At 63.9% G+C, this 55,620-nt stretch carries 54 protein-coding genes (1 of these 54 only partly in view); 24 read left to right on the top strand and 30 right to left on the bottom strand.

The features are described from left to right. The 4 genes from JQ591_RS19405 to JQ591_RS19390 all read left to right on the top strand — a co-directional run. On the top strand, positions 1-38 hold the final stretch of the coding sequence (locus JQ591_RS19405; RefSeq protein ID WP_211397621.1) for an inner membrane-spanning protein YciB. It extends 517 nt beyond the left edge of the window; 38 of the gene's 555 nt are visible here — the last part of the coding sequence; the start codon falls outside the window, past its left edge; its stop codon occupies positions 36-38. Positions 39-143: 105 nt separating this feature from the next. After that, positions 144-440 (top strand): hypothetical protein, encoded by a 297-nt coding sequence (locus JQ591_RS19400; protein WP_211397620.1) that lies wholly within the window; start codon positions 144-146, stop codon positions 438-440. A gap of 15 nt (positions 441-455) precedes the next feature. Beyond that, positions 456-1,376 carry an SH3 domain-containing protein gene (locus JQ591_RS19395; RefSeq protein ID WP_211397619.1) on the top strand — a complete coding sequence of 307 codons (921 nt, stop codon included), beginning with the start codon at positions 456-458 and terminating at the stop codon, positions 1,374-1,376. Positions 1,377-1,462: 86 nt separating this feature from the next. Then, complete coding sequence (locus JQ591_RS19390) at positions 1,463-2,512, top strand: DUF3616 domain-containing protein (protein WP_211397618.1); 1,050 nt, start codon at positions 1,463-1,465, stop codon at positions 2,510-2,512. Positions 2,513-2,570: 58 nt separating this feature from the next. Here the strand turns inward: JQ591_RS19390 and JQ591_RS19385 are convergent, their stop codons facing one another. Both JQ591_RS19385 and JQ591_RS19380 read right to left on the bottom strand, forming a co-directional pair. Beyond that, the gene (locus JQ591_RS19385; protein WP_211397617.1) at positions 2,571-4,226 is read right to left on the bottom strand and encodes a fumarate hydratase; all 1,656 of its coding nucleotides are present in this window, start codon (positions 4,224-4,226) and stop codon (positions 2,571-2,573) included. Positions 4,227-4,483: 257 nt separating this feature from the next. Continuing rightward, the gene (locus tag JQ591_RS19380; RefSeq protein WP_211397616.1) at positions 4,484-5,284 is read right to left on the bottom strand and encodes a hypothetical protein; all 801 of its coding nucleotides are present in this window, start codon (positions 5,282-5,284) and stop codon (positions 4,484-4,486) included. A gap of 310 nt (positions 5,285-5,594) precedes the next feature. Between JQ591_RS19380 and JQ591_RS19375 the strand changes: the two genes are divergently transcribed. From JQ591_RS19375 to JQ591_RS19365, 3 genes are all read left to right on the top strand, one after another. After that, on the top strand, positions 5,595-6,068 hold the full coding sequence (locus JQ591_RS19375; RefSeq protein ID WP_211397615.1) for a hypothetical protein: 474 nt from the start codon (positions 5,595-5,597) through the stop codon (positions 6,066-6,068). A 285-nt stretch (positions 6,069-6,353) separates the two neighbouring features. Further along, on the top strand, positions 6,354-6,527 hold the full coding sequence (locus JQ591_RS19370) for a hypothetical protein (RefSeq protein ID WP_018456406.1): 174 nt from the start codon (positions 6,354-6,356) through the stop codon (positions 6,525-6,527). A gap of 116 nt (positions 6,528-6,643) precedes the next feature. Then, positions 6,644-7,318, top strand: a complete 675-nt coding sequence (locus JQ591_RS19365) for a methyltransferase family protein (RefSeq protein ID WP_211397614.1) — start codon at positions 6,644-6,646, stop codon at positions 7,316-7,318. Between the two features lie 405 nt (positions 7,319-7,723). Here JQ591_RS19365 and JQ591_RS19360 read toward each other — a convergent pair whose 3' ends face one another. Both JQ591_RS19360 and JQ591_RS19355 read right to left on the bottom strand, forming a co-directional pair. Then, positions 7,724-8,431, bottom strand: a complete 708-nt coding sequence (locus JQ591_RS19360; RefSeq protein ID WP_211397613.1) for a glutathione S-transferase — start codon at positions 8,429-8,431, stop codon at positions 7,724-7,726. Between the two features lie 181 nt (positions 8,432-8,612). After that, entirely contained in the window at positions 8,613-9,293 is a 681-nt protein-coding gene (locus JQ591_RS19355; RefSeq protein ID WP_211397612.1) for a lectin, read from the bottom strand. Positions 9,294-9,656: 363 nt separating this feature from the next. Here JQ591_RS19355 and JQ591_RS19350 point away from each other — a divergent pair, with 363 nt between their 5' ends. The 4 genes from JQ591_RS19350 (at position 9,657) to JQ591_RS19335 (ending at position 13,185) form a co-directional block, all read left to right on the top strand. Next, the gene (locus JQ591_RS19350) at positions 9,657-10,670 is read left to right on the top strand and encodes an NrtA/SsuA/CpmA family ABC transporter substrate-binding protein (RefSeq protein ID WP_211397611.1); all 1,014 of its coding nucleotides are present in this window, start codon (positions 9,657-9,659) and stop codon (positions 10,668-10,670) included. A 14-nt stretch (positions 10,671-10,684) separates the two neighbouring features. Then, positions 10,685-11,509 (top strand): ABC transporter permease, encoded by an 825-nt coding sequence (locus JQ591_RS19345; RefSeq protein ID WP_249137317.1) that lies wholly within the window; start codon positions 10,685-10,687, stop codon positions 11,507-11,509. Between the two features lie 20 nt (positions 11,510-11,529). After that, positions 11,530-12,369, top strand: coding sequence for an ABC transporter ATP-binding protein (locus tag JQ591_RS19340; RefSeq protein WP_211397609.1), 840 nt, complete (start codon positions 11,530-11,532; stop codon positions 12,367-12,369). Between the two features lie 90 nt (positions 12,370-12,459). Continuing rightward, positions 12,460-13,185 carry a Crp/Fnr family transcriptional regulator gene (locus JQ591_RS19335; protein WP_211397608.1) on the top strand — a complete coding sequence of 242 codons (726 nt, stop codon included), beginning with the start codon at positions 12,460-12,462 and terminating at the stop codon, positions 13,183-13,185. Between the two features lie 10 nt (positions 13,186-13,195). Here the strand turns inward: JQ591_RS19335 and atzF are convergent, their stop codons facing one another. The 9 genes from atzF to flgB form a co-directional block, all read right to left on the bottom strand. After that, complete coding sequence (gene atzF, locus JQ591_RS19330) at positions 13,196-14,638, bottom strand: allophanate hydrolase (RefSeq protein WP_249137312.1); 1,443 nt, start codon at positions 14,636-14,638, stop codon at positions 13,196-13,198. Positions 14,639-14,748: 110 nt separating this feature from the next. Further along, positions 14,749-15,756, bottom strand: coding sequence for a Tim44 domain-containing protein (locus tag JQ591_RS19325; RefSeq protein WP_211397607.1), 1,008 nt, complete (start codon positions 15,754-15,756; stop codon positions 14,749-14,751). A gap of 204 nt (positions 15,757-15,960) precedes the next feature. Continuing rightward, positions 15,961-18,543, bottom strand: coding sequence for a cell cycle histidine kinase CckA (cckA, locus tag JQ591_RS19320; RefSeq protein ID WP_211397606.1), 2,583 nt, complete (start codon positions 18,541-18,543; stop codon positions 15,961-15,963). Positions 18,544-18,697: 154 nt separating this feature from the next. Then, positions 18,698-19,777: a flagellar biosynthesis protein FlhB gene (gene flhB / locus JQ591_RS19315; RefSeq protein ID WP_211397605.1), complete on the bottom strand. Its 1,080-nt coding sequence runs from the start codon at positions 19,775-19,777 to the stop codon at positions 18,698-18,700. Positions 19,778-19,788: 11 nt separating this feature from the next. After that, the gene (gene fliR, locus JQ591_RS19310; RefSeq protein ID WP_211397604.1) at positions 19,789-20,559 is read right to left on the bottom strand and encodes a flagellar biosynthetic protein FliR; all 771 of its coding nucleotides are present in this window, start codon (positions 20,557-20,559) and stop codon (positions 19,789-19,791) included. A gap of 17 nt (positions 20,560-20,576) precedes the next feature. Then, positions 20,577-20,840 (bottom strand): flagellar biosynthesis protein FliQ, encoded by a 264-nt coding sequence (gene fliQ, locus JQ591_RS19305; protein ID WP_007612284.1) that lies wholly within the window; start codon positions 20,838-20,840, stop codon positions 20,577-20,579. A 154-nt stretch (positions 20,841-20,994) separates the two neighbouring features. After that, positions 20,995-21,303, bottom strand: coding sequence for a flagellar hook-basal body complex protein FliE (fliE, locus tag JQ591_RS19300; RefSeq protein ID WP_007612285.1), 309 nt, complete (start codon positions 21,301-21,303; stop codon positions 20,995-20,997). 16 nt (positions 21,304-21,319) lie between these two features. Next, positions 21,320-21,745 (bottom strand): flagellar basal body rod protein FlgC, encoded by a 426-nt coding sequence (gene flgC, locus JQ591_RS19295; protein WP_007602149.1) that lies wholly within the window; start codon positions 21,743-21,745, stop codon positions 21,320-21,322. Positions 21,746-21,763: 18 nt separating this feature from the next. Further along, positions 21,764-22,168, bottom strand: a complete 405-nt coding sequence (gene flgB, locus JQ591_RS19290; protein ID WP_027518914.1) for a flagellar basal body rod protein FlgB — start codon at positions 22,166-22,168, stop codon at positions 21,764-21,766. Between the two features lie 346 nt (positions 22,169-22,514). Between flgB and JQ591_RS19285 the strand changes: the two genes are divergently transcribed. Next, complete coding sequence (locus JQ591_RS19285) at positions 22,515-23,495, top strand: flagellar biosynthetic protein FliO (protein ID WP_211397603.1); 981 nt, start codon at positions 22,515-22,517, stop codon at positions 23,493-23,495. Further along, complete coding sequence (gene fliP, locus JQ591_RS19280; RefSeq protein WP_211397602.1) at positions 23,492-24,247, top strand: flagellar type III secretion system pore protein FliP; 756 nt, start codon at positions 23,492-23,494, stop codon at positions 24,245-24,247. Before JQ591_RS19285 ends, fliP begins: the two co-directional genes overlap by 4 nt. Positions 24,248-24,493: 246 nt before the next feature. On the opposite strand, the gene JQ591_RS19275 is transcribed toward fliP, so the two are convergent. The 4 genes from JQ591_RS19275 to JQ591_RS19260 form a co-directional block, all read right to left on the bottom strand. Next, positions 24,494-28,246 carry a tetratricopeptide repeat protein gene (locus JQ591_RS19275; protein ID WP_211397878.1) on the bottom strand — a complete coding sequence of 1,251 codons (3,753 nt, stop codon included), beginning with the start codon at positions 28,244-28,246 and terminating at the stop codon, positions 24,494-24,496. 212 nt (positions 28,247-28,458) lie between these two features. Further along, complete coding sequence (locus JQ591_RS19270) at positions 28,459-28,665, bottom strand: hypothetical protein (RefSeq protein WP_211397601.1); 207 nt, start codon at positions 28,663-28,665, stop codon at positions 28,459-28,461. Positions 28,666-28,701: 36 nt separating this feature from the next. Further along, positions 28,702-29,565, bottom strand: coding sequence for a tetratricopeptide repeat protein (locus JQ591_RS19265; protein ID WP_211397600.1), 864 nt, complete (start codon positions 29,563-29,565; stop codon positions 28,702-28,704). A 52-nt stretch (positions 29,566-29,617) separates the two neighbouring features. Next, complete coding sequence (locus JQ591_RS19260; RefSeq protein ID WP_211397599.1) at positions 29,618-30,274, bottom strand: FecR family protein; 657 nt, start codon at positions 30,272-30,274, stop codon at positions 29,618-29,620. Positions 30,275-30,723: 449 nt separating this feature from the next. Here JQ591_RS19260 and JQ591_RS19255 point away from each other — a divergent pair, with 449 nt between their 5' ends. Beyond that, positions 30,724-34,509, top strand: coding sequence for a VCBS domain-containing protein (locus JQ591_RS19255; RefSeq protein WP_349630390.1), 3,786 nt, complete (start codon positions 30,724-30,726; stop codon positions 34,507-34,509). Between the two features lie 22 nt (positions 34,510-34,531). On the opposite strand, the gene JQ591_RS19250 is transcribed toward JQ591_RS19255, so the two are convergent. The 5 genes from JQ591_RS19250 to fliL all read right to left on the bottom strand — a co-directional run bounded on the left by JQ591_RS19250 (position 34,532) and on the right by fliL (position 38,325). Further along, positions 34,532-34,732: a hypothetical protein gene (locus JQ591_RS19250; RefSeq protein ID WP_211397597.1), complete on the bottom strand. Its 201-nt coding sequence runs from the start codon at positions 34,730-34,732 to the stop codon at positions 34,532-34,534. Positions 34,733-35,391: 659 nt separating this feature from the next. Then, positions 35,392-36,150, bottom strand: coding sequence for a MotE family protein (locus JQ591_RS19245; RefSeq protein ID WP_211397596.1), 759 nt, complete (start codon positions 36,148-36,150; stop codon positions 35,392-35,394). 9 nt (positions 36,151-36,159) lie between these two features. Further along, a complete protein-coding gene (locus tag JQ591_RS19240; RefSeq protein ID WP_211397595.1) occupies positions 36,160-36,606 on the bottom strand; it encodes a DUF6468 domain-containing protein in 447 nt (148 codons plus the stop codon). After that, positions 36,603-37,805 carry a flagellar motor switch protein FliM gene (fliM, locus tag JQ591_RS19235; RefSeq protein WP_211397594.1) on the bottom strand — a complete coding sequence of 401 codons (1,203 nt, stop codon included), beginning with the start codon at positions 37,803-37,805 and terminating at the stop codon, positions 36,603-36,605. Before fliM ends, JQ591_RS19240 begins: the two co-directional genes overlap by 4 nt. Positions 37,806-37,824: 19 nt before the next feature. After that, positions 37,825-38,325, bottom strand: coding sequence for a flagellar basal body-associated protein FliL (gene fliL / locus JQ591_RS19230; protein ID WP_211397593.1), 501 nt, complete (start codon positions 38,323-38,325; stop codon positions 37,825-37,827). Between the two features lie 379 nt (positions 38,326-38,704). Between fliL and flgF the strand changes: the two genes are divergently transcribed. The 4 genes from flgF to flgH are packed head-to-tail and all read left to right on the top strand — an operon-like array spanning position 38,705 to position 42,195. Next, a complete protein-coding gene (flgF, locus tag JQ591_RS19225; RefSeq protein WP_211397592.1) occupies positions 38,705-39,466 on the top strand; it encodes a flagellar basal-body rod protein FlgF in 762 nt (253 codons plus the stop codon). Positions 39,467-39,482: 16 nt separating this feature from the next. Beyond that, positions 39,483-40,271: a flagellar basal-body rod protein FlgG gene (gene flgG / locus JQ591_RS19220; protein WP_211397591.1), complete on the top strand. Its 789-nt coding sequence runs from the start codon at positions 39,483-39,485 to the stop codon at positions 40,269-40,271. A 10-nt stretch (positions 40,272-40,281) separates the two neighbouring features. Then, on the top strand, positions 40,282-41,424 hold the full coding sequence (gene flgA / locus JQ591_RS19215) for a flagellar basal body P-ring formation chaperone FlgA (RefSeq protein WP_211397590.1): 1,143 nt from the start codon (positions 40,282-40,284) through the stop codon (positions 41,422-41,424). Between the two features lie 3 nt (positions 41,425-41,427). Beyond that, positions 41,428-42,195, top strand: coding sequence for a flagellar basal body L-ring protein FlgH (flgH, locus tag JQ591_RS19210; RefSeq protein WP_211397589.1), 768 nt, complete (start codon positions 41,428-41,430; stop codon positions 42,193-42,195). 255 nt (positions 42,196-42,450) lie between these two features. Here the strand turns inward: flgH and JQ591_RS19205 are convergent, their stop codons facing one another. Both JQ591_RS19205 and JQ591_RS19200 read right to left on the bottom strand, forming a co-directional pair. Further along, positions 42,451-43,230: a 2-keto-4-pentenoate hydratase gene (locus JQ591_RS19205; protein WP_211397588.1), complete on the bottom strand. Its 780-nt coding sequence runs from the start codon at positions 43,228-43,230 to the stop codon at positions 42,451-42,453. 87 nt (positions 43,231-43,317) lie between these two features. Continuing rightward, positions 43,318-44,346: an SDR family oxidoreductase gene (locus JQ591_RS19200; RefSeq protein ID WP_211397587.1), complete on the bottom strand. Its 1,029-nt coding sequence runs from the start codon at positions 44,344-44,346 to the stop codon at positions 43,318-43,320. 95 nt (positions 44,347-44,441) lie between these two features. Here JQ591_RS19200 and JQ591_RS19195 point away from each other — a divergent pair, with 95 nt between their 5' ends. Then, positions 44,442-44,840: a winged helix-turn-helix transcriptional regulator gene (locus JQ591_RS19195; protein ID WP_211397586.1), complete on the top strand. Its 399-nt coding sequence runs from the start codon at positions 44,442-44,444 to the stop codon at positions 44,838-44,840. A 284-nt stretch (positions 44,841-45,124) separates the two neighbouring features. Here JQ591_RS19195 and dksA read toward each other — a convergent pair whose 3' ends face one another. Beyond that, on the bottom strand, positions 45,125-45,490 hold the full coding sequence (dksA, locus tag JQ591_RS19190) for an RNA polymerase-binding protein DksA (RefSeq protein ID WP_008554760.1): 366 nt from the start codon (positions 45,488-45,490) through the stop codon (positions 45,125-45,127). A gap of 214 nt (positions 45,491-45,704) precedes the next feature. After that, positions 45,705-46,316, bottom strand: a complete 612-nt coding sequence (locus tag JQ591_RS19185; RefSeq protein WP_211397585.1) for an NAD(P)-dependent oxidoreductase — start codon at positions 46,314-46,316, stop codon at positions 45,705-45,707. A gap of 149 nt (positions 46,317-46,465) precedes the next feature. On the opposite strand from JQ591_RS19185, the gene JQ591_RS19180 reads away from it, so the two are divergent. After that, positions 46,466-46,837, top strand: a complete 372-nt coding sequence (locus JQ591_RS19180; protein ID WP_211397584.1) for a winged helix-turn-helix transcriptional regulator — start codon at positions 46,466-46,468, stop codon at positions 46,835-46,837. A gap of 4 nt (positions 46,838-46,841) precedes the next feature. On the opposite strand, the gene JQ591_RS19175 is transcribed toward JQ591_RS19180, so the two are convergent. After that, positions 46,842-47,255 (bottom strand): flagellar assembly protein FliX, encoded by a 414-nt coding sequence (locus JQ591_RS19175; RefSeq protein WP_211397583.1) that lies wholly within the window; start codon positions 47,253-47,255, stop codon positions 46,842-46,844. A 270-nt stretch (positions 47,256-47,525) separates the two neighbouring features. Here JQ591_RS19175 and JQ591_RS19170 point away from each other — a divergent pair, with 270 nt between their 5' ends. The 4 genes from JQ591_RS19170 (at position 47,526) to JQ591_RS19155 (ending at position 50,043) form a co-directional block, all read left to right on the top strand. Continuing rightward, positions 47,526-48,650, top strand: coding sequence for a flagellar basal body P-ring protein FlgI (locus JQ591_RS19170; RefSeq protein ID WP_211397582.1), 1,125 nt, complete (start codon positions 47,526-47,528; stop codon positions 48,648-48,650). Then, positions 48,650-49,015 carry a flagellar assembly peptidoglycan hydrolase FlgJ gene (flgJ, locus tag JQ591_RS19165; protein WP_211397581.1) on the top strand — a complete coding sequence of 122 codons (366 nt, stop codon included), beginning with the start codon at positions 48,650-48,652 and terminating at the stop codon, positions 49,013-49,015. Before JQ591_RS19170 ends, flgJ begins: the two co-directional genes overlap by 1 nt. An 11-nt stretch (positions 49,016-49,026) precedes the next feature. Then, entirely contained in the window at positions 49,027-49,524 is a 498-nt protein-coding gene (locus JQ591_RS19160; protein WP_211397580.1) for a hypothetical protein, read from the top strand. Between the two features lie 159 nt (positions 49,525-49,683). Further along, the gene (locus JQ591_RS19155) at positions 49,684-50,043 is read left to right on the top strand and encodes a hypothetical protein (protein WP_211397579.1); all 360 of its coding nucleotides are present in this window, start codon (positions 49,684-49,686) and stop codon (positions 50,041-50,043) included. Positions 50,044-50,326: 283 nt separating this feature from the next. Here the strand turns inward: JQ591_RS19155 and flaF are convergent, their stop codons facing one another. From flaF to JQ591_RS19140, 3 genes are all read right to left on the bottom strand, one after another. Beyond that, complete coding sequence (flaF, locus tag JQ591_RS19150) at positions 50,327-50,695, bottom strand: flagellar biosynthesis regulator FlaF (RefSeq protein WP_211397578.1); 369 nt, start codon at positions 50,693-50,695, stop codon at positions 50,327-50,329. A 289-nt stretch (positions 50,696-50,984) separates the two neighbouring features. Continuing rightward, positions 50,985-53,273 (bottom strand): DUF1522 domain-containing protein, encoded by a 2,289-nt coding sequence (locus JQ591_RS19145; RefSeq protein ID WP_211397577.1) that lies wholly within the window; start codon positions 53,271-53,273, stop codon positions 50,985-50,987. A gap of 214 nt (positions 53,274-53,487) precedes the next feature. Continuing rightward, positions 53,488-55,620: DUF1522 domain-containing protein (locus tag JQ591_RS19140; protein ID WP_211397576.1), on the bottom strand; the 2,133-nt coding region annotated here is incomplete at its 5' end.

Below are 55,620 nucleotides of genomic sequence, written 5' to 3'. Positions count from 1 at the left end.
TCGTCACCAGCCGACGGCGCGCCGCCGCCCGCGCCTAAATGCCTCCAACGGAGCGTTAGGCAGCTGCTGCGAGTTGCGCTATACGCTCGGCCCGGGACTGGCCCGCGGATCGTCGCGGTCCGCCGGGATCTTGGGAGACGCGAATGGCCGTGGACGGCAACTGGACTCTGACCATGACGACGCCCATGGGCGAGCGCAAGGCGACGCTGAGCCTCACGGCCGCCGGCGGCACGCTTACGGGCACGCAGGGTGCGGAAGGCAATACCGCCGAGATTTTCGACGGCACCGTCAGCGGCGACGCCGTCAACTGGAAGGTCTCGATCACCAATCCGATGCCGTTGACACTCGAATTCATCGGAACGGTCTCCGGCGACAGCATGAGCGGCGAGATGGGCATCGGCCCGATGGGCAGCTTCCCGTTCACGGGCGCCCGCGCTTAAGAGCGCGCCGCACCGATGCGCGCACTCCGTCTTATCGCTGCGACGATCCTGTGTGTCGCGACACAAGCGGCGCGCGCGGATGACACCGAACCGGCGTGGCGCGCAAGCGCGCTCGCCATGGTGCCGGCAGGCTATGTCGCCGGCACGGCCTATCGAACCGAAGGTTCGACGGGCGACCTTGCCGTCTACCCGGCCTCATCGAACGATCCGAAGTCGCCGGCAAGCGTGTTCGCTGCGCGCCAGGCTCTCGTGGTCACGCTGACGCCGGATGCGACACGCGCAGTCTCAGCCGAATTGAAGCCGCGGACCGGCCCGGATCCTGACAACGACGACGCTGATTTCGCAAAGCTGCACGCCGATCTCGCCGCCAGGCGCTCAACGCTCCCGGAAGGCACCGAGCCCTGCGATCTCGGCGCCTGGTCCGTCGACAAGGATCCTGATGGACTCAACGTGCGTGCCGAACCATCGGTCAAAGCACGTGTGCTCGGCACGCTTCCGCCGCCCTACCGGCTCAAGCTCGGCGGCAGCGAGAACACGCCCGATGGCGGCTGGCTCACCGAATTCCGCATCATCGGCTTCAAGAGCGGCTGGTTTCTGATCGAAGGCGCCAAGCCACCGGGCAAGGACTACGAGGACGACAAGAAATATCCGCGCAGCGCGCCAAAGCCCTATGCCGGACGCGGCTGGGTCGCCTCCACCAAGGTCGGCGCGTCCTATGCCAACGGCGGCACGCGCATGGGCGGCCTGTTCCAGGCGCCCTTCGTCGATGCGAAATGGATGCCGGCCCAGCGCGAGCTCGGCGGCGCGATCGACACCGACGGCGGGCCGAAGCACATCTTTGCTTGCAGCGGCCTCTGGGGCCTTGTCGAGAGCCAGGACGGCGTCCGCGGTTGGTGGCGCGGGCTGTGCTCCAACCAGGTCACGAATTGTAGTTGACGGGAAAATCCCGCTCCGCGACATTGCCGCCCTTGCCTTATTCACAATTCATGGTTGTAGTTAAGCATTGCACCCGGGAGGGAAAAATGCCGCACAACGCCACGCTTTCATTTCATCGATCACTGACCGCCGCCTTCGTTTGCATTGTGCTCGCAGCAACGGCGTCGGCCGGCCGCGGCGAACCGTTGCCGCCGAAGATTTCGCCGGAGGCGACCGCCTGGAAGCCCGCCTCGATCTTTGAGAAGGACGATAAGGACGACAAGTTCGAGGATCAGCCGCGCATGAATCTGAGCGGCGCGGCGTGCGTGCCGACGACACCAAAATTCACGTCGTGCCTGATTGTCAATGATGAAAAGAAATACGCGCAGTTCTTCTCGATCGAAGGAAACGTCCTCGTTCCACGGAAGCTCATCCGGCTTTCGGATGAAGACAAGGATCCCGATGCCGAAGGCGTCGCCTACGAAAAGGGCTTCTTCTATGTGACCGGCTCGCACGGCCGCAGCCGCAAGAAAGACAAGGAGAACCTGTCGAGCTACGTCGTGTTTCGGATCGCCGTGGATCCGCAAACCGGTGTTCCCAAGACCGAACCCAACGCTAAGAAGGTCGATGGCGTGGAGCCGAGCCCGCGGATGCGCGAGGTTATTGAAAACGACAAATATGTAAAAGCGAAATTCAACAAGCCTCTTGCGGAGGGCGGCGTTAATATCGAAGGGATCGCGGTCAGGAACGGCCGCATGTACTTCGGGCTGCGAGGACCGTCGCTCGACAAGCAAGCCTATGTGCTCAGCGTCGATGCGGGAGCACTCTTCACAAAGGCCGACGACCTCAAGCCGGACTCGATCCCGTTAGAACTCGGGGAAAATACCGGGATCCGGGACCTTGCCGCGGTGAACGACGGCATCTTGATTCTCGCAGGCCCGACGCGGAATGAAAAGGTTTCCTATACAGTTTGGTTGTGGGACGGCAGCAGCAAGACGGCAAAGCCGTTGGCAACGCTCGACCTCAGCACAGTCACAGCGGACGCCAAAGCTGAGATTCTACTTCCCCTCGAGGAAGACTCAGCAAGCATTCGCGCCCTCGTCATGTTCGACAGCGCGGAAAATGGCGGCGCTGTATCGTTCAGCATAAAGCGCTGAGCGCAGGCTGCGTAAATCCTCCGCCGGTCCAAGAACCGGCGGAGGACGCAGGACCTGTCTAGCCCAAATTCAACTCCTTGAAGAAGTCATTGCCCTTGTCGTCGATGATGATGAACGCCGGGAAGTCGACGACCTCGATGCGCCAGATCGCTTCCATGCCGAGTTCGGGATATTCGAGCACCTCGACCTTCTTGATGCAGTGCTCGGCAAGGTTCGCCGCGGCACCGCCGATCGAGCCGAGATAGAAGCCGCCATATTTCTTGCAAGCCTCGCGCACGGCCGGCGCCCGGTTGCCCTTGGCGACCATCACCATCGAGCCGCCGGCGGCCTGGAACTGATCGACGAAGGAATCCATGCGGCCAGCGGTGGTCGGGCCGAACGCACCGGAGGCGTAGCCCTCGGGCGTCTTGGCGGGGCCCGCGTAATAGACGGGATGGTTCTTGAAATAGTCCGGCAGCGGCTCGCCTCTCTCAAGGCGCTCGCGCAGCTTGGCATGCGCCGAATCGCGCGCGACGATCATGGTGCCGGTCATCGAGACCCGCGTCTTGGTCGGGTACTTCGAAAACGTCGCAAGGATATCCTTCATCGGCTGGTTGAGGTCGATCTTGACGACCTCGCCGCCGAGCGACTGCTCGACCTGCGGCAGATATTGTGCCGGGTTGTGCTCGAGCTCTTCGAGATAGACGCCATCCCTGGTGATCTTGCCGAGCACCTGGCGATCGGCCGAGCAGGACACGCCGAGCCCGATCGGGAGCGAGGCGCCATGACGCGGCAGGCGGATCACGCGGACATCGTGGCAGAAATACTTGCCGCCGAACTGCGCGCCGACGCCGAGCGACTGCGTCATCTTCAGAATTTCCTGCTCCATCTCGAGATCGCGGAACGCGTTGCCGTCGGGCGAGCCGTGGGTCGGCAGCGCATCGAGATAGCGGGCGGAGGCGAGCTTCACCGTCTTCATGCAGAGCTCGGCCGAGGTACCGCCGATCACGATCGCGAGGTGATAGGGCGGGCACGCCGCGGTGCCCAGCGTCAAGACCTTCTCCTTCAGGAAGGCGAGCAGTCGGTCCTTGGTCAGCACCGAGGGCGTGGCCTGGAACAGAAAACTCTTGTTGGCGCTGCCGCCGCCCTTTGCCATGAACATGAACTTGTAGGAGTCGTCACCCTCGGCATAGATCTCGCACTGCGCCGGCATGTTGTTGGCGGTGTTCTTCTCCTCGTACATCGACAAGGGCGCGACCTGCGAGTAGCGCAAATTGCGGCGCAGGTAAGCATCGCGCGCGCCTTCCGACAGTGCCGCCTCGTCGTCACCGTCGGTGATGACGTTGCAGCCCTTCTTGCCCATGATGATCGCGGTGCCGGTGTCCTGGCACATCGGCAGCACGCCGCCGGCGGCGATGTTGGCGTTCTTGAGGAAGTCCAGCGCGACGAACTTGTCGTTCGGGCTCGCCTCGCCGTCCTCCAGGATCGCGCGGAGCTGCTTCAGATGACCCGGCCGCAGATAGTGGTTGATGTCGCCAAAGGCCGCCTCCGATAGTGCCCGCAGCGCCTCACGCGACACCACCAGCATGTCTTTCCCCAGGACCTTCTCGACCCGCACGCCCTCAGCCGAGATCTTCTTGTAGGGCGTCTCGTCCTTGCCCAGCGGAAACAGCGGGGTGTGCTTGTAGGGCGGAACGGGCTTTGCGGGGTCGGGGAAGGCGGTGGGAGCGTTCATGGGCTGGAATCTCGGGGTTTTGGGGCCCTCGCGCGGGCCCCTAGCATAGAAGCGTTCTAAGCTTTTTTCCTATAAAGAAAAGGTATTCTGACGCGCCGGGGATCGAATTGGGTCTGCAGAAGCGGCAGCGATCATAGCAGCCTCCGCCATCGACGTTCTCGTCCTCAATGGCCATCCCTATGGTCGAGGTTGGTGTTACCTACTCCGCTGACAATGTGTTCCGAAGTCTGTCGATCGCGGCCCCGGCTGACCAAGTTCTATTTGCGCGTAGTCGAGCGCGCCTTTAGCTCTGTCCGCTTGTCACCCAGGCCAAGAGCGATTTCTATCGCTTGAATTGACTGATTCACAATCCCGAGCACCAAACGAGTACTAAACCCCGCCAAAAATGGAATGAGTAGCATTAGCTGAGACCTTATATTGGCCGACGATCCAGGATTTCCCGCTGCCCCAACGCCATCAAACGAGACACTGAATATCTGTGCAAACAACCAACCGAATGCGGGTCCCAGCATCAACCTCGCATAGCTGGAAAACACGTCACTCTCATCGATAGCGCGTTCTGATACGACGTTCATAAGACTAAAGAATATATAAGTCGTAGATCCAAGCAGTCCAAGAGCAAGAGGAAAAAGGTGTTTGCCGACCTCTGCGTACTGAGAACGCGCTGCAATCAAGCCCGCAATGGAAAGAAACAAGGAAAAGCAAAGCAATGCAAATAGCAATGCTCGAAAGTGCTTTTGAAAAAAGTTGATCTCTCCTTTCTGCGCTGCAAATTCAAGCGTCCGCGTAGTTGTGGGCCATGTGATACTCGTGAGATCACGAAGTACTGCATCGACTCGGCTATCAATATTCTTCGGCGGTTTATCGCCATCGACTGCGGCTCGAATATCCGAGATCTCTTTGAGCAAGGAATCAGGTACTGGAAGCCCGCGTCGTACAGCGAAATTCTTTAGATCTATTGCGCTCCGCAAGGCCAGATCCACCGACCTGGGGGAGGCTTGCGGGGAAACTCCGGAGGAATCTTCCGACGAAACAACGTCTTGTCGAGCATCCGCCATGGGGAAATATCCTAGCTCACAAGCAGGGATCCGAGACTTGGCACCACCCAGAGGCAGAGCTGCCTATGAAAACAAGCTTAATATCTACTCTTGAGTGTATTAGTAAAACATACACCTTTGTGCCGCATCTGGAAAGGGCTTGAAGAGTCATAGCTGCGGAACACTGTCCCGGGCAACGGCAGGGGTGCTCATCAATAGCCGCCGTTCGAGTATCGCCTAATTCTGCCCGACCATAGCCTCCAATCCCTCGCTAGGACTTGCACTTCGCGCGCGACGACGGTTGAATGCGCCCGCTAAGGGGCTTTTCATCATGACATTGAACTTGCACGTCCGCGGCGCGATCCTGGTCGCCGCCGCCATCACCAGCCTTGTGACCCTCGCCTCGCCCGCCCGCGCGGACCGCTGCGACGACAGCGCCAAAGAGCTGGCAAACCAGGTCGATCGCCTCAAGGTGAATTTCCGTGCCGCCAACGTCGTCTACCTGACGCACCCCGCGGCCAAGGAATTGTCCGTGGCTTGCCGTGGGGACAAATATTCGATCGAGCTCTATGCGAAGGGCGATCGCAAGCCCAAACCGGAGTTCTTTACGCTGGTAGGGTCGATGGCGGCGATCGTCTTCACCGTGACCAAGGACGATACGACGACGGGCGCGACACGCTGCCTGAAGCGGATGGGACTCTTGCGTGGCGACAAGGTCAGCATGCGTTACCGGCGTCTCAACATGGAATGCACCCGCACCAAGACGGATGCGTCCATCGCGATCACGCGCGGCAAGGACGAATAGGCCTGCACCGCGCGGTGTGCACCTGACAGCACACCACCCACTACAGACTCCGTCATTGCGAGCGTAGCGAAGCAATCCAGAATCCCTCCGCGGAGACAGACTGGATTGCTTCGCTGCGCTCGCAATGACGAGGAGAGGTCTGTCCTCTTGCGGAAACAGCGCTTGTGGCGGCGCGAAGCGGCCTCCTCTCACGCACCAGATCCCTCGCATTTTAACGATTGCCTTGAAGGAAATTTCGCGTCTCGCGGCGCAGGGTCAATTGTTTCCATGTGTGAGGATTTGTGGATGAGCGTTTCTACAGTTTCGCCGCCGCCGATCGCGATCGTGGTGCCGAGCTACGACACGACCAAGCAGCAGGACGATCAGACCAAGACCAAGGACAACGACCCGACCTATAAGCCGCCGCCGCCTGCGCCGCTGCCGCCGGGTCAGGGTACACGGATCGATCAGCTCGCCTGATCAGGTTTGCCAGAGGTGAAATGCCCGATCCGGTCGATCGGGCTTTTCGCGTGTCCGGCCGCATCTTCGCCGGATAGCGGGACCAATATCGTGCGCGGTTCCCCTGAGACCTGCGCATGATCGCAAGACTCCTGTTGCAGAGCACGATCACCACCGTCGCGATGGGCGCGCTGCTGTTCGCGTCCGCCGGCACCCTGCATTGGTCGTCGGCCTGGGTGTTCCTCGCGACCTCCGCCCTGCTCGGCCCGCTCTGCGGCTGGTGGCTTTATCGGGTGGACCCCGCACTGCTCGCTGAACGTCTGCGGCCGGTCCTGCAAAAAGACCAGCCCGCTGCCGACAAGGTGTTCATGACCGTCTTCGTCGTCGCGATGCTGGTCTGGCTGGCCGCGATGGGGCTCGACCGGCGTACCCTGTCCTCCGACATGCCGATGGCGCTGCAGATGCTCGGCCTCGCACTGTTCCTGCTCTCGACGCTGTTCATCCTCTGGGTCTTCCGCGCGAACTCGTTCGCGGCGCCCGTGGTGAAGCTGCAAGCCGAGCGTGCGCAGCGCGTGATCTCGACGGGGCCTTACGCGCATGTGCGTCATCCCATGTACAGCGGCATGATCCTGTTCTTCGCCGGCGTGCCGCTGCTCCTGGGCTCATGGTGGGGACTTCTGATGGTGCCGCTGTTCTTCGTATTGTTTGCGGTCCGTATTCGCATCGAGGAGCGCACGCTGCGCGAAGGCCTGCCGGGCTATGCCGACTATGTGACGCGCGTGCGCTATCGCCTGCTGCCTGGGGTGTGGTGAGCGCGCGCATCACTCTGCTGTGCACCGCACGGAAAAGCGTTTCCTCTCCTCCGATCGACTGACGTCGCCGCGACCGAACCTCGCTAGAGGGAACCGCACCCATGCAAAGGGATACGCGACGATGTTCTGCAAGCCCCCCTGCCCCGACGAGCATGACCTCTCGACCATCCCCGATGATTCAGGCGACCGATCTGGCCCGAAGCGTTCGCAAGCGCTCGAGAGCCACGACGTCTTCGGGCGATTGATCGCGCCCGAAACGGCCGATCCGGAACGGAGGCTGCCGCCAGCCTCCCTCCGGACCGGCTAGAGCCATTTCCGTTCCGATAGTATCGGAACGGGGCTCTAGATTCTTGTTTTGACGCATTTTCTTTACGCGAACCGGTGGCCACTTCGCTCGAAAACGCTTTAGCCATCGAGCTCTTTATACCGGCGGAAGATGCCCTGCTCGTTGAAGGCAATGCGGCGCCGGCTTTCGAGATAGGCCCTGATGTTCGGCCGCGCCGCGACGCGGTCGTGCAGGCCGACGAGGGCCGGGATATCTGTCTCGAACGCCTTCATCCGCTTCGGAAACGCATAGCGCAGCCCCGCGACGATTTGGAACAGCGAGAGATCGACATAGGTCAGCCTGCGGCCGGTGACATAGGCGCCGCCGTTGCCGGCGAGAAGCTCTTCGAAATAGCCGAGATACTTCGGCACCCGCTCGCCCCAGAAGTCGGCCGTGCGCTTCTTCGCCGGTGGCTTCTGATCTTCGTAGTAGAGCGAGGGTCCGAGCGGATGATGGGTGTCGTGAATCTCGACCACGAAATCGGTGATCGTCAGCTGGAGCTGATGCACCCAGAGTTGACCGGCCTCCGACTTCGGGGCGAGGGCGTGGCGAGCGCCGAGATAGAGCAGGATGTTCGCGGTCTGGCCAATGACGAGCCTGCCGGCTTTGAGGAACGGCGGCGCAAAGGGCGGCGTGCCCTTGTGCGCGTCCATCATCTTCATCATCGCAGCTGTGCCGCGTGGGCCACGCGCCACGTCGACGTAAGCCGCACCCGCCTCCTCAAGCGCCAGCCGCACATATTCGCCGCGGCCCTGGATCTCGGGCCAATAATAGAGCTCGTATTTCATGGAAGGGTCCGTGAGCGTGGAAGCGACAGGACCAATTTATCACGCGCGACAAGGTTCCGTCAGGATGGGGCGGAACGGCGGCACCACATGCTCCGTCATTGCGAGCGCAGCGAAGCAATCCAGACTGTCACCCTGGAGGGACTCTGATTGCTTCGCTGCGCTCCTCGCAATGACGGAAGCCTCAATTCGACGCGAAGCAATACAGCAGGCCGTCACCGCCGGTGCTCTTCAGATCGGCCTGCGAGCAGCCGCCATCGGGGCCACGTGAGGGATGCGAGCTGTTCCACGATTTCGACGGCTCGTCATCGCGCAGGCCTTGACGATCGGCATGGCCAACGACCGCCGCGCCTTGCGTGCTCGACGTCCAGTTCTTGCAGGTCTTGTCGTCACCCGCGGGAAATGCGGTGCCGTCGGCTTGCGATCCCGTGAGGATGTCGTGCCGGTTCGGCGTGTCGCCGCGGCCGTTGATGACCTCGCCCTTCCCGCTGAGCGCGGTCTGCTTGGTGAGGTGGTTGGCCGCGCCGTGCAGGTCGGCAACGTCCTTGGCGATCACGGCGCCCTTGGCGTTCTGCCACGGTCCCTTGCCGATGCGCTCGCGCGCGTTGACGGCCGGCTTGCCGTCGGCTGCCTGGGTCGAGAGATAAGCGCGCCAGGATTTACTGCCGGCGCCGCCGGCCCGGGCCAGCTTCTGGCACTGCGCATCGCCCCCCTCCAGGCCGCCGAGATCGGCGCCTTTGCCAGGACCGTTGGAAGTCACGAAGAACGTCAGGTCGGCCGACTGCGCCTGCGCCGATGGCGCCGCAAGCAAGGCCGCGGCGAGCGCGAGGCCTGAAATCGCCACGGATCTCTCAATGCGGATCATCTTGTCCTCCAGTTGTGTTTTATCGTTGGCCGCCAGATTTCAACCCGGCGCAGGCCCGCTTATTACGGTTCCCGATGCGGGACGTCCCAAAGAAAAAGGCGCAGTGCAAGAAGCACGACGCCCTGGTTTTTCATGTCGTCTGCGATCAGTTGGTCTGCCGGATCGCGGACAATTCCCAGCCGCGCCCCGAATGCCATGTCGATTAATTGCTTCCCGAGACAGTAGTGCCGGGCGAGCATACCAAATGGGCCGGTCCTCAAGTGATCGTCCAGGGGAGGACGCGGGGACTGTGGCGGGACCGTTCAGGGCGGTATCCGCGATCACATCGGGGCTGCGCAGGGCGCGGCGCAAGGGGAGATCGTCATGCACCGGACCACCATCCGCCCAATCACGGCAGTTGCCGGCCGTGCCATGCTTTGCTGCCTTGCCGTCGGTCTTGCCATCGGCCCGAACTGCGCCTTGGCCGCAGAATTGCTCAAAGCCCGGCTTGCGCAAAACCTCGGGCCGATCTCCGGCCTTGCGATCGTCGCCAAATCGAAGGGGATTTTCGAAAAGAACGGACTGGACATCACGGTCTCGAACTTCACGTCCGGCAAGCAGTGCCTGGACACCGTGATCGGGGGCGGCGCCGACATCGCGACGACGGCGGAGGCGCCGGTCACCGCTTCGGCAATGGCAAACCAGCCCATCGCCTTCGTCGCCGGCATGGAATATTCCGACCTCAAGACGGTCGTCGCGGCCAAGGCCGGCGTCAAGACCAAGGCAGATCTTCGCGGCAAGCGAATCGGATTCACTGCCGGCACCGGCAGCGAGGTTTACACGGCGACCCTGCTGAAGTCGGCAGGACTGACTCCCAAGGATGTCACCCTCGTCAACCTGCGGCCACAGGAGATGCTGCCGGCACTTGCAGCAGGAAGCATCGACGCGATCGACACTTGGGAACCCCACGTCGCCAACGCGAAGAAGGCCCTGGGCGAAGCCGTCGCTGAGCTCGATACGACGGGCACTTACTCCGAGACGTTCAATATCGTCGTCATGAGGCCCTATCTGGATGCTAACCCTGCGCTGGTCGAGAAGTTCATCGCCGCACTGATCGATGCCGAGGTCTGGATGAAGGGACACCCGGATGAAGCGATCACGGTCGTAGCGGACGCGGTCGGCATGAAGCGGGACGACCTCACCCCCATCTGGGCCGACTATGTTTACCGGGTGCGTCTCGACGACCGGCTGATCGAGATTCTGAAGACCCATTCCGCATGGCGCCTCGAGAGCGGCAACCATCCTCCGGGAGCGGCGATGCCCGACTTCAGCAAGGTCGTCGTCACCGAGCCACTGAAAAAGGTCGACCCCGCACGCGTCACCTTGTCGTGGAAATAGGCACCCGCGCGGCCATGCAGGAAGCCACTTCAGCAGCAAGCGATATTGCCATCCGCACTGGCGGTCGCGCTCGGCGGCCGAATTCAGTTGGGCTGCGTCGCCTCAATATTCTGGTCGGGGCGCTTTCTCTTCCCTTGTTCATTGGGCTCTGGGAACTGGTCTCCCGTTCCGGGACCGTCAACATGGTGCTGTTTCCGCCGCCGACGGTGGTTGCTGCGGCCGTGCTTGAATGGATACGAAGCGGACAGTTCTTTAGCGATCTGTTAGCCAGCCTCTTTCGCGTCACCACGGGGTTCATCGTGGGCGGCGCGCTCGGTATCCTGCTCGGTGTTCTCACCGGCCAATTCCCTGTGATCTCGAGCTTGCTGTCCCCGCTATTCCATATCCTGCGGCCAATTCCGCCGATTGCGTTCGTGCCGATCGTCATCCTCTGGTTCGGCCTGTCGGAGGCGGGAAAATTGTTCCTCGTCGTATGGGGCGTGTTCTTCACGGTATGGCTTTCGACCCACATCGGCGTGCAGAAGGTCGACCGTGGCCTTATTCGGGCGGCGTTGATGCTCGGCACGCCCCGACGGCAGATGCTCCAGGAGATCGTGCTGCTGGGCGCGCTTCCCTACATTGTGGTCGGGTTGCGCACCGCCGTCAGCATCTCCTTCTACACGCTTGTCGCGGCTGAACTGGCCGGCGCTTTCGCCGGCATCGTCTACAGGATCGAGATTGCGCAGCAGAATTTGCAAACGGGCCAGGTCATGGGCGGGCTCGCAGCGCTCGGGTTGATTTCGTTCATCGCCGACCGGCTGTTTGCGGCTCTTGCCGAACGTATCGTCTGGTGGCGCTGATGTCGGGATCTCGATCGAGCATGAAACTGGCGCTGGCAAGTTCGCCTGCCTCCGTCGAATCGGCGCGGAAACAACCGGCCATTCAAGTCTCGAACCTAAGCATCGTTTTCGACACCAAGCGCGGGCAAATCATCGCGGTCGATCGCGTTTCGTTTGACGTGGCGCCTGGCGAGTTCGTTTGCATCGCCGGGCCCTCCGGCTGCGGTAAGTCGACGGTCCTCAATACGATCGCCGGGCTGGAAGTGCCGTTCGAAGGCGAAATCCTGGTCGAGGGCGCGCCCGTCTACAGTCCGCGTCCCGATGTCGGCATGGTGTTCCAACAGCCGCATCTCTTCCCCTGGAAGTCCGTCCGCAGGAATATCGCCCACGGCCCCAGGATGCTCGGGAAGTCCACGACGGAAGCGTATGCCATCGCCGACGATCTGATCGCGATGGTCGGCCTCAAGCGTTTCGCCGACGCTTATCCGAACACGCTGTCCGGCGGCATGCAACAGCGCGTGGCGATCGCACGAGCGCTGGCCAATCAGCCCCGTGTGCTGCTGATGGACGAGCCCTTCGGGGCGCTCGACGCGCAGACCCGCGCGGTGATGCAAGACAATCTGCTGGCGTTGCGCGACCGGATCAAGGCGACAATCGTATTCGTGACGCATGACATCGATGAAGCCATCGTGCTGGCCGACCGCGTTCTCATCATGAGCGCGGGACCCGGCCGCATCCTACGCGAAGTCGCGGTCAAGCTGCCGCGTCCACGGTCGAATTCTGTCCTGGTCGAGCCAGCTTATCTTTCGCTCAAGAAGGATTGTCTCGACGTCATCCGCGCAGAAGGGTTGCGGGCGTTCAATCAGTCGGACGCGAACTGATCACCCGGAGTCCGCGGGTCTGAGGCGGACCGCAGCGGGCTGGCATGGTTCTTGAATAGTCGATGCCGGGTCTCACATGCGGAGCCGGCCATGCACAGAGCGAACAGCGCGATAGCGGCAGGCGTGATGCTCGCGGAGTCGGACGATCTCGTCAGACCCCTGCCCGGCTTGCTGGATGGTCTCAACCGGGCTGATTGCAATCGCTTGCGTGCGATCGGACGCGAAAAGATCCTGGAAGCCGGCCAACTGGTTTGGTCTCAGGGCGACGCACAGGCCGGAATCTACCTGATCAGCGAGGGGCGCATACGCAGCTACTATGCGGCACCGTCAGGGCGCGAAGTCACGCTCGCCTATTGGTTTCCCGGCAACTTCGTCGGCGGGCCCGACATATTCGGGACGGGTCCGCACATGTGGACATCGGTTGCGGCCGAGCGCAGCCGGTTGACGTTCATGCCCGGACTGGCGTTGCGGCGGCTTGCGCTTGAATCGCCGGCAATCGCAGTCGCCTTGCTGGATGCCCTCGCATTCAAGGCGCGATGCTATTCAGCAATGGCCCAGATGCTTGGGACGCGCTCGGTCACCGAGCGGCTGCATAGCCTGCTGATCTTCCTGTCGCACGTCTACGGCGTGAAGCGCGACGGTGAGATCGTCGTCGGCATGCCGTTTACCCACGGGGATCTCGCCAACCTCATCGGATCCACCCGCCAATGGGTGACCGTGCAACTCGCGCGGCTCCAGGACGAAGGCGTGATCAGATACGACAGATCCGTGATTTCGATCCTGGATGTTTCTACGCTCGGGCAGGCGATGGAATAATGTCCGCCCTTTAGCCGCCAGACTTCAATTCGAGCGCCGATCCGTCTGCGCCGGCCTCGAACCGCCGCGCCAGTCCGATCAGCGCGCGATCGTGCCAGGCCGGCGCCAGGAGGGTCACGCCCATGGGCATGCCGTTCGGCAATTTCGCATTCGGAACAGCGACGCCGCAGAGATCGAGTAGATTGGCAAAATACGAGTAGTAGCCCAGACGATTGTTGAGGGTGATCGGATCACGATGCATCTCCTCCAGTGTGAACGGCCGCGGAGCAGTCGGAACCACCAGGGCATCGATGCCGGCAAAGATCGCTTCGGCGTCGCGGCGAAGCCGGTGCAGCCGGTGAATGGCACCAAACGTGTCGATCGCCGAATAGCCGGCGGCTGAGCCCAGCACGGTCCTCGTGACATCAAGCAAGGAGCCGGATTCGACGTCGATGAGCGAAGCGATGGCAGAGCGCCGCTCCGCTACCCAGGGACCGCTGAACATCAACTCCCCTGCCTGGCGGAATGGGGCGAAGTCCACCTCGATCGCCGTTCCTCCGATATGAGCAAGACGCTCGCAGGCGCTCTCGTAGAGTTCGCCGCATTCCGGCATGCCGAAGCATTCGATATCCGCTGGCGCAACGCGGCCGAACCGGAATGATGGCGCCGCCCCGTTGGCGGGGAAAAACGCTCTGGGCAGGCGGCTGTAGGGATCTTCGAAATCAAACCCTTCGATGATGTCGAGGATTGCCTCGCCGTCGCTGACGGTATTGCAGAATACCGAAACGCAATCGATCGTCGGACAATTCGGCACCAGGCCACGTGATGACACCAGCCCAACGGTCGGCTTGATTCCGACGATGTTGTTGAACCCGGCGGGTACGCGCCCCGAGCCGCCGGTATCGGTGCCGAGCGCAAAGGCGACGTGCCCGGCCGCCACGGCGATCGCGGACCCGGAACTGGAGCCGCCCGCAATATAGCGCGCATCGGCAACGGACGCGCAGGGGCCATGGGGCGAGCGCACGCCGGATAGGCCTGTGGCGAACTGATCGAGATTAGTCTTTCCGAGGCAAATTGCGCCGGCCGCGGTGAGGCGTTCGACGCTGTGCGCGGAATGCCAGGGCGTGTAGCTGAACGCCGGACATGCGGCAGTGGTCGGCATTCCCGCGACGTCGATATTATCCTTCACACCAAATGGAATGCCGAGCAGCGGAAGATTCTCGCCGGTCCGCGCGCGCGCCACCAGCTTATGGCATTCTTCGAGTGCCTCCTGCCGTGGGCGAAGATAGATCCAGCAATTGCGGTCGCACTCGGCCTCGATCCGGTCATACGCCGTTCCGATCGCCTCCAGCAGCAGGGACGAACTCCTGGCAATGCCTTCGTAGTTTGTCCTCAGGTGCGCGACACACTGGCTCACGGAATACCTCCTCATCCAACCGGCAGGCGCGAAATTGCGGCAGCTCTGCGCGGCCAACAAGCAATTAAGTGCTTCGCCCAAATGCCGCCTGAACCGGAAACGTGCCGCTCAAACAAAAAGGGCGCCGTGCCGAAGCACGACGCCCCCGTTTGTCGCTATACGCGCGATCAGTTGGTCTGCTGGATCGCCGACAATTCCCAACCGCTGCCCGGACGTCGGGCAAAGGTCCAGACTTCGGTGGCCTCGCCCGGCTGCTCGCTGCCGGCGACAACCGCGCCGGTATTGCGGTCGAGCGTCTTGTCGGTGAGCGCGAAGCGCAGCGCCACCGTCGCGTAATCGGTCTCGCCTTCGCGCCAGGATTCCGCGAGGTCGCCCTGCAACAGCTTCACGTCGCTGACCTTGTTGACGACGTTGCGTGCGCGGTTCTGGCCGAGGTCCTGCTCGAAATAGGAGACCATTTCCGGCGTCGCGAGCGTGTGCAGCTTGGCCACGTCCTCGTTGGACCAGGCGGACTGGACGTCGCCGAGCAGGCGCTCGAACGCCTCATAGTCGTCCGGCTTGATCTCGAGCGGCGCGTTGTTGTTGGCGCCGAAGCCGAAGCCGCCGCCAAGACCACTACCAAGACCACTACGATTGTTCGGCTGCGGTCCCGGACCGGCACCGGCATCAGCATTGGCATAGGCCGCCTGCGGGGTGTGGCGGCGCTGCCACCAGGACATCGCCAGCCGAACCACGACCACCACGAGCACGATCTGGATGATCAGGCCGATGATCGACGACAGGCCGCCGAGGCCGCCGAAAAGGCCACCGCCGAACAGCATGCCGAGCAGGCCCGCGCCGAGGAAGCCGGCCGCAAGACCGCCCATGAAGCCGCCGGCCCGGCCGAACAGGCCGCCGCGCGCGGGCGCAGCTGCGGCCGAATTCATGCCAGCACCAGGCTGGGTGTAGGTCCGATTGAACTGCGAGGTCGAGCCCGGTGCGGTCGTGGTCGACGGCGGGGCCGAATAGGTGCGCGAACCGCGCGAACCCGACGACATGCCGCCACCGACGCGCGCGTCGGCTGACGAGATCGCCAGCGCAGTCGGCAGCGCAAGCGCCAGCACGACGGCGATCGTCTTGAAGAGACTGCGGGAGCGTTGCGAGAAATTCATGTTCGTTTCCCAGATCCCCGGCATGGGGACGTGCTCCTAAGATGGGCAGCCTTCCGGAAAAAGGAAGCCATTATCGGAACTTATGGCTGCGGCCCTCAGTCGCGGGGATGTGGCAAAAGCCCATATTTGCGGGCAGCTTGGCCGGGCGTGCGAAGGAACCGAGGTCGCGGGTTACCGTCGCTTTTGCGACGGGAATTCCGCTTTGCCTTCGTCACTGCGTTGAAGCCCTCACCCCGCCTTCGCCATCGTCTCCTTCACGGCCGCCACGAGCTGGCTGAGTGTGAACGGCTTGGGCAGGAAGTCGAACTGCTGGCCTTCGGGCAGGCTCTTCTCGAACGCGTCTTCGGCGTAGCCGGAGACGAAGATGAACTTGATGTCGGGATTCTTCTCGCGCATCGCCTTGAGCAGCGTCGGGCCGTCCATCTCCGGCATCACGACGTCGGACACGACGAGGTCGATTCCGCCGCTCTGCTCTTCCAGCAGCTCCAGCGCCTCGACGCCGTTCTCGGCCTCGACCACGGTGTAGCCGCGCGAGCGCAGGCCGCGTGCGTTGAGCGCGCGCAGGCCCTCTTCGTCCTCGACCAGGAGGATGGTGCCGTGTCCGGTGAGATCGGTGCGGGGCTTGGCGTCCGCCGCGGACCCGGCTTCCTTCGCGGCACCATTGGTGGCGCCAACGACCGCCGCCGGCTGCTCGACCTGCACCTCCGGCTCGGCATGATGGCGCGGCAGGAAGATTTGGAACGAGGTGCCCTGCCCCGGCTCGGAGTCCACGTAAATGAAGCCACCGGTCTGCTTGACGATGCCGTAGACGGTGGAGAGCCCGAGGCCGGTGCCCTTGCCGACTTCCTTGGTCGAGAAGAACGGCTCGAAGATCTTGTCGCGGATGTCGGCGGGGATGCCGGTACCGGTGTCGGAGACCTCGATCCGCACATAGTCCGCGGCCGGCATGCCCTTGTAGGCCAGCCTGGCCGCTTCCTCGGTGGTGACGTTGGCGGTGCGGATGATCAGCTTGCCGCCGTCGGGCATGGCGTCGCGCGCGTTGACCGCGAGGTTGACGATGACCTGCTCGAACTGGGAGACGTCGACCTTGACCGGCCAGAGATCGCGGCCGTGGATGGTCTCGTGCTTGACCTTCTCGCCGATCAGGCGGCGCAGCAGCATGGCGAGGTCGGAGAGCGCATCGCCGAGGTCGAGCACCTGCGGCCGCAGCGTCTGCCGCCGCGAGAACGCCAGCAGCTGCCGCACCAGCGTGGCGGCCCGCGTCGCGTTCTGCTTGATCTGCATGATGTCCTGGAACGACGGGTCGGTCGGCTTGTGCGCGTTCAGCAGGAAGTCGTTCGCCATCATGATGGCGGAGAGCACGTTGTTGAAGTCGTGGGCGATGCCGCCGGCGAGCTGGCCGACCGTCTCCATCTTCTGCGACTGGTTGATCTGGTTCTCCAGCGCGCGCCGCTCGGTGGTCTCGAGCATGTGCACGATGGCGACTTCCGCGTCGTTCTCGGCCGCGTCCACCGGCGTGACGAAGAACTGGCCCCAGCGCTCTTTGGTTCCTTCGAGCGCCACTTCGACCGGCGCGACGTCGGCCTGGCCCTCCGCGGCCTGGTTGATGGCCGTGATCAAAAGGTGCCGGTCGCGCGAATTGACCGCGCGGAAGATCGACTTGCTGGCGCTGTCGAGCCCCAGCGCCTGCCCGAGCTTGGCGTAGCGCGCATTGGCGCGCACGACGTTGCCGCCGCGGTCGACCGTCGCGATCGCCATCGGCGTATGGTCGAAGAAGCGCATGAAGCGCACTTCGGCGGCGCGGTCCGGATCGCTGCGCTCGTCGCGGGCACGGCTGATCACCAGCGTGCGCGACGGGCCCGGCGCACCGTCGGCGCCGAAGGCGAGCTTGTGATAGAGCCGCACCGGCATGGTCTTGCCGGTGCGCATGCGCAGGTCGATGTCGAAGACCTCGGTCTTCACCTCGCCCGGCACCGCCACGATCGCGGTGAGCAGCGAAGCGCCGTCGCCGGAGACGATGTCGGTGAGCTTCAACCCGCCCGAGCCGATCTCGGCGAGGTCGTAGTCGAGCCAGTTCGCCAGCGTCGCGTTGACATAAGCGAGCTCGCCGGCCGGGTTGACCGAGAAGAAACCGCAAGGCGCGTGATCGAGATATTCGATCGCGTGCTGGAGCTCTTGGAACACGTCCTCCTGGCGCTCGCGGTCGCGGGTGATGTCGGAGATCGACCACACCGCGTATCTCGTCTCGCGCTTGCCGGTGCCGAGGGGCCGCACCCGCATGCGCAACCAGCGGCCCTGGCTGCCATCATGGCCGGAGATGCGCACCTCTTCCTGCTGCCGCTTGCCTTCGCGCGCGGCTTTCAACAGGCGGAACACTGCTTCGGAGACGTCGGGGTTGCCGATGAAGACGCGCTCCACGGGGCGCACGTCCTGTGGGCCGGCGGCGCCGGTCAGCGTCAGATAGGCCGCATTGGAGTAGACCACATGGCCGCGCGGGTCGGTCACGGCGAGGCCATCGAAGGCGTGGTCGGCGATGCGCCCCATCACGGGATCGTCGAGATTGCGATCGACGAAGCGGATGATGCCGGCGGCGAAGGCGAACAGGTTGAACAGGCCGACCATCGCCAGCACGGCGAGGATGCCGAGAATATAGGGCTGGGCCTGCGCGCGCCCGAGCGTCATCAGCCCGACGGCAACGGCGACGAGGCCGGCGGCCACCAGCAGCACCAGCGCAATGCTGCCCGAGCGCGGCGACGGCTCGTGCGCCGCAACGGGCTCGCGTGTGAGGTCGTGGTCGGTCTCGGCAGTCATCTCAAGCTGGCACAGCCTGTCGGCAGAGAATCAACGCGCTACGGGGCGCGCAGGGTCCTCCCTGCCTGAATCGGACCCGCAGGCGCAAGGGCAGCAGGGGCGAAAGGTACGCTGATTCCCAGATTAGAGCCATTTCCAGTACTTTTCAGGGGTTTTATTGCCGGCTGGCACCGAATCCGCTCTTCAGACGCATGACGTAGCCGATGACTTCGGCGACCGCATGATAGTGCTCGGTCGGGATTTCCTGGTCGATCTCGACGGTGGCGTAGAGCGCGCGGGCGAGCGGCACGTTCTCGACGATCGGGATGTCGTGCTCGCGCGCGATCTCCCGGATCTTGAAAGCGAGGCTGTCGACGCCCTTGGCGACGCAGATCGGCGCCGACATGCCGCGCTCATAGGACAGCGCCACCGAATAGTGGGTCGGGTTGGTGATGATCACGGAGGCCTTGGGAACCGCCTGCATCATGCGCTTCTTGGAGCGCTGCTGGCGCAGCTGCCTGAGCTTGCCCTTGATGTGCGGGTCGCCTTCGGACTGCTTGAACTCTTCCTTGATCTCCTGGAGCGACATCTTCTGCCGCTGGAACCAGCTGCGATACTGGAAGAAATAGTCGCCAATGGCGATGATCGCGAGCGCCGCGACCACCGCGCCGAGCAGATGAATGGTCAGGCTGGTAGAGGCGCCGAGCAAGGCGGCCGGATCGAGCCTGACCATCGCCTCCATGCGATGCCGCTCCGGCCAAAGGATCGCGGTCATGACCGCGCCGAGCACGATCAGCTTGCCGAGACCCTTGAGGAAGTTCGCCGCCGCTTGCTTGCCGAAGATGCGCTTGAGGCCTTCGGCAGGCGACAGCTTGCTGAACTTGGGCTTGAGGGATTCGGCCGACCAGACCAGGCGGTGCTGCAGCATGTTGCCGGCAATTGCCGCCAGCACCAGCATCAGCAGCGGCACGCCGACCGCCGCGAGCACCGCGACCTCGATCTGCTGCATCAGGGCGAGCAGAGCCCTGCCGTCGGTCTTGATCATCCAGGAATTGGCGAGCAGGTTGCGCATCGGCGCCATCAGCCCGCTGCCGACCGATCCCGAGAAGGTCGAGACCACGAGCGTGCCGCCCGCGATCATGAACCAGGTGTTGATCTCCTGGCTCTTGGCGACGTCACCGCGTTCGAGCGCCTCTTCGAGACGTTTTTGCGTCGGGTCTTCTGTTTGACTCTCTGGATCGTTGTCTTCCGCCATCGATCACCCGGTCACTTGAGCGGCATCATCTGGTGCATGACACCGATGAAATAGTCGAGATAGGTGCCCATCATCGCCGTGAGCACCACGGCGAGCACCAGGAAGCCGGCGAAGATCGAGAGCGGCACGCCGACGAAATAGACCTGCATCTGCGGCATCAGCCGCGCCAGCACGCCGAGCCCGATGTTGAAGACGAGGCCGAACACCAGGAACGGGCCGGAAAGTTGCAAGCCCAAGCGGAAGGCGGCGGCAAAGGCGCGCGTCGCCAGCGCCGCGACATCGCCGCTCGACACGGTCTCGCCCGGCGCGAAGATCGTGTAGCTGTCGTTCAGCGCCGCGATCACCAGATGATGGCTGTCGGTGGCGAACAGCAGCGTCACCCCCAGCATCGTCAGGAAGTTGCCGACCAGCACGCCCTGCTGTCCCTGCGTCGGATCGACCGAGGTGACGAAGCCGAGCCCCATCTGCTGCGCGATCACGGCACCGGCAACCTGGAGCGCCGACAACGTCACTCGCGCGGTCGCCCCCAGCACGATGCCGATCACGATCTCATGCAGCATCAGAACCAGCAGCGGCGCGATCGAGCCCATGTCGACCTGATAGGCACTGCGATGCAGCGGCAGGATGATCAGCGTAAGCATCAGCGCGATCGACAGCTTCACCCGCGTCGGGATATTGGTCTCGCCCAGCCCCGGCAACAGCATCACCATCGCGCCGACCCGGGCGAAGGCGAGCATGAAGGAGGCGGCAAGCGCCGGCAGCAGCGAGACGTCGATGCGCATGACCGGCGCATTGTGCCTCAGCCGCCGATGATTCGCGACGATATCCGCAGCATGTGGGAATGCAGTGCGTCGGCCATGAACGGCAACGCCAGCAGCATTGTGGCGAAGATGGCCAGAATCTTCGGCACGTAGATCAGCGTCTGCTCCTGGATCTGCGTCAGCGCCTGGAACAGCGACACGACGACGCCGACCACGAGGCCGACCACCATCAGGGGCGACGACACGATCACGATGGTCCAGATCGCATCACGCGCGACGTCGAGGGTTTCCGGTCCGGTCATTTCGCAGTTCCTTCATTCAAGTCTCATCCCCACCGCTTGATGAGGACCGCACGAACCCCTCCTCGTCATTGCGAGCGTAGCGAAGCAATCCAGACTGCCGCCGCGGAAAGATTCTGGATTGCTTCGCTACGCTCGCAATGACGACGGAGAAAAATCAGATCGGCATCTTCATGATGTCTTCGTATGCCGCGATCACGCGGTCGCGGACCGAGACCAGCGTGGACACGGCGACGTCGGTGTCTGCGACCGCCGTCACCACGTCCATCACGTTGGCCTTGCCGGCGGCCATCGCCACCGTCTGCGCATCGGATTTGCGGCCGGACTCCAGGACGCTGCCGACAGTGTCTTTCAGAAGAGAGGCGAAGGACTGCCCGCTCGGCTCGCTGCCCTTGCCGGCACCGCTGTTCTCCAGCACGCGGGCGAGGTTTGCATAGGCGTTGGCGGCAATTGTCGGTGTTGCCATGGTTCAAATGTCCTGTTCAGCTCTTGAGGATGTCGAGGGTGCGCTGGATCATCCGGCGCGTCGCACTGATGATGTTGAGATTGGCCTCGTAGGACCGCTGCGCGTCGCGCATGTCGGTCATCTCGACCACCGAGTTCACGTTGGGATATTTGACGTTCCCGGTGGCATCCGCCGCCGGATTGTTCGGCTCGTATTTGGTGCGGAAATTGGACTGGTCGGGCTTGATCCTGCCGAGGGTGACGACCTGCGCGTCGAGTGTACGGTCCAGCGCCGAGGAGAAGGTCGGCACCTTGCGCCGGTAAGGATCGCCACCGGCGGTCTGCGACGTCGAATCCGCATTCGCGATGTTCTCCGAGATCACCCGCATGCGCCCGGCCTGCGCCCGCAGACCGGAGGTCGCGATCGCCATCGAACGGGCAAAGTCGCTTGAATCATTCGCCATGATACGGCTCCTCTAGCTCTAGCCTTTACCGATCGCAGTCTTGAGCAGGTGCAGGCTCTTCGAATAGAGCGAGGTCGCCGCCGCATAATCCATCTGGTTGCTGGCGGCCTTCATCATCTCCTCTTCGAGATTGACGGCGTTGCCCGCGGGACGGGTCTCAAAACCCGCATTCTTGTTCTGGTCGAAGCCGGAGGCCGCGCCTGACGGCGCCATGTGGGAACCGCTGGTGCGGGTGAGCGCCAAAGGACCCATCGAACCCGTGACGGCGCCGGCCTTGTCCAGTTTCGGCTCGACCAGGTCGCGCGGCCGGAATTTGGGCGTGTCGGAATTGGAGACGTTCTCGGACAGGACGCGCTGGCGCTCCTGGTGCCATTGCATCTTGGTGCGAAGCGCCGATAGCACCGGAAGATCGTTGATGGACATCGTTGCGGCTCCTTCCGCCTCTCGGACTAGGTCCGAAGCTAGGCAGAATTTGCCGCCTGTATGGTTAACAGCTGGTTAAGGAGGGCACAGGCAATTGTCCCCCGCCGGGACACGAATGCGCGTGCCCGTGATTCTACGCCTCCAAAGCGGCATTAACCCAACCGCTTGGCGGCGCGTGCACAGGCCAAGAAGTCGTTTTGGATCGAGCGATTCATGGGTTATTAAGAGTTGGGGACGGCAAAACTTGCCGTGGGACGTTAAGAAATCGCAGTTTGGGGCATCGTACGCCGGTGGTTGGCGCATCTGACCGCAGGCACGAGAAGAGCGCCATTTGTCGGGGACAAGTATGCAAGGCAGCCCTATCACCTTCATCGTCGCGTTCATCGTCGTTCTGGCGTTGATCGGCGTCGCTGCATGGCTGGTTCGCCGATTCGCCACCAGCCGGCTCGGCGCCAACACCCAGCGCGGCCGGATGCCCCGGCTCGCCGTGATCGATGCCGCCGCGGTCGACGGCCGCCGCCGTCTGGTGCTGGTCCGACGTGACAATGTCGAGCATCTTCTGATGATTGGCGGCCCCACCGACATTGTCGTCGAACCCAACATCGTGCGCGCAGCGCCCGGCCGCGACCAGCTCCCGCAGCGTCCCAATGCCGCCGAGCCGCCGCGTCTTGCGCCGATGCCTGATACCAGCAGCTGGGCCGACGAAGCACCCCGGCCCGAACTGCTCGATCATCCCGAACCGCAAATGCCCGAGCCGCCGCCGCGGCCCGCGCGCCCCTCCTTCGCCGACGAAGTGCGCCGGCCCGCTCCCGCGCTGGCCGAACGCCGCAACGAGCCGCCACTGGCCGGCTTCACCTCCGAGCCGATCGCGCCGCGCCCCGAGCGCGAGCTGCGTCCCGAACCTATTCCGCCGCGCGTTGCGCGCAACGAACCCCCTCTGATGCCGCGTCCGCCGCGCCAGAGCGAGCCGGTGAAGGTGCCTCCAGTGCGCGCCGAGCGCGCAGCCGCGCCTCCTCCTCCTCCGCCGCCTGTGCCGCAGGCTCCGCCCGTTCCGCCGCCGGCACCCGCTCCTGCGGCGCCATCGAGCGCCGAACAGAATCTCGCAGAGATGGCCCAACGGCTCGAAGCTGCGCTGCGCCGGCCCGCCGGCGAGACGCTGGCCCCTCCGGTCGCACCGGAGCCCCCGGCCGCTCCCCCGCGTGTGGCCCGCAGCGAGCCGCCGGCACCACCGGCCCCGCCCGCAAAGCCGGCCCCGGAAAAGACCAGCTTTGAAAATCTCGAAGACGAGATGGCCTCGCTACTCGGCCGTCCGAAGCCCTCTTCGTGAGGCTGCCGGCCCTCCCGCGTAGAGTTTTTCTTCTTTCTGTCCTGGTCGGCGCGGCATCGCTCGCGATGCCGGCGCATGCGCAGGACATCAGCATCAATCTCGGCGGCGCAGGCGGGGGCGGCGTCACCGAGCGCGCGATCCAGCTGATCGCGCTGCTCACGGTGCTGTCGATCGCACCGTCGATCCTGATCATGATGACGTCGTTCACGCGCATCGTGGTCGTGCTGTCGCTGCTGCGCACCGCGATGGGCACGGCGACCGCGCCGCCGAACTCGGTGATCATCGCGCTCGCGATGTTCCTCACCTTCTTCGTGATGGGACCCGTCCTGCAGAAATCCTACGACGAAGGCATCCGTCCGCTCGTCGCCAATCAGCTCAGCGTCGAGGACGCGCTTCAGCGTGCCTCCGTCCCCCTGCGCGGCTTCATGCAGAAGAACGTGCGCGAGAAGGACCTCAAGCTGTTCCTGGATCTCTCCGGCGAGCCGCCGCCGGCAACCCCCGACGAGCTCGGCCTACGCATCCTCGTCCCCGCCTTCATGATCTCGGAGCTGAAGCGTGCCTTCGAGATCGGCTTTCTGCTGTTCCTCCCCTTCCTGATCATCGACCTCGTCGTCGCTTCCGTGCTGATGTCGATGGGCATGATGATGCTGCCGCCGGCGACGATCTCGCTGCCGTTCAAGCTGATCTTCTTCGTGCTGGTCGACGGCTGGTCGCTGGTGGCAGGGAGCCTGGTGCAGAGTTACGGGGGGTAGCGGCCCTCCCCTCCCTGTCGTTGCGAGGTGTCCTCGCGACGAAACAATCCAGGCTGCTGCCGCTGATATACTTTGGATTGCTTCGCTGCGCTCACGATGACGGAGAATGGGCGACCAGTCCGGCTGCGCTTCGCGCGGTACGGCAGCGCCCGCCCTCCCCCTTCGCGTCGTACTGCTTGCTGAGGTGATCGCCGATCTGCACCAGCATGCGGTTAGGTCGCATAGACCTGCTAACGACCTTGCAAACTACCGCGTCATCTTGATCTGCCGCACGACGGGGATCGTGGGCAGCGAGCCGGTGTGGTCGGACTCGTCCTTGGCCTGCGGCGAGGCCGGCGCGCGGGCGGAGGCGTCAGGGAAGCGCTGCTTCATCTCGCGCAGGAAGCCGTCGAGCGTGTCGACGCTGGCAGCCAGCTTGGCGATATCGGCGAATTCGGCGCTGGAGGCGCCGGTCGGCTTGCTCGCGATGTCGAAAGCGAGCCGATCGGCGCTCTCGCTCATCAGCGGAGCATATTTCTCGCGGAAGCGCGACAGGCCGATCGAGTCGTCGGCGAGCGCATAGCCGACGGCGGCGCGGATGATGTCGCTCTTTTCCACCGCGTTGAGCGGCTTGAAGTCACGGAAACGCTCGCCGTAATAGAGCTCGATCTGCTCGGCGGATTCACGCCAGCGCCGCGCGGCCCAGAAGATGTCGGAGCGCAGGCGCAGCACCTCGCGCCCCGAGACGTTGGAGACGATGTCGAGCGCGAGATCGTGGCGGCCGACGTCGCTCTGCGCACGCGCCTCGAGCAGCAGGCGTTGCTGCCGCAGCTCGCCGGAGAGGTCATTGATACGGCTCGCGCGCAACGCCGTGATCGCCATGTCGGGTCTGCGGTTGGCGAGATAAATCATGGAGAGGCGCGCGGCGACTTGTGCACGCGCCGCGCCTTCGAGGCGGTGGTCGACCTGATACTGCAGGAGTTCGGCGGCCTGGTCGAGCAGATCGATCGAGGCGAGACGGTCGGCGAGGCGTCGGATCAGTTCGTCGCCGCGGCGACCGATCGGCGTCAGCTCGCGGAACTCGTAGAACATCCCGAGCGCTTCGACCGGCGGCAACTCGTCGCCCTTGGGCCCCAGGAATATCTGCGTGAACAGGTCGGAGGCGAGGTCCTGCGCCTGGCGCGAGGCATCCGCGTTCGGCTGCAGCCTTGTCGCGGTACGCGCCGCGGTGAGCGCGTCCCGGTAGCGCCCGTTCTCGGCAAACATCTGCGACAGCATCTGGAGCGTCTTGACCTCGATCGAGTCGCCGCGCCAGGTCATCGAGAGCGTTTCGAGCTCGCGCAGCGCGTCTTCCTTGCTGATCTCGTCGCGCTTCTGCCGCAGCGCGACCTCGAGCTGCTTGGCCTCGGCCGCAGCCGGCCGGTCGGACGAGCCGACCGCGAACTTGTAGTCGTCGAGCGCGTCCTTGTCGTGGCCGAGCGCCTCGGCGAGCCGGCCGCGCAGCACGGCGAAGCCGGGCGCGGCCTCGGGCGAGACGCCGACCACCTCGAGCTCGCTGCGGCGCTTGGAGGCGCCGGCATAGTCCTTCACCTCGAGCGAAGCGCGCATCGCCTCCATCGTCACGATGCGCTGGATGTCGAGCGGCAGCGAGGCGATGGCGAATTCGACGTTCTTGAACTTCTCGCGCGCGTCCGCCCATTTGCCCTGGCGCGCATAGGCGAGCGCCTTCCAGAGCTGAGAATCGTGGCTGTTGCCGATCACGGGGTTGGCGAGGTCCTTCAGGCCCTGCGCCGGCCGGCCGATCAGGATGCCCGCGATCGCATGCATGATCAGCGCACCGCTCTCCTCCTTGTTGAGGGGATCGGCCAGCATCAATTCGGTGACGGCCTTGGCCTCGTGGTACATCGCGCGCGACATGTAGAACTGCGCGAGGTCGAGCCGCGGCAGCGAACGCATCGCCGGCTCGACGTTGGCAATCGCCGTGATCAGCTCGTTCTGGCGCGCTATGAAGTTTTCCGACTGGCCCTTGCGCCAGCCTTCGGGGCTGAAGATCGGCCGCACTGCGGTCGGGGCACGCTCGGCCGAGATGTCGACCGGCGACAGCGTCAGCCCGCCCTTCTTGCCGAGGATGACCTTGTCGGACCCGACCTCGACGCCGACCTCGTCGGAATTCGGCCGGATCGCGATGCCATGCGCGGATTCCAGCAGCGCGAGATCGACGAGGTCCTGCCGCTTGATGAAGCCGCGCACCGGCCGCTGCGCGGTGATGACATAGAGCGTGTCGCCGGCGTCGGGATCGGTGAGCTTGTGCAGAAGGCCGGGGTTGGCGAAGGGGATCGCGATGTTGGCGAGCGCGGGGTCGGTGATGTTGCGCGACATCATCAGCGGCAGCGGCGTGGCCTGGATCTTGTCGGCGAGGGTCAAGAGCCAGTTGGTCTCCTTGCCGACCTCCTCGCTCGTCAGCGAATAGACCAGCGGCCGGGTGAGACGGATGCGCACCGCCTGTCCCTTGTCGAGCGGGATGCGGCCGACCTCGCCGATCATCGCACCACCCTTGGTACGGATCGCCTCGACGTCGATCGGCTTCGGCGTATCGAACACCAGCCAGATGGTGTCGCCGCGGCGGAACGCCGCCGCGGGCGTTGCGACCTGAAGCGGGAAGGTCACGCGCAGGCCGTCGCTGTCGCGGCGGGCATCGACGCTGGCAACAGTGGGCTGCGGCATGGCGGGCGCCTCTGCTGGCGCAGCCTTGACGGCTTCCTTGACCGGTTCCTTGGCAGCTTCCTTCACGACCTCTTTAGGCGCTTCGGCCATGACCGGCTTGGCAGGCGCGACCGCGGCTTCCGCCGCAGGGGTCGCAGGCTTCGAGATCTCCTTGGGCGCTTCCTTGGACGCTTCCTTGGGCGCTTCCGCAGCGTGCGCGGCTTCGGACGCGGGAGCCGGCATCGATTTCGGCGCTTCGGCGGGCGGCATGGCGGCGGGCGCTTCCGGCTTCACCTCGGGCTTGACATCGATCCTGGCTTCGCGCGCGATCGTCTCGGAGGTCGGCGGCGCGATCTCGCGATGCGCGTCCTTCGGCTTCTCGGCCGCCGGCTTTTCAGGCGCAGGTCCGTGAACGGCAGGCTTGGCCTGCGCGATCGCCGCCTCGGCCGTCGCGGCCATCTTGCCCCTGTCCGGCTGGAAGGAGATGTCGACGACGTAGTTCTTCTCGTCGCGGAACGAATGCACGTCGGAATCGCCGATCAGCGCGATCTCGACACTGGTCTGGTCGATGTCGGCCTTCTGCTTGATCGAGGCGACGTTCGGCGGCGCTGCGACGACCGCGTCCGCCAGATCGAAATTGAGGTTGGCGTTGAAGGCGAGCGTGAGCTTCTGCTCGTTGAGCACGGAGGACACGCCGACGCCGTCGGGCATCTCGAACACGAAACGGACGAAGGTCGGCTGCACCGAGGCGCGCACGCGGATCTGCGGACGCTTCTTGCTCTCCGCCGCGGCGCGCTGGGCGCGCAGCGCGCGTTCGGCGACGCGCGCGCGCTCGGCGAGCTCCTTGACCACGTCCATGGGCAGGCTCGGCGGCGGCCCCTTCCATCCCTCCGGCAAGAGGTCGATGAAGGTGCGTTCGCCGGCATTCATGGTGTTGACGGTGACGCGCCGCGCCAGCGACAGGCGGATGGCGCCGCCGTCGGGATCGCGGCGGGCGGAGTTGACGTAGTCGGGCGCGCCTTCCGGGACCCGATCGACGGGAACGTCGACCGCCCGGTCGAAGCGGATGACGAGAATGGAGCCAGCCGTCGTCACCTCGGAGGGGACGTCCTCGCCGAGCTTGATCACGAGACGGGCAAAGCCGCCGCCGGCCGAGAAAGTCGCCTCGCCCCGGACAGCATCGGCGGCACAGGCGGGCGCGCCGAGACCGATCAGCAGGCAGACCGCGAGCACCGGCGCCGCGCGGACATGACTCGACAGCCCTCGCGCCAGGGCGCGGGCTCGCGACACAAATCCAGCGGCAGCCTCTCGCGCCATTGGCGGTATTTCTTCCAGTTCGACGACCCATACCGGCACATGGCGCCGGCCCATGGCGTCGAATGTAGGTTTTGCCAATTAAGGACTTGTTAATGCTGTGGCGACTTGAACCGGCGCAGTGCGACGCATGCCTGCGGGCTGAAGCGTTCGCCTTGCGAATTTGGAGAGCAAGTGGTTAAGGAGGTGTTAACGCCCGGTCGTCGCCCGCACCGTCAGGAATGCCAATCACCCCCGCGATTGGCGGGGAAGGAATTCACCTCGCCGCGCGTTTTCGCGAATTGACTGCAAGTCAATCGTTCTTCCGAGATTCGAATCTGGATGTACTCGCGCTCGAGATCCGTCAGCTGCGTGTTCAACAGCCGCTGATAGCGGCGAATGCTGTCGTCGTGAGTTTGAATGAGCGCGAACCTTGCAACCATATTCACCTCCGATTAGTTCCGCCTCACCGGGCCAACTCAGTCGTAACCGACGCCATAGCGCGCAAACTCGTCGCCGATGTTCCTCTGAATTTTTTTTGCAGTCGAAATGTCAGAATTTCCGCCAATCGCGTCGCCTTGCTTCAGCTTGGCAAGCCCACGGCCAAAAAGCGCGCTCGCCAATTCCGGGGCGGCTCGCAAGGCAGAATTGTAGTCGGCGATCGCCGCACCGAACTCGCCCATCTTCAGGTGGATCAGCCCGCGCGAGTCGTACACGGCAGCGCTGGTCGATCCGGATTGAAGCGCTCTGTCGCAGTCCTCCAGCGCGGCCCGCCAGTCACCGAGCACCGCCCGGGTCCAACATCGTCCGCTCCGTGCGGCCAGCGAATCGGGCTGGAGACGAATGGCCTCGTCGTAGTCACGCGCCGCGCGCTGGTGGTCATTTCTCTTCAGGTAGGTTCCGGCGCGGTTGACGAAGGCCGCTCCATAGTCAGGATCGACCTTGATCGCATCATCAAAGGCTTCGATCGCGCGCTCATATTCGCCTTTCCTCAAGTAAGCCACACCGCGGTTGTTGAAGGCCTTTGCGTATGTCGGCTTGAGCTCGATCGACTGATCGAAATCGCGGATGGCTTTGTCGTAGTCGCCCTTTGCGGTGTAGGCATTGCCGCGATTGTTATAGGCGATAGCCAGAGCTGTCGTCGTACCCTGACGCGCCTCTATGAAAGCCGTGCAGGCATCGATCCGGGCATCGAGCGCGACGGCACCCACCCCGTTGCACGGTTCAATATGACTGAGATAGCTGCTCTTCACCTTGGAATTCTGGGCCGCGACTGGCAAGCCAACCAACAGCAGGACGCCAATCGCCACTCCGCTTTTGACGACGGATGATCTTGATTCCATGTCAGGCCCCGTCCTCTGAGATCTGGCGATTGCGCGAAGGCTAGAACCAGCGTTAGCACCCGCGGCAGATGTTCAGATTGAGCTTGCGCTCGGCCCGTTGCTCGGGTCGCGGCGCCCCCGTGACGCCGGACTTCTTCGGATACTTGTTCTTGCCCTCTTCGATGAGAGTGGAAAACCTGGTGGTTCCGTCATCTGAGATTTCGACATGTGGTGTGGTGCCTCGAACGCCCATCGTGGCCACCGGCGTTTCGATCCTCATATCGCCGGTCTTCGCAACCTGGCCGGCAACAAAAACGAACGTCCCCCTGGTCAGGTTGAAGATCGTCGAATTGGACTTTCCAGCCGGCTCGTAGACGTATTCGTCCAACGTCATGCGGGTGTTGCTCGACAAGTTGAACGAAGTTCCGTCCACGAAGTTGATGCCGACCCGACTGTCGGCATCGGTTCGAACCACATCGCCCAAATAGACCGGATCGCCAATCTTCGTCTGGATGGATTCGCCCGGGACGTTTGCCTGGGCAATGACAGCTCCCACATGCTCGATGATGACCGAGCCCTCGGCTGCCACAACTTTTCCGATTGGCTTTGACGACGAGTCCATGACGGCCCGCCGCGGAGACTCGCTCTGCGCCTGGACTGCGTGGGGCGACGAGCTGGCCAGCGCAAGCACGATACCTGCCACGAGAACAGTCGCCGCGTGCGTGCTCATGGCTCACCCCTTTTTGAAGATATTGGCTTGAGCATCCGAACGGCTCCGACGGCGTCGGCACCATCCGGCATCATGGCAGACCAGCGGCAACAAGCCCACGACAGCCAGACCGATTATTCCGGATTAATCCGAATGGCTGATCGCCGTGCCCGAAAGAGCCACTATTCGTGCCAAGCAATTTCAACCAGCTTTTCGCCCGTGCCGTCGGGCGAAACGACAGCAATTCTGCCGTGACTGGCCTGGGCGGAATTCTCGGAAACCACGACCTTCAGCGAGCTTGGCTGAGGTTGCCGGCGCAAAATTGCTCCCGATCTCGTGACGCGGCAAGCCAGCAAAGATACGGCGATGTCTGAGGTCGACCGCTGAGCAATCGAGGTCGAACAATGTCCGTCACGCCCGCTGGAAGGTCCGGGGACGAGCGCGCAGCCGCTGCGGTCAGGTATCACCGAGTGAACGCGGCCAAGAGCGGCTCTCTTGATGGACCCGTTGCACAGATTCGCGAGCGGACTCCTGCCCGCGGCTTCGGGATGCTGTCGCTCACGGCATTGCTCTTCTCGATGATCAAACAGGTCAAGGCCGCAGACCCGAACTTAACGTTCCTCGACGACGATACGATTACATACAAGGACCTTGCACACGGTGCATTCGAGCTTGTGACCAAGGAGCCGATCCCGCGACACATGATCGTCGAGGATCCGGGCGAGACAATCGTCCTCAAAAAGGTCGGCTCCTCGATCAGTGTGAACCAGGTCACGAACACTGCTGCTCACATGGAGGAGTTGAGGGCCGCGCAACAGGACGCGCTCGCCAATCTTCAAGGGCAAGGACCCCACGGGTCGGGCACATCCCCCTTCGTCAAATCCCAGCCGCTACAGCCGATCAATTTCATTCCGCCCGAGGCTCCCGCACTGCAAGATCCGCTTGCGCATGTCCCGCCGTTCATCATCCCTGTGCCTCTGATCATACATGCACCGCCGACGCTGAGCATCGGAGCCGGCCCGGCCGAACTCGATACCGTGGTGTTTGACACATTCACGGCGACGAGCGGGACGTTCACCGCGAGCAGCAACAATAGTGATGCCAAGCTGACCTTCGGCGTCATCGGGGCGAGCGCCGGCAACACGATCATCGGCGGAGTGACATACGATCTGTCGAAGACAGATCCCTACGGGACGCTCTACGTCAACAGCGCGAGCGGTACCTATACGTTCGTGCCCAACAGCGCCGCGATCAACGCGCTGACGGCGCCCACGACCGAGAGCTTCGTGGTGACTGTTTCCGACGGATCCGCCTCTGTCAGCCAGACCTTCACGATCACCATTAACGGCGTCAACGACACCGCATTCATCTCCGGAACCACGACCGGCTCAGTTGTCGAGGCTGGCGGCATCACCAACGGAACAGCCGGCACGCCGATTGCGACCGGCACGCTCACCGACACCGACGTCGACAATCCGCCCAATACCTTCACCGCGGTGAGCTCGCCAAGAGCGAGCGCCGGCGGCTACGGCACCTTCACGATGACGGCGGACGGCGTGTGGACCTACACCCTGGACGACACCAACGCCGCGGTTCAGGCGCTCAATGCGGGCGACACGTTGATCGACAATTTTAAGGTGGCCACCATAGACGGCACCGCCCAGGTCGTGACGATCACCATCCATGGAGCCAGCGACGCGGCCATTATCTCCGGCACGACGGCCGGCTCGGTGATCGAGGCTGGCGGCGTTGCCAATGCAAGCCCCGGAGCGGCCACGGCAAGCGGCACGCTCACCGACACGGACGTCGACACGACCTCAAATGCGTTCACGGCGGCCGGCCCAACGGCAAGCGCGGGCGGCTTCGGCACCTTCACGATGACGGCAGCCGGCGTGTGGACTTACACGCTCGACAACACCAACGGCTCAGTGCAGGCGCTCAATGCCGGCGAGACGCTGACCGACACGTTCACAGTGACCACTTTGGACGGCACCGCCCAGGTGATCACGATCACCATCCACGGCACCAACGACGCCGCCATTGTTTCCGGCACCACGACCGGCGCAGTGACCGAGGCAGGCGGCGTCGCCAATGCGGCGCCCGGCACGCCGTCGGCCACGGGCACACTCGTCGCCGTCGACGTCGACAATACGTCCAACATCTTCACGGCGGTAAGTTCGCCAAAGACAAGCGCGAGCGGCTACGGCACCTTCACGATGACCGCTACCGGCGTGTGGGTCTACACCCTCGACAATTCCAACGCCGCGGTGCAGGCGCTCAATGTTGGCGGCACGCTCGCCGACAGTTTCACGGTAACTGCCATCGACGGCACCCCGCAGCTGGTGACGGTCACCATCCACGGCACCAACGACGCCGCCATCATTTCGGGCACCACGACCGGCTCAGTGATCGAGGCAGGCAGTGCTGCGTCCGGCATTCCCATCGCAACCGGCACGCTCACCGACACAGACGTCGACAATACGCCGAACACATTCACTGTAGTCGCCTCGCCAACTACGAGCGACGACGGATACGGCACCTTCACCATGACTGCAGCCGGCGTGTGGACCTACACGCTCGACAACAACAACAGCGTGGTTCAGGCCCTGGACGTCGGCGACACGTTAACCGATACATTCACCGTAACTGCGATCGACGGCACGACGCAGGCCGTGACCGTCACCATCCATGGTGCCAGCGACGCAGACCCCAACGATTTTGATGACCTCGCCACGGGGTCCGTCGTGATATCCGATCCCCCCAACGTGTTTGGAACGCCGGGGAGCGAAACCATCGCGGGCGGCGGCAATGCAGGTCAAATCATCTACGCAGGCGCCGGCAGCGATACCGTCAACGGCACCGGCAAGGCCGACATTCTCTATGGCGGCTCCGGCAATGACACGATCAAGGGCAACGACGGAGACGACGCGATTTACGGTGGTTCGGGCAATGACACCATCAACGGCAACAACGGCAACGACACCATAACCGGTGGATTTGGTGCGGACCACCTCACCGGCAGCAATGGGAGCGACCGTTTCGTTTATCTGTTCGTGGCCGATTCCAACGCCGGCCAGTTCGACACCATTACCGACTTCGCATCGGGGTCCGACAAGATCGACTTGACGGCTCTCGGCGGGCTTGGCTTCGTTCTCCTGGCCTTGAGCTCGGCAAGCACGGCCGTGCCGGCTCACGCGATCGCATGGCTCTACGACAGCGCGACCAATGAAACGATCGTGTATGTCAATCCGAGCGACCAGACCCTGCACATTGGCGATTCCGGCCTGATCGAAATCCATCTGCAGGGGATCGCGACCATCGACGCGTCGGATTTCATCCTGACTCCGGCGGCGGCAGCCGTGCTGGCAGCCGGCGGCGAGCCGCTCGATCTCAGCGCAACGACACAAGGCGACGCCATCGCCGCGACAATGACCAGTTCATCCGACACCACTCTCAGCGACGGAACGCTCCTCGCTGACTGGAACGCGACGGATAGATCGACCGACCAAGCCTACAGCGCCTTTGCCGGTTCGGACCAGACTGGGTGGATCGAATATCCCAGCTTCGCCAGCTCAGACGGGATGCAACCGCACGCGACCGAGATGACCAGCAGTGACACGGTAAAGCCCGCGCCAGGCGCGTTGTCCACGATCTTGCATGATGTGGCCGCACCGACGGCGACCAGCTTTGTCTTCGATCATCTAACGCTGCCCGACAGCACCGATGCGACGATCGGAAAAAACGACGTGATCGCCGCAGGTACCCCCACGACTGACGTTTCTTTTGCGGTGCTCCATGATGCGGCCGAACAGCTCGCACGGCACGCGCGTGCGCTCGAGCGGAGCGACGAGGATCATGGTGCATCGGCTCCAGACAGCGCCCACAATGCGGCTCATGCCCACGGCGGCGCCGGTCATTTGCTTCCAAGCAAGGCAGCCGGACAGCACGACGCGCCGAGCCACGGCCCGGTGGATTTCGATCCGCCCGCTGCCGGTCATGCCGCGCCTGGCTCAGCGCCTCCCGATTCGCACAAGGCCGGCGACTCCTTTTACTTCAAGGATGGCGTTTCGCATGGCCAGGATTCGGAGCTCGGCGCAGAATTGGATAATCCCTCAGAGCCGTCCGGTCATCACGAGCACGCCGGGAAAGTCCACGGATCCGCGGCGGCGTCGCATGAACTGTCCCCGCCGCATATTGATCCGGCTCACGGGGCAGGCACAACCGGCGCTCACGTGCTGCACGATCTGATCGTGTGACGTCCGCAAGGCGACTACGTCTTTAATGTTTTGGTCCCGCGCAATCCGGCGCGGAGGAGTTCTGTTGCTCGAGACCAGCGTCATCTTCAGCGTCGCCGTCTTCCCCTTGTGGCGGCCATGCATGCTGATGGTCTAGCGCAGATGTCCAGGCGAACGTCATCGCCGCGATGAGCAGGCGATTGACGGCTTCGATTGCGCGTTCTGCTACGGACATGTAGTTCATAGCTTCCTCCCGCGCTCGGGATTGCGAATGGCCGAAGCCTAGGACGAACTCTTCAGCGCCGCTGTACTCCACTTCACATTTGTGCGCGTCAACTCATCGCAGCCCCAGAAGATGCCGCCTGCTTCGACTGCATCCGCAACGCGAGTCAACGCGCTCCCTGCGGCAAGGAAGTCAACTCGCGGCGATCACCCACTCCCCGGCGTGTTTGATCTCCGCGCTCGGTTGCCGAGTATTCGCGCACAACCTCAGAGGCGTTGCGGTCCATCAACGACTCTGAATCAGATGTGATCATTGCGATGCGAATCGATTGGTCAACTTTTTGGGGGAGCAATCAATGGGCGGAGAAGCCAACTGCATTGTATGTAGCCGGGCAAGAGCGGTCGTAGCCCTCTTTCCAATCGCGCGGGGCTATGCCCTCAAGGTATACGAGTGCCCCTGCTGCCACAGCACCCTTCATCTCGTGACTCGAATGACGGAGGCTGCGTTGATCAAGCAGCATTGCGAGACCCTCCTTCCCGTCGAGAAACCGCTGAGCTCGGCAGGTCGCAGGGCCCAACAGCGGATCGCAAACTAGCCACGCGAGGCATCGGGCCGCGTGCCGGCCGAGCGACCGCGCAACTGCGCGCAGGTTGCCGCGGCGCGCCGCGCCTCTTGAGCCCTCAATTCGGCTTTTGCGTCGGCTTGCCGTCGATCTTGGGCAGCTCGCCGGCCGCGGCGGACTGATCGCCGCCGCCATTGGCCCGGCGAGCCATCTCGACCGTCAGCCGCTCGGCGGCCTCCGGCGACATCAATCCCATGATGTCCGACATCTTTCGCGGCGCGATCTGCGAGGCGATCTCGATCAGCACGCCCATCTCGAGCCGGTCAAAGACCCGCGCGGCGTCCTTGGGTTTCATGCCCTCATACATGGTCACGAGGCCCTTCATGCGCTGGGCTTCGGCGGCCTTCTGCTCGGCCTGCGTCGCGGAGATACGGGTTTCGACCGCCTTCATCTCCTCGACCTTGTTTTCGATGCGCTTCTCGGCGGATTTCAGCAGGCTCTCGCGGATGTCGATCTCGCGCTGGCGGGCCTCGATCTCCTGGCGGCGCGACTGCAAGCGTTCCAGGATCGCGCGCTCCGAGGCCGAGATCTGCGGCTGGGTTTCCTCCTTGACCACGGTGCCTTCGGGCTTGGTCTCGGGTGCGGCCGGCTTCGGCGCCTCCTTCGGCGCGCCATGGGTCGAGCCCGTGATATCGGGATCCTCGCGGCCGGTCGGGAAGTTCAGATTCTCCTGCGCCCAGGATTTCTTGGTCTGGCTCGGCTTGTAGTCGAAGACATAGCCGCCATTGATCACAAGACCCGTGACCTTCAGCGTGGCGAGGCCGGCGACGGCAACCAGCACGATCGGAATGACGCGGATGTTGCGAAAGGACTTCATACCCTGACTTTATGCGGCAATGCCGTTGGATCGTCGGCGCTCGGAGAAGGCTTCGGCCGCAGCCGCCACCGCCTTCGCCGACGAGGGCTTGGCTGCGGACACGGCGACCGTTTCCGGGTTCGTCACGGGGCGCGCGGCGACCGCGATCTTGGACAGGCGCCGCACCACGTTGTCGGCTTCGCCGAGCTGCTTGTAGAGCTGCTCGGACATCTGGGTCGCCGCCGCAAGCTGGCTGCCGAGGTTCTCGTTGACGTCGCGCACGGCGAGCTTCAGTCCGCCGATCGCGCGCTCGGCGATCTCGGTTGCGGTGATCAGCTCGCCGATCACCGCCTTCAGCGAATGCTCGTCCGCCTTCAGCCGCGTCAACCGCTTGTTGAGCGTGACGCAGTAGACGATGGTCAGCATCAGCAAGATAGCCACCAGCGTCTCGATCGCCATTCCTAGGGAGTGGTTCATGGGGCCTCCATCATCTTGTTCTGCTCGTCGACCTTTTCGAACATCGCAAGTGTCGTACTTGGCTTGCGCAAGGGTTTCGTCACCCGTATCGCGACGCGGTCGCCGACCCGGCCCATGCGTCCTTCGGTGATCGTGACGTCGCCGCAGCGAATGGTGACGTTGGCATCCGCGCGCATGTCCAGCGGCAGCGTGTCGCCGACCTTCAGCCGCATCAGCTGCTTGAGCGGAATGTCGGCTTCGTAGAGCACGGCGTCGACGGAGATCTCGGCCTGGACGATCTCGGTGGCGAAATGGCCTTCCCAGATCTGGTCGCGGCCGAATTTTTCGCCCATGAACATCTGGAGCAGGACGCCCCGGATCGGCTCGATGGTCGCGTAAGGCAGCAGGAGCTCGATGTTGCCGCCGCGATCTTCCATGTCGATGCGCAGGCGCACCAGGATCGCGGCGTTGGCAGGACGGCTGATCGCGGCGAAACGCGGGTTGGTCTCGAGCCGGTCGATGGTGAAGGTCACCGGCGACAGCGGCCGGAACGCCTGTTCGGCATCGGCCATGACGACTTCGACCAGCCGCTTGACCAACTCCGTCTCGATCGTGGTGTAGGGCCGGCCCTCGATGCGCAGCTGGCTCGAGCCGCGGCGGCCGCCGAGCAGCACGTCGATCATCGAGTAGATCAGGCTGGAATCGACCACGGCCATGCCGAAATTGTCCCACTCTTCGGCCTTGAAGACGGTGAGGACGGCGGGCAGCGGGATCGAGTTCATGTAGTCGCCGAAGCGCACCGAGGTGATGCGATCGAGCGAGACTTCGACGTTGTCGGAGGTGAAATTGCGCAGGGAGGTCGTCAGCAACCGCACCAGGCGGTCGAAGACGATTTCGAGCATCGGCAGACGCTCATAGGAGACCATCGCCGAATCGATGATGGCGCGAATGCCGGAATGGTCGTCGAGCGTGACGTCGCCGACCGCGAAGCCGAGGAGGTTGTCGATCTCCTCCTGCGACAGCACCCGTTCGCCGGAATTCTTGCCGGCGCCGAGATCGCGGCTGCCATCCTCGACCATGGCCGCCCATTGCAGGGCCATGGTTTCGGATAGTTCGTTTTCGGCAGCAGCCTTCGCGGCCTCGGCGGGATCCTCGGAATCGAGCGAGGCCTCCCATTGGGCGGCAATTGCATCCTGGTCTGGTTGGTCGGTGCTTGCCATGATCCCTAGCTCAACATGCTCACTGGATCACGACTTCCTTGAACAGCACCGCGCTGACCTGGACCGGAGCGACCGCCGCGTTGACGCGCTTGGTCAGCTCTTCCTTGAGGCGGAAGATGCCGGCGGAACCGTTGAGGTCGGAGGAGCGCAGCTCGCGCGCATAGGTCTGGAAGATGTCGGTGATGCGCGGCATCGTCGGCTTGATCGCCTCGACCTGCTTCTCTTCCTTCAGCTCCAGCACGATCTTGAGCTTGAGATACTGCACGCGCTCGCCCGGCGCGCCGGCGAGGTTGACCATGATGTCGGGAACCTCGACGAAAGCCGGCGGCTTCGGCGGGGGCGCCGCCTCGGCGTGATGCTCGTCGTCACCATGACGGAAAAAGAAGAACCAGGTCGCGGCACCGCCGCCGAGAACGGCGAGCAGACCCACCGCCATGATCATGAGCTTGAGCTTGTTCTTGGGCTGAGCGGCTTCCGAGCCATCGGCGGCTGCGCCGCCTTCCGCTTCGTTCTCTGCCATGATCGCCGCGCTCGCTCATCTCTCAAAGGGGTCGAAAGAGCGAAGCTCCTGGCAGACAATGACGCGATACAAATGCCCCAGCGCAGTGCTCCTCTTACGCGCAAACGCTACGGTAATAATGGTTAACGGAACCTTTCGATTGGGCCTTCACTAGGAAAAATCTGCCGGGCAAACATGGCTAACAGACCCTTTCTGCCGCCTCCCCGCACCCTCGAAAAACCGACAAAACATTGAAATTGCACTATTTTCCAGCTTGGCACGAGTTTCGCTGAGAATGAGCCGAGACCAAGGGTTTGGGAGAACCCGAGGTCTCGTTCACGGGGTCGGCCAAGGCGCTTGGGAGAGCGAGGTGGCGGATCTCACTCAGGGGAGATTTCCGATGCAGAATGCGCTTCTGATCGGCTTGTCACGGCAGATGACGTTGGAACGGCAGATGGATGTCATCGCCAACAACGTCGCCAATGCCAACACCAACGGCTTCAAGGCCGACCATTCGCTGTTCGAGGAGTACCTCAACTCGAACGCGCGTGAGGACAATTTCGTCGGCTCCGACCGCCGGGTCTCCTATGTGCAGGACCGCGGCACCTTCCGCGACGTCGGCCAAGGGCCGATGGAGCCGACCAAGAATCCGCTCGACATGGCGATCAGCGGCAATGCCTATTTCGCGATTCAGGCCAATGGCGCCGAGCGCTACACCCGCGACGGCAAATTCTCGCTCAACAGCACCGGCCAGCTCGTCACCTCCGACGGCAACCTCGTGCTGGGCACCGGCGGCCCGATCACCTTCCAGCCGACCGACCACGACATCAACGTCGCGCCGGACGGCACCGTCACGGTGCTCGAGGGCACGGCCAAGAACGACTCGATCCGCGGCAAGATCCGCATGGCCTCGTTCGACGATCCGGCCAAGCTGACCAAGCTCGGCGCCAACCTTTACAGCGTTGGCTCCGCGACCCAGCAGGCCGACACCAAGTCCACCGTGCAGCAGGGCTATGTCGAGAAGTCGAACGTGAACTCGGTTGGTGAGATGAGCCGCATGGTCGAAGTCATGCGCAGCTACACCGCCATCGCCAACCTGCTCCAGCAGCAGAGTGACATGCACAAGTCGGCGATCGAGAAGCTCGCCGACGTTCCGGCCTGATTGAGGGAGAACTGACATGCAGGCGCTTCACACCGCAGCGACCGGAATGGCGGCACAGGAACTCAACGTTCAGGTGATCTCCAACAACATCGCGAACCTGCGCACCACCGGCTTCAAGAAGCAGACCGCGGCGTTCCAGGACCTGATCTACGAACACGTCCGCCGCGTCGGCGCCCAGTCGTCCGACCAGGGCACCATCCTGCCGGTCGGCGTCGACATCGGCGGCGGCGTCAAGACCGTCGGCACGCCGCGCAGCATGACCCAGGGCACGCTGTCGCAGACCGGCAACGACCTCGACATGGCCATCACGGGCGAAGGCTTCTTCAAGATCCTGATGCCCGACGGCAGCTACCAGTACACCCGCGACGGCACCTTCCAGATGGACAATCAGGGGCGCATCGTCACCGCGCAGGGCAACCCGGTGCAACCGACGATCACGATCCCGAACAACGCCTCGGGCCTCACCATCAACGTGCAGGGCCAGGTCTCGGTGACGCTGCCGGGTTCGTCGACCTCCGCCGTCCAGGGCCAGATCGGCCTGACCCGATTCATCAACAAGGCCGGCCTCCAGCCGGTCGGCAACAATCAGTTCACGGAGACGCCTTCCTCCGGCCCGCCGCAGGACGGCACGGCGACCGCCGAGGGTTTCGGCAACATCACCCAGAGCAGTCTCGAGCAGGCCAATGTCGACGTCGTCTCGGAAATGAGCGACCTGATCGCCGCCCAGCGCGCCTACGAGATGAACGCAAAGGTGATCAGCGCCGCCGACCAGATGATGCAATCGACCACGGCGCTGTTCCGCTGAGGTGATGACGATGATCCGCACCACCCTCGCCACGATCGCCGCTCTCCTCGCGCTGGCGCTGCCCGCACGGGCCGCCGACGATTTCATCGCAACGCCGACGCTGCGCGCGAGCATTACCGTGACCTCGGACGTGGTGCGGGTCGGCGATCTCATCGACAATGCCGGCTCGGCCGCGCTGATCCCGGTCTACCGCTCGCCCGATCTCGGCACCACCGGTGCGCTGCCGGTCGCTCACGTTCTGAGCGTGCTCCGTGCAAAACAGGTGATCGGCGTGATGACCGGCGACATCAAGGAGGTCCAGGTCACCCGTCTCGCCCGCACGCTGGTGAACAAGGACCTCGAAACCGCGGTCGCCTCGGCGCTCGAGCGCCGCTTCGGACTTGGCGATGCCGCCAACATCACCGTCACGTTCGACCGCGGCATCGCCGACATGCGGCTGGATGCCTCCAACACCGGCACGCTGCAGCCGGTCGCAACCCGCTACGACGGCCGCAGTGGCCGCTTCGACATCGCCTTCGAGATCAACAACGACAACAATCCGGCGCCGACCAAGCTGCGTTTGACCGGCAACGCGATCGAGACGGTGGAAGTGGCCGTGCTGACGCGCGACATCGATCGCACCGATCTCCTGAAGTCCTCCGACGTCGCCGTGGAACGCCGGCCGAAGGCCGAGGTCACCGGTGAGGCCGCCTCGCGCGATCGCACGCTCGGCATGCAGCTCCGCCGGCCGATGCGGGCGGGGACGCCGATCCGCGTCGCCGACATCGTCAAGCCCGACCTCGTGCAGCGCGACCAGAACGTCACCGTCATCTACCAGGTCCCCGGAATCTACCTCACCACGCGCGGCAAGGCGATCGAGAGCGGCGCCGAGGGCGACACCGTCAGCGTGCTCAACCTGCAGACCAAGCGCACGCTCACGGGCGTCGTCACCGGCCGCGGCCAGGTGACGGTCCAGGGCGCCAGCCAGGCCGCGCCGATGCCGGCCGCGGTCGAGCAGACCTCGTCGCTCAGGCGTGACGAAACGCCCGCCCCCGCTCCCACGGCTGCAGCCCTCGCCCAGAGCCTGATCCAGACCCCGGCGTCCCCGGCCCAGATCGCACAAGCCCAGATCCCGCAAGTTCGCGCCTCGCAAGCTCCAGCCAAGTCAGAGTAAGTCATGTCCAGTTTCAGTTCGGCTTTTCGTCTCCGTCGCATCGCGATCTCTGCCCTGCTGCTGGCGACTTGCGCGCTGGCGAGCGGCTGCTCCTCGATCGACCGCCTGTCGCAGATCGGCGAGCAGCCGAAATTGTCGGCGATCGATAATCCGACGACGCAGCCCGGTTACAAGCCGGTGCAGATGCCGATGCCGAAGCCGGAAGTCGCCTCCTACAATCCGAACTCGCTGTGGCGCAGTGGCAGCCGCGCCTTTTTCAAGGACCAGCGCGCCCATCAGGTCGGCGACATCCTGACGGTGGCCGTCAACATCACCGACAAGGCCAATATCGAAAACGACACCCAGCGCAGCCGCACTAACAAGGAAGATTCCGGAATCACCGACTTCATCGGCGCCAAGACATTGGGCGCCCAAGCGCAGAAGGTGTTGCCCGGCCGCATCCTCACCGCCGACTCGACCGCGTCCAGCGAGGGCAAAGGAAGCGTGGACCGCAAGGAAGCGTTGCAGACCAACGTCGCGGCCGTCGTCACCCAGGTGCTGCCGAACGGCAACCTCGTGGTCGAAGGCAAGCAGGAGATCCGCGTCAACTACGAGATCCGCGAGCTCGTCGTCGCCGGCATCGTCCGCCCCGAAGACATCCAGAGCGACAACACCATCGATTCCACCAAGATCGCGCAGGCCCGCATCGCATACGGCGGCCGCGGCCAGATCATGGACGTGCAGCAACCGCGCTACGGCCAGCAAGTCATGGACGTGCTGCTGCCCTTCTAGCCTTCTCCGAGCTCCCACATCGTGTTCGCGAACCTAGGCGCGGACGACGATGTACTACGCGGCCCTCGCCAGCTCCCCTGGCGAGGGCCGCATGTATTTTGGCGATGGTGGCGCTACGTATGTCAGACGCGCGCCATCCCAACGACTCTGCTGCCCCAAGCTCCGTCATTGCGAGCGCAGCGAAGCAATCCAGACTGCCACCGCGGAGGGACCCTGGATTGCTTCGCTGCGCTCGCAATGAGGCCGCAGCGCCCCTCACGTAAACTCCGCCTCCACCACGCCCAGTCCGTCCAGCTCCATCCGCACTTTGTCGCCGGCCTTCAGCCACAGCGTCTTCACCAGGCTCCCCGTCAGCACGAGCTGCCCCGCATGCAAGCCCTTGCCCTCGGCGGCGAGATGGTTGGCGAGCCAGGCGAGTGCGTTGTGGGGATGGCCGAGCACGTCGGCGCCGGTGCCGTGGCTGACCTCTTCGCCGTTGACGATGGCGCGGCCTTTGACGGCCTTCAGGTCCGGCACCGACGAGCGCGGCACGACCTCGCCCAGCACGCAGCCGGCGGCGAAGAAATCGTCGGCGATCAGCGTCGGCGCGCCCATCGTTTCCCACTTCACATAGCGGTCGTCGACGATCTCGATCGCGGGATGATAGGCCTCGACGGCTTCGCCGACCCATTCGGCCGTGAACGGCGCCTCGCCGGCGGCGAGATTGCGCTTCAGCCGCACCGCGATCTCGCATTCGACCCCGACGCGGACATAGTCGGCAGCCGCGAGCTTGACGCCGCTGTCGTGCACGCCCTTCTCGAACACACCGCCGCCGCAGGGGTGCGGAATGCCGATATAGTCCTGCATCACCTGGCTGGTGCAGCCGATCTTGTAGCCGACGAGCGGGCCGACATGCGGCAGCAGCAGATCGTGCAGCGCGCGCTGGACCTCATAACCCTCGGCCTCGTCGGCCGGGGGAACTTCCAGCGCCGCGAGCGGCGCATGGTTGCGGCGCGCGAGCGCGATCGCCTTTGCGGCTCGGAGAATTTTATCCATCGGCGCCGCCTCCCACGCTACGCGATTGTGCGGGTCAGTGGAGCATCCCCGTCCGAGCCTGACAAGCGCAGGCGGCGCGCGGCGGCCTCAGTCCGTGACCAGTCCGAGCCGGATCAGGCTCTCGGCCGTCGCAAGGATCGCTTCGTCGTTGGAGCGGGCCTGCCAGCCGAGCAGCGACCTCGCCTTGGTGCTGGTGGAATGCCTGACCTTTCCGAGCATCGGCACGACGGCGCGCAATAGCGGAATCCGGTTCGCAGCCAGCCGCACAAGCCAGTCCGGGGCCTGGAGCCGCGGAACCCGGCGCGCGGCCGGCCCGAGTTCCCGCCGCAGCACCCTGGCAATATCGAGGATCGACATCGTCGCGCCGGAGACCGCGATGAAGCGCTCGCCTTTGGCCTCAGGCGCCGTCATCGCCCGCAGGTGCAGCTCGGCCACGTCGCGCACGTCCACCACGCCGAAATAGACCCGCGGCACCGCCGGCATGGCGCCGTCGAGCAGCGATTTGACGATTTCGATCGAGCCGGAGAAGTCCGGCCCCAGCACGGGACCGAAAATGCCGGCGGGGTTTATCACCGACAACTCCAACCCGTCGCCCTCGCGCGCGACAAAGTCCCAGGCCGCCCGCTCGGCCAGCGTCTTGGATTTAATGTAGGGCTGCACGTCGGCACCGTCGAGATTGGTCCAGTCGGACTCGTCGAACGGCATGTCGCGCGGCGGATGGCCGTAGCCGATCGCGCCCAGCGACGAGGTGACGACGACGCGCCTGACGCCGGCCTCGCGTGCGGCGCGCAGCACCGGCAGCGTGCCGTCGCGGGCCGGGATGATCATCTCGTTCTCGTCCGTAGGCACGCTGGTCGACAAAGGCGAAGCGACATGAAGCACGTAGTCGCAGCCTGTGGCCGCCTCGCGCCAGCCCTCGTCTGCCGTGAGGTCCGCGGTGAAGAAGGACAGGCTGTCGGGCGAAGCCGCCCCGCCCTCGCGCAGCATCGCCCGCACCTCGGCTTCCCGATCCGGCCGGCGCACCGTCGCCCGTACCTCATGGCCGGCGGCCAGAAGTTGCAGGACGACATGGATGCCGACGAAGCCGGATCCGCCGGTGACCAGAACGGTGCTCATTGCCAAATTCCCCTTTTGCCCGGGACCGGCGAATGGTTCCGCGCAGGCCCTGCCCAGCGCCGCATCTGGTCACTATCTGCTGCCGAACAAGTAGAATGGATTTCGAGACCGGTATGGAAAACCTGACCAGCATTTGCGACGGCGACTGCGATTGCAGCCCCGACCCCACCCTGCTCGCCGACTTCAAGCGGACCATCCATGCCCTCGGCGGCAAATGGAAATTGGAGATTCTGTTCGCGCTGATGAACGGCGCGGTTCGTTTCGGCGCCTTGCGGCGATCGATCGGCGGCATCACCCAGCACATGCTGACCACGCAGCTGCGCGAGCTCGAGCAGGACGGGCTGGTGTCGCGCACCGCCTTCGCGGAGAAGCCGCTGCGGGTCGAGTACGGGCTGACGGACGCTGCCTATGGCCTGCTGCCGGCGTTTAAGGAAATATTGAGCTGGTCCAGGCTTTATGGGGATGCGCGCCTTGCAGCGTCGCAACAGGCCTGATTGCAGCAATGCGTGAAGCTGTTGGATCAGTGCCTCAGCATTCGAGTCGATGTCCTTGATGCGACTCGCAAAACTTCCCGCACCTGAAGTGAAGGCTGTTTCTCATCCGAACTCACGTGAGCTCGGAGGAGTTGAGTCTAGCCCATTGATCGCGATTCACTTTTCGCAATTGCGCCCGCGCGCCGAAGCGCGCGGTTGCAAGCAACAGGCAAAACGCCGATCACGGCGCGAAACCACGCGCCTTGCGTCCAAAAACAAAGAGCCGCATCGCTGCGGCTCGGACTCTATTCGTCGCGATAGACCTTCTCGCGTTTCTCGTGGCGCTCCTGCGCCTCCACCGAGAGCGTCGCGATGGGACGGGCCTCGAGCCGCTTCAACGAGATCGGCTCGCCGGTGTCCTCGCAATAGCCGTAGGTGTTGTCCTCGATACGCTGGAGCGCGGCGTCGATCTTGGCGATCAACTTGCGCTGGCGGTCACGAGCACGGAGTTCGATGGCGCGGTCGGTTTCGGACGATGCCCGATCGGCGAGATCGGGGTGGTTGACGTTCTCCTCCTGCAGGGCTTGCAGGGTGAGCTTGGACTCTTTGAGGATCTCATCCTTCCAGGCCAGGAGCTTCAAGCGGAAGTACTCCTTCTGCCTGTCGTTCATGAAAGGCTCTTTTTCGGTCGGTCGGTAGTTTTTCAACTTTTCCAAGGGCGGCCTATCTGTCTAAGCAACGACTCGTAACGGAACGGGGTCCGCTGAGCGGGGCGTTATATAGCGGCCTCCTGTGACAGACAATGTTTCCCTGATCGCCCGATCGGCGCCCCCAAACCCTTGCACAGGAAGGTTTATCCTGGAGGGCCCGGGGGCGGCCGAAGGCCTAGTAGCCGACCGTGAACCGCTGCCTCGCATGGGCCGGCCGCTCGATCTCGTCGGCGAGCGCAATGGCGTAGTCCGCGAAGGTGATCCAGCTCTTCCCGTTCGCATCTGCGAGAAGCTGATCGGTCCCAAGCCGGAACTTGGCCGTGCGCTCCCCCTCGATGAACAGGGCCGACGGCGAGATGAAGGTCCAGTTCAGCTCCTTTTCCTGCCGCAGCAGGTCGAGAAAGGCCGAACCCGCCTCCGCCTCAGCCTTGTACGGAACCGGAAAACCGGGAGTTGTAACCAGTTTGACGCCCGGAGCGACCTCGAGGCTGCCGGCCCCGCCGACGACGAGGTAACGACCAACCTTCGAGTCCTTGGCCGCACCAATCAGCTTGAGCGCGTCGCTGGCCAGGAAGTGCACGGAGCTCACGGCGACGTCGTGCCCGGCCCACAGCTTGGCGAGGCCGGCCTGGTCGAGCACGTCCCCCTTGGTGGGGGTGACGTTCGGCAGGGCCGCGATCTTCTCGGGGTTGCGCGCGATGGCCGTGACCGCATGGCCGCGGCGGGACAGTTCCTTGGTGATCTCTGACCCGGCCCGGCCCGAGGCGCCGGCGACTGCGATTTTCATGGAAGGCTCCTTTGCTTCTGTGGTAACTATCGGTGACTAGATATCGCAAAGAATGCTGGTGTTAAGAGAGCACTTTGTGCTTACCTGATTACACAGGAGTAACCGGCGGCGGCCGGCAAATGAGCGGAATGGATCGTGGGGACCCGACGATGAAGCCAGACGTCTATGCAGCGAACTGCCCCACGCGACAGATCCTCGACCGCGTCGGCGACAAATGGGCGGTGCTGATCCTGCTGCTGCTGCGCGAGGAGCCGATGCGCTTCAATCAGTTGCGCCGCACGATTGAAGGCATTTCGCAAAAGATGCTGAGCCAGGTTCTCAAGTCGCTCGAACGCGACGGATTGATCAAGCGTCACGCCATCGCAACCGTGCCGGTGACCGTGGAATATTCGATCACGCAGCTTGGCGTGACACTCGCCGCCGCCGTCGATCCCCTGCGCGATTGGGCCGAGAAGAATCTGAAAGACGTGCTCGCCGCCCAGCGTCGCTACGACACACAGTTGAAGGATCAAGCGGCGTAAGACGCTACGCCTGCCCGGCCTTGGCGAGCTCGACCTCGACGCGCAACTCGATCTCGGACAGCACCGAATCGAGACCGGGATCGCCGGAGGACGATTTCAGGTTCGCCGCAGCGTCACGCAGCCGCATCACGGTCGAGGTGTCGAGTTTGCCGGAGAGGAGTCCCATCTTGAGATCGTCGAGCACGTCGAGCGCGGTCTTTCCGCGTACGACCGAGCGCTTGCGACGCTCGATGGGATCCTCTTCGATGCCTTGCAGCGCGAGCAGCCCGTCGATGTTGGCGGCGGCCTTCGGTGCGGCAGCGCCCCGCGTCTCCGGCGCCGACGAGGTGTCGGGCAGCACGAAGGTGCCGGAGCTCGTCCGCTTGGCCTGGCTGGCCGGCGTTCCAAGCGTGGTGCCGTTCGGTCCGTAGATGCGCATCGGAAGCAATCCGGGTGGTCGATGCGCCACACTCGCCGCTTTATGGTTAACGGCCCGTAAACAGCCCGGCAAAATCTGCCGACAGGCGGCAGTTTCGCTCCTCAGGGACAACACAGGCTGAGACCGCTCGAAACAGATTTATTCAACCTATTCAGCCACCTACCCCCGCTGCCCCGAGTTGGCACAGCGCTCGCAAGGACAGCGTCGGACCAGCTCGTCATGGGAGTGTCGTGATGGTCCTTCGATTTGAGGAGCCTCGGGGAGCAGAGGATGCCAAGCGTTCGTTGGGTGAGAATTGTGGGGGTGGCCTGCGCCGCGCTGTCAGCGCTGGTGCTCTCGGTCGCGTCTGCAAGCGCGACATCGCGCATCAAGGATCTCGCCAACATCGAAGGCGTGCGGCAGAACCAGCTCATCGGCTACGGCCTCGTCGTCGGCCTCAACGGCACCGGCGACACCCTCAACAACATCCCCTTCACCAAGCAGTCGCTGCAAGCGATGCTCGAGCGCATGGGCGTCAACATCCGCGGCGCCACCATCCGCACCGGCAACGTCGCCGCCGTGATGGTGACAGGCAATCTGCCGGCCTTCGCCACCCAGGGCACGCGCATGGACGTCACCGTCTCCGCGCTCGGCGACGCCAAGAATCTCCAGGGCGGCACCCTGCTCGTCACCCCCCTCCTCGGCGCCGACGGCAACGTCTACTCGGTCGCACAGGGCTCGCTCGCGATCTCCGGATTCCAGGCCGAGGGCGAAGCGGCGAAAATCGTGCGTGGCGTGCCGACCGTCGGACGCATTGCAAACGGCGCCATCATCGAGCGCGAGATCGAGTTCGCGCTCAATCGCCTGCCGAACGTCCGCCTTGCGCTGCGCAACGCCGACTTCACCACGGCCAAGCGGGTCGCTGCCGCGATCAACGACTATCTCGGCGTCAAGACGGCCGAGCCGATCGACCCATCGACCGTGCAGCTTGCGATCCCGCCGGAGTTCAAGGGCAACGTCGTCGCCTTTCTCACCGAGATCGAGCAGCTCCAGGTCGATCCGGATCTCGCCGCCAAGATCGTCATCGACGAACGCAGCGGCATCATCGTGATGGGCCGCGACGTCCGCGTCGCCACCGTTGCAGTCGCACAGGGCAACCTCACCGTCACGATCTCCGAGAGCCCGCAGGTCAGCCAGCCCAACCCGCTGTCCCGCGGGCGGACCGTGGTCGCGCCGCGCAGCAGCGTCAGCGTCACCGAGGACGGCAAGAAGTTCGCCGTCGTCAAGGACGGCGTCTCGCTGCAGCAGCTCGTCGACGGCCTCAACGGCCTCGGCATCGGCCCGCGCGATCTCATCAGCATCCTGCAGGCGATCAAGGCCGCCGGTGCGATCGAAGCCGACATCGAGGTGATGTGATGCAGGCCGGCACGGTCAACACCGCACGCGTCGCCAGCTCCGCCTTCTCGGTGGAGAGCCGTAATGGCCGGCCGGACTTCGATCTCGCCGCGGCACTGCAGAAGGTCCCGCCGAAGCAGCAGGCCAAGGCGCAGAAGATCGCCACCGACTTCGAGGCGATGTTCCTCAACAGCATGTTCTCGCAGATGACCTCGGGTCTGAAGGGCGAAGGCCCGTTCGGCGACACGCCGGGCACCGGCGTGTGGCGCTCGATGCTGACCGAGCAATACTCCAAGAACTTCGCCAACGCCGGCGGCGTCGGCATCGCCACCGACGTCTATCGCACCCTGATCATGCAACAGGCGAAAACGATCCGCACGGCATAAGGTCAAACAAGATGAACCAGTTCAACGCCTCGCGTCAGCCGGTGCAAGCACAGCGCCCGAACACCGCATCGGGGAGCGCCGAGGCGCGCAAGATCGCCGAGCAGTTGATGGATGCGATGAGTGCCCTGCTCGGCCTGATCGAGCGCGAGACCGAACTCGTGCGCGCCGGCAAGGTCCGCGAGGCGATGACCCTCGAGAGCAAGAAGCAGGAGCTGTCGCGAAACTATGTCGGCGCCGTCAGCCAGTTGAAGGCGAACCAGGCCCAGCTCGCGAAATCCGTGCCCGAGCTGCTCTCGACGCTGCATCGGCACCACGATGCATTCCGCGCGATGCTCCAGGTCAATCTCACCGTGCTCGCAACCGCTCACGCGGTCTCAGAGAGCGTCGTGCGCGGCGTCAATGCCGAGATCCAGAAGCGCAACGTGCCGAACACCTACACGGCCGCGGGGCGACGCGCCACGCCGGGCCCGCGCCACATCACCCCGCTCGCGGTCAGCCGCTCGCTCTGAGCACGCGCAAGAACAAGCGACAATTTTACGAAAAACCGCGCGGCAACATCGTCGCGCGGTTAGGCACGTTTCCTTACCGGGTGTTCAATCCTGGTGTTCCATGGTTGCGTATTGAGAGGGGTTGGGATTTGACTCGCGTTAGGCAACCAGGAGGCTGCCATGAGTACAGATTTCAGCATCAGGCCGGTGGGGATCCCGGTCGCCGTGCAGATCGTAACGACGTCGAATGCGGCGGCGAACGAGGCCGTGCAAACCGATCTGCCGGTGAGCCAGACTGTGGCCGCTGGCGACGCCAGCGCCCCTGCACGCAATGATTTGCGAAGCAGCGAGAACGTCTCACGCCAGGTCGTGTTCGACCAGGCGGCGGCGTCCTTCGTCTTCCAGGTCGTCAACGACAGGACCGACGCGGTGGTCAACCAGTTCCCCGACGAAGCAATGCTGCGCCGGCGGGCCTATTTCCATGCGCAGGATTTGAAATCCGAGCCCTCGCGTCCGACCAGCACGGACCGCAGCGCCTGACGATCAGGCGTCGAGCGTCGCAACGGCCGTGTCGAGATAGCTCGAGCCGGTCGCGGGATCAGTGACGACGTTCCTGATCTGCGCCTTGCCGATATAAGTCAGCGTGAACTTGGGCGTTGCCGAAGCGGAACGAGCCGTCGTCGGCTTACGCGCCGGTCCAGTTGCCCTGATAGAGCGCTGAATCCACGACGACGTATTTCGACGAGCCGAGGTGCTCGAGCGCACGTTCGACCTATACGCGGTCGACGAGATGCTCAATGATGCCGGCCATGACCGGCTTCCATCACGGACGGCCGGACAGACCGGCGGCGATATTGCGGTTGATCTCGATCAGCGGACGGAAGTGATCGAACTGCGGGCTCATCTGCAGCGCGGCAGTCTGGCTCAGCACGAACACGCTGATGTTGGCGATCTTCTGCCGGACGTCGAGCGGCTGCGGATTGTTCTCGCGCATGGCCTCGCTCAGGAAAATCGTCCAGAGCTTGCGATTGAACATCAGCGCCTGCGTGGTCTGCTCGCTGAACGGTTCGGCGTTGTTGATCGCATCCTGAAGCTTGTTCGCGGCCTTGAGCAGGGTCTGCGCTTCGATGTCGCGAGGAGAGGCGGTGGTCGTTGCAACACGCGCGTAGGCCGAGGCAGCGGAATTCGACATCAATCACACCCTGGAGGTTACCTAGCCCGTTGAACGCGCTTAAGGATTTCTTTCCCAACCCTAGGCAGCACCGCTTAAGATTTGCTTACGTGTGTGCTTGGAAGCACTCCGGACTATTACGGGGCACGGAGTACTTCGTCGTCGAAGCTAGATGCGCATCTGCACGCTGTAAACACGTCACGCGCGATGCGCATCAATCTCAGCTAATCCTGCCTTAGCGATCTCCGTAAAATGAACGGCGGAGCGTTAGCCCCGCCGCGAAATCGAGTAGCGATCTTGCGCCGCGAAATTAGCGGAGCAGCTGCAGCACGCTCTGTTGCGACTGGTTGGCCAGCGACAGCGCGGACACCGCGATCGACTGGCGGGTCGACAGCGCCTGGCTGTTCGCCGCTTCCTCGTTGGTGTCGGCGAGCGTCAGGTTGGACGAGCCGGTCTGCAGAACGTTGATCAGGTTCTTGGAGAAATCCTGACGCACCTGCACGATCGACAGATTCGAACCGAGCGAAGAACCCTCGGAGCGCAGCGTGCTCGACGCGGCATTCAGGCTGGCCAGCACCTTGTTGGTGGCACCGTTGTCGATGAAGTCCGTGCCGGGAACGAGATTGCTGAGACCGAGGCCGGCCGCGTTGAACACGACGCCGTTGATGCCGAGCGTCGAGCTGCCGTTCTCGTTGAAGACCAGCTTCAGCGTGTCGCCGTTGAGCAGGTTGACGCCGTTGAAGGACGAGTCCTGCGACGTCGTGTCGATCTGAGCCAGGATGTTGTTGAACTGACTGACCAGGCCGGAGCGCGCGGTCTGCGCGACCGGATCCTGAATCGGGGGCTGCGCGGTGGTAAAGGCCAGCACGCCGGTGAGCGTACCACCGACCGTACCGCCGGCGGCAGTCGAGCCGAGCGTCGAGGACGCGTACTCGTTGACGGTGGTGACCGTCAGCACGCCGTTGGCGTCGATCGTCGCCGTCAGGTGGTTGGCCTGAAGCTGCACATTGAGCTGGTCGAGCGTCTTGACGGTGCCGTTGGTGCCGTCGCCGAAGGTGACGTTCACCGGCGTGCCGCCGTTGAAGGAGGTGAAGGTCAGCGTCTTGCCGCTGACCCCGCCGACACCGGAGTTCCGCGCCGCGGCGAAAGCGGTTGCCGTTCCCGTATTGCCGCTGAGACCGAACGCGTTGAGCGCATTGCCGGTGCCGGTGATCGACAGATCGGCGTTGATGCCGGTGGAGAGCGCAAGCTGACCGCTGCTGTTGACCGACGAGGGGATCTGGCCCGCGGTGGTCGACAGCGTTGCCGCGCCGTTGAAGATGCTGGCGGTCTTGACGCCGGTGGCGAGGTCGATGGAGTTGAGCAGATCGTTGAGCGTCGCGCTCTGGATGTAGACGGTCGAATTGCCGTTGCCGTCGGTGACGATGTTGCCGTTGACGCCGCCGGAGGTCACGCTGATCGCCGACTGGGGCGTCTGAGCGTTCTTGAAGGTGATGGTGTGGCCGTCGATGTTCAGCGTCGAGCCGTCTTGAACGAGAGAGCCGAGCGAGCCCGCGGTGGTCGATCGGGCCGCAGTCACGCTCGCATTGCCTGCGCCGGTGGCCGCGGTCAAACCGAGCTTGTTGAGGAAGTCGGCCTTGCCGGTCACGCTCAGATCGGCGCCGGTCGAGCTCTTCAGCGTGACCTGGCCGCCCGTGACGGACGATGCCACCTGCAGCGTGCCGATCGGACCGGCCGAGCCGCTGACCGTGATGGTTGCGGCACCTGCGCTGATGGCCGCGGTCTTGACGCCGCTGGCGAGGTCGATCGCGCTGAGGACGTCGTTGACAGTCGCGCCGGGCGCAGCCGCCGTTCCCTCGTAGACGATCGAATTGCCGTTACCGTCCGTGGCGATGTGTCCGCTGGGGTCGAGGCCCCAACCGGTCGGCTGCGCGTTCGGGGCGATACCGGTGCGGAAGGTGATGGTCTTGCCGTTGACCGTGATGGTGTCGCCGTCCGCGGGCGCCGTGCTGAAGGTGGTAGATGCGGTGGTGCCGAGCAGCGTGGCGGTACCGGACAGTGCGGTGGTGCCGTCGGCCGCGAGCGCCGCTGTGCCGGTAAAGGCGCCGGCGGTCGAGCCCAGTGAGGCGCCAAGCGCAGCAGTTCCCGTGACCGGGGTTACGCCACCGGCTGCGCCGGTATAGAGCACGTTGCTCTTGGCGGTCGCGCTTGCATAGGAGGTCGTGCCGCGCAGGTCGGCGGGCGTCGCGCCCGGAATCGTGGTGGAGACGTTCGACTTGGTGGAATAGCCGACCGTGGTCTGCAGCGCCTGGTTGGCGATCGACTTGGCGCTGTCGATCAGCTTCTGCAGCGAGGTGATGCCGGTATTGGCAGCCTGGAGCACCTGCACACCGTTGTTGATGCCATCCAGCAGGTTGCTGATGTCGCTCGCCCGGTTGTCCAACCCCTGCGCCGTGAAGAAGTTGGTGGGATTGTCGAGCGCCGTGTTGACCTTCTTACCGGTCGACAGCCGCTCCTGCGTCGTGGCCAGCAAGTCGGCCGTCGACTGCAGCGACAACAGGTTCTGGCGAACGGACGCCGAGAGAACGATGTTGGACATTGGCGAGTCTTCCTCTTGAACCAGGTACGAATCGGCCGCGCGGTCTTGAAAGCGGGCTTTTGTCCAGTCTTAGAGGCTGTCCTTTAAAGTATGGTTAACGCCGGTTTAAGGGATAGGGTTAATGGCCGGTGAACATCCCTGCCCGCCTCCGGACGCAAAAAAGCGGCGGGGCAAATGGCCCCGCCGCTCTGATTTATTTCGCGATATCAGCTGCTTAGCGGAGCAGCTGGAGCACGCTCTGCTGCGAGGTGTTGGCCAGCGACAGCGCGGAGACCGCGATCGACTGGCGGGTCGACAGCGCCTGGCTGTTGGCCGCCTCGACGTTGGTGTCGGCGAGCGTCAGGTTGGAAGAACCGGTCTGCAGCACGTTGATCAGGTTCTTGTTGAAGTCCTGACGCACCTGCACCACCGAGAGGTTCGAACCGAGTGCCGAGGCTTCCGAGCGCAGCGTGCTCGACGCGGCGTTCAGATTGGTCAGCACGCGGTTGGACGCGGCGTTGTCGATGAAGTCGACACCGACGGTCAGCGCGGCGAGGCCGAGACCCTTGGAGTTGTAGGTCACGCCGGTGATGTTGAGGCTCGACTTGCCGGTCTCGTCGAACACCAGCTTGAGCTGATCGCCGTTCAGCAGGTTGACGCCGTTGAACGAGGAGTCCTGCGAGGTCGTGTCGATCTGGTTCAGGATGTTGTTGTACTGAGAGACCAGGTTCGCACGGGCCGTCTGTGCAACCGCATCCTGGACGGGGCTGGAAGCCGTCGAGAACGTCAGCGCCGAAGTGAGCGTGCCGCCGATGCCACCGCCTGCGACGGTCGAACCGATCGTCGAGGACGCGTAGTCGTTGGATGCCGTGATGGTCAGCCGGCCGTTGGCGTCGATCGTGGCGGCCAGGTTGTTGGCCAGAAGCTGCGTGTTGAGCTGATCGAGCGTCTTGACGGTGCCGTTGGTGCCGTCGCCGAAGGTGACGTTGACCGCCGTGCCGCCGTTGAAGGCGGAGAAGGTCAAGGTCTTGCCGGCAATGCCGCCGACACCGGAGGTGCGCGCCGCAGTGAATGCCGACGCACTGCCGGTGTTGCCGGCCAGCCCGAATACATTCAGTGCATTGCCGCTGCCCGTGATCGAGAGGTCGGCATTGATGCCGGTCGAGAGTTTGAGCTGGCCGGACGAATTGATCGTCGAGTTCGACTGGCCGGTCGCGGTCGCAAGCGTCGCGGTGCCGTTGGCGTTGATCGTCGCGGTCTGCACGCCGGTGGCAAGGTCGATCGCCTTCAGCACGTCGTTGACGGTACCCGCCTGCAGATAGACCGTCGAGTTGCCGTTGCCGTCGGTGAGGATGTTACCGGTGGCACCGAAGCCGCTTGGAACGCTCGGGGCACCGGTCGATCCCGGGATCGGCGCGTTCTTGAAGGTGATGGTGTGACCATCGACATTCAGCGACGAACCGTCCGTAAGGGTCGCACCCAGCGAGCCCGCGCTCGTGGTGCGGTTGACGGACACGCTGGCATTGCCTGCACCCGTAGACGTCGTCAGGGCGAGAGCCTTGAGCAGGTCGGCCTTGCCGGTGACGCTCAGATCCGCACCGGTCGAGCTCTTCAGCGTGACGGCGCCGCCAGCAGCGCTCGAGGCGGTCTGGCCGACGCTGGTGGCGAACGTCGCTGCACCCGCGGTGATGGACACCGTCTTCACGCCGCTGGCGAGATCGATTGCGGTCAACAGATCGTTGACGTTCGCAGCCGGGGTACCCGCGGTGCCGAGATAGACGGTGGTGTTGCCGCTGCCGTCGGTGACGAGATTGCCGCTGACGCCCGAACCGGACGCAACCGCGGTCGAAGCCGGAGCCGAGCCCGCGCGGAAGGTGATGGTCTTGCCGTTCACGGTCAGCGTGTCGCCGTCGGCAGGCTGGCCGTTGCCGGCCAGGCCGGTTGCAGTCGTGCCGTTGGTGGCGATCAGGGTGATGGTGCCGGTCAGGGCCGTCGTGCCGTCGCCGGCCGTTGCGCCGGTGCTGGCAAACGAGCCGATGGTGGCGCCGAGCGTCGTGGTGCCGGTTGCCGCCGTGGTGCCGCCGGCCGTGCCGTTGTACACAACGTTGCTGTTCGCGGTCGCGCTGGCAAAGGACGTGGTGCCGCGCAGATCAGCCGCCGTCGCACCCGCGATCGAGGTGGAGACGTTGGACTTGGTGGAGTAGCCGACGGTGGTCTGGAGCGCCTGGTTGGCGATCGACTTCGCGGAGTCGATCAGCTTCTGCAGCGAGGTCAGGCCGGTGTTGGCGGCCTGCAGCACCTGCACGCCGTTGGCGATGCCGTCGAGCAGATTGTTGATGTCGCTGGCGCGGTTGTCGAGCGACTGTGC

The sequence above is a fragment of the Bradyrhizobium canariense genome (assembly GCF_018130465.1).
GTDB classification, from domain to species: domain Bacteria; phylum Pseudomonadota; class Alphaproteobacteria; order Rhizobiales; family Xanthobacteraceae; genus Bradyrhizobium; species Bradyrhizobium canariense_C.
This window is presented reverse-complemented; position numbering and strand designations above follow the sequence as displayed.

What these genes read in the sequence shown, in the direction of transcription:
- JQ591_RS19375 (WP_211397615.1), top strand. Translation starts at nt 5,595, where the DNA reads ATGACATTGAACTTGCACGTCCGCGGCGCGATCCTGGTCGCCGCCGCC.
- fliL (WP_211397593.1), bottom strand. Translation starts at nt 38,325, where the DNA reads ATGGCAGAGAACGAAGCGGAAGGCGGCGCAGCCGCCGATGGCTCGGAA.
- JQ591_RS19175 (WP_211397583.1), bottom strand. Translation starts at nt 47,255, where the DNA reads ATGCGCATCTACGGACCGAACGGCACCACGCTTGGAACGCCGGCCAGC.
- fliR (WP_211397604.1), bottom strand. Translation starts at nt 20,559, where the DNA reads ATGCGCATCGACGTCTCGCTGCTGCCGGCGCTTGCCGCCTCCTTCATG.
- fliE (WP_007612285.1), bottom strand. Translation starts at nt 21,303, where the DNA reads ATGGCAACACCGACAATTGCCGCCAACGCCTATGCAAACCTCGCCCGC.
- flgC (WP_007602149.1), bottom strand. Translation starts at nt 21,745, where the DNA reads ATGGCGAATGATTCAAGCGACTTTGCCCGTTCGATGGCGATCGCGACC.
- JQ591_RS19240 (WP_211397595.1), bottom strand. Translation starts at nt 36,606, where the DNA reads ATGAACCACTCCCTAGGAATGGCGATCGAGACGCTGGTGGCTATCTTG.
- JQ591_RS19360 (WP_211397613.1), bottom strand. Translation starts at nt 8,431, where the DNA reads ATGAAATACGAGCTCTATTATTGGCCCGAGATCCAGGGCCGCGGCGAA.
- JQ591_RS19185 (WP_211397585.1), bottom strand. Translation starts at nt 46,316, where the DNA reads ATGAAAATCGCAGTCGCCGGCGCCTCGGGCCGGGCCGGGTCAGAGATC.
- JQ591_RS19265 (WP_211397600.1), bottom strand. Translation starts at nt 29,565, where the DNA reads ATGGAATCAAGATCATCCGTCGTCAAAAGCGGAGTGGCGATTGGCGTC.
- JQ591_RS19390 (WP_211397618.1), top strand. Translation starts at nt 1,463, where the DNA reads ATGCCGCACAACGCCACGCTTTCATTTCATCGATCACTGACCGCCGCC.
- JQ591_RS19195 (WP_211397586.1), top strand. Translation starts at nt 44,442, where the DNA reads ATGGATTTCGAGACCGGTATGGAAAACCTGACCAGCATTTGCGACGGC.
- JQ591_RS19260 (WP_211397599.1), bottom strand. Translation starts at nt 30,274, where the DNA reads ATGAGCACGCACGCGGCGACTGTTCTCGTGGCAGGTATCGTGCTTGCG.
- cckA (WP_211397606.1), bottom strand. Translation starts at nt 18,543, where the DNA reads ATGACTGCCGAGACCGACCACGACCTCACACGCGAGCCCGTTGCGGCG.
- JQ591_RS19145 (WP_211397577.1), bottom strand. Translation starts at nt 53,273, where the DNA reads ATGTCCAACATCGTTCTCTCGGCGTCCGTTCGCCAGAACCTGTTGTCG.
- fliQ (WP_007612284.1), bottom strand. Translation starts at nt 20,840, where the DNA reads ATGACCGGACCGGAAACCCTCGACGTCGCGCGTGATGCGATCTGGACC.
- JQ591_RS19345 (WP_249137317.1), top strand. Translation starts at nt 10,685, where the DNA reads ATGCAGGAAGCCACTTCAGCAGCAAGCGATATTGCCATCCGCACTGGC.
- JQ591_RS19245 (WP_211397596.1), bottom strand. Translation starts at nt 36,150, where the DNA reads ATGAAGTCCTTTCGCAACATCCGCGTCATTCCGATCGTGCTGGTTGCC.
- JQ591_RS19370 (WP_018456406.1), top strand. Translation starts at nt 6,354, where the DNA reads ATGAGCGTTTCTACAGTTTCGCCGCCGCCGATCGCGATCGTGGTGCCG.
- JQ591_RS19160 (WP_211397580.1), top strand. Translation starts at nt 49,027, where the DNA reads ATGAACCAGTTCAACGCCTCGCGTCAGCCGGTGCAAGCACAGCGCCCG.
- JQ591_RS19285 (WP_211397603.1), top strand. Translation starts at nt 22,515, where the DNA reads ATGCAAGGCAGCCCTATCACCTTCATCGTCGCGTTCATCGTCGTTCTG.
- JQ591_RS19275 (WP_211397878.1), bottom strand. Translation starts at nt 28,246, where the DNA reads ATGGCGCGAGAGGCTGCCGCTGGATTTGTGTCGCGAGCCCGCGCCCTG.
- JQ591_RS19200 (WP_211397587.1), bottom strand. Translation starts at nt 44,346, where the DNA reads ATGAGCACCGTTCTGGTCACCGGCGGATCCGGCTTCGTCGGCATCCAT.
- JQ591_RS19325 (WP_211397607.1), bottom strand. Translation starts at nt 15,756, where the DNA reads ATGCCGGGGATCTGGGAAACGAACATGAATTTCTCGCAACGCTCCCGC.
- JQ591_RS19400 (WP_211397620.1), top strand. Translation starts at nt 144, where the DNA reads ATGGCCGTGGACGGCAACTGGACTCTGACCATGACGACGCCCATGGGC.
- fliM (WP_211397594.1), bottom strand. Translation starts at nt 37,805, where the DNA reads ATGGCAAGCACCGACCAACCAGACCAGGATGCAATTGCCGCCCAATGG.
- JQ591_RS19350 (WP_211397611.1), top strand. Translation starts at nt 9,657, where the DNA reads ATGCACCGGACCACCATCCGCCCAATCACGGCAGTTGCCGGCCGTGCC.
- JQ591_RS19205 (WP_211397588.1), bottom strand. Translation starts at nt 43,230, where the DNA reads ATGGATAAAATTCTCCGAGCCGCAAAGGCGATCGCGCTCGCGCGCCGC.
- JQ591_RS19340 (WP_211397609.1), top strand. Translation starts at nt 11,530, where the DNA reads ATGAAACTGGCGCTGGCAAGTTCGCCTGCCTCCGTCGAATCGGCGCGG.
- flhB (WP_211397605.1), bottom strand. Translation starts at nt 19,777, where the DNA reads ATGGCGGAAGACAACGATCCAGAGAGTCAAACAGAAGACCCGACGCAA.
- JQ591_RS19180 (WP_211397584.1), top strand. Translation starts at nt 46,466, where the DNA reads ATGAAGCCAGACGTCTATGCAGCGAACTGCCCCACGCGACAGATCCTC.
- JQ591_RS19270 (WP_211397601.1), bottom strand. Translation starts at nt 28,665, where the DNA reads ATGGTTGCAAGGTTCGCGCTCATTCAAACTCACGACGACAGCATTCGC.
- JQ591_RS19385 (WP_211397617.1), bottom strand. Translation starts at nt 4,226, where the DNA reads ATGAACGCTCCCACCGCCTTCCCCGACCCCGCAAAGCCCGTTCCGCCC.
- JQ591_RS19250 (WP_211397597.1), bottom strand. Translation starts at nt 34,732, where the DNA reads ATGAACTACATGTCCGTAGCAGAACGCGCAATCGAAGCCGTCAATCGC.
- dksA (WP_008554760.1), bottom strand. Translation starts at nt 45,490, where the DNA reads ATGAACGACAGGCAGAAGGAGTACTTCCGCTTGAAGCTCCTGGCCTGG.
- flaF (WP_211397578.1), bottom strand. Translation starts at nt 50,695, where the DNA reads ATGTCGAATTCCGCTGCCTCGGCCTACGCGCGTGTTGCAACGACCACC.
- JQ591_RS19170 (WP_211397582.1), top strand. Translation starts at nt 47,526, where the DNA reads ATGCCAAGCGTTCGTTGGGTGAGAATTGTGGGGGTGGCCTGCGCCGCG.
- JQ591_RS19155 (WP_211397579.1), top strand. Translation starts at nt 49,684, where the DNA reads ATGAGTACAGATTTCAGCATCAGGCCGGTGGGGATCCCGGTCGCCGTG.
- flgF (WP_211397592.1), top strand. Translation starts at nt 38,705, where the DNA reads ATGCAGAATGCGCTTCTGATCGGCTTGTCACGGCAGATGACGTTGGAA.
- JQ591_RS19395 (WP_211397619.1), top strand. Translation starts at nt 456, where the DNA reads ATGCGCGCACTCCGTCTTATCGCTGCGACGATCCTGTGTGTCGCGACA.
- flgA (WP_211397590.1), top strand. Translation starts at nt 40,282, where the DNA reads ATGATCCGCACCACCCTCGCCACGATCGCCGCTCTCCTCGCGCTGGCG.
- flgG (WP_211397591.1), top strand. Translation starts at nt 39,483, where the DNA reads ATGCAGGCGCTTCACACCGCAGCGACCGGAATGGCGGCACAGGAACTC.
- JQ591_RS19380 (WP_211397616.1), bottom strand. Translation starts at nt 5,284, where the DNA reads ATGGCGGATGCTCGACAAGACGTTGTTTCGTCGGAAGATTCCTCCGGA.
- JQ591_RS19355 (WP_211397612.1), bottom strand. Translation starts at nt 9,293, where the DNA reads ATGATCCGCATTGAGAGATCCGTGGCGATTTCAGGCCTCGCGCTCGCC.
- flgB (WP_027518914.1), bottom strand. Translation starts at nt 22,168, where the DNA reads ATGTCCATCAACGATCTTCCGGTGCTATCGGCGCTTCGCACCAAGATG.
- JQ591_RS19365 (WP_211397614.1), top strand. Translation starts at nt 6,644, where the DNA reads ATGATCGCAAGACTCCTGTTGCAGAGCACGATCACCACCGTCGCGATG.
- flgH (WP_211397589.1), top strand. Translation starts at nt 41,428, where the DNA reads ATGTCCAGTTTCAGTTCGGCTTTTCGTCTCCGTCGCATCGCGATCTCT.
- JQ591_RS19335 (WP_211397608.1), top strand. Translation starts at nt 12,460, where the DNA reads ATGCACAGAGCGAACAGCGCGATAGCGGCAGGCGTGATGCTCGCGGAG.
- flgJ (WP_211397581.1), top strand. Translation starts at nt 48,650, where the DNA reads ATGCAGGCCGGCACGGTCAACACCGCACGCGTCGCCAGCTCCGCCTTC.